This window comes from Bacteroides sp. L10-4 (genome assembly GCF_013373675.1).
Lineage (GTDB): Bacteria > Bacteroidota > Bacteroidia > Bacteroidales > Bacteroidaceae > Bacteroides > Bacteroides muris.
This window is the reverse complement of the sequence record NZ_JABXJH010000004.1, coordinates 1-57,671: the sequence shown is the minus strand read 5'-3', so window position 1 is coordinate 57,671 and position 57,671 is coordinate 1. Positions and strand designations below refer to the sequence as shown.

The following is a 57,671-nucleotide window of genomic DNA, read 5'->3' as shown; positions in this document are numbered from 1 at the left end:
ACTTCAACGACGTGAAAACGGTGCTGAAAGACGGCGGCGTAGCCATCATGAGTACCGGCTACGGCGAAGGTGACAACCGTGTCAGCGAAGCCATCAAGAACGCGCAACACTCGCCGTTGCTGAACAACAACGACATTTTCAACTCCAAGAAGGTGCTCCTCAACATCTCTTACAGTTCACAATACAAGCTGATGATGAGTGAAATGGACGAGGTGAAAGAGTTCATGAACCGTTTCAGCCGCGACTTTGAAACCAAATTCGGTATGGCCATCGACGACAAGCTGGAACAGAAAGTGAAAATCACCCTGCTTGCCACCGGTTTCGGTATCCAGGACATCCACATGAAGGAAATGGACGACCGCATCACCCTGCGCACCGCCGAAGAACAACAACGCCTTGCCGAGCTGGAGGAGGAAGAGGAACAGAGACGCAACCGCCGCGAAGTGTACTACGGCAAGGATGCCAACGCCCGTTCCCAACGCAGCCGCCGTCACCATATCTATCTCTTCAATCCCGAAGACATGGACAACGCCGACATCATCAGCATGGTGGAGAATTCTCCGACCTATCTGCGTGACAAAATCACGCTGACCAACATCAAGATGAAGGCAGAGCAGGAAGGACAGCTCGCCACCGAAGCCGCGCAAGAAGCAGAAGGCGACACGGGGGGAATCATCACCTTCTGATTCTCCCGTTCCCGATATGTAAAACCCTCCTCCTCCCCTTCGGGGGAATAGGAGTAAACTTATAACAATATGGATTTATTTGAAAAAGTCAGCGAAGACATTAAAACAGCCATGAAAGCCAAAGACAAAGTGGCTCTCGAAACATTGAGAAACGTAAAGAAAGTATTCCTCGAAGCCAAAACCGCTCCCGGAGCCAACGATACCCTGAGCGATGCTGATGCCTTGAAGATTATCCAGAAACTGACCAAACAAGGCAAAGACGCCGCTGAAATCTATGTACAGCAAGGTCGTCAGGACTTGGCAGACGACGAGCTGGCACAAGTAAAAGTGCTTGAAACCTATCTGCCCAAGCAGATGAGTGCCGAAGAACTGGAAGCAGCCTTGAAGGAAATCATAGCCGAAGTCGGCGCCACCAGCGGCAAGGACATGGGCAAGGTGATGGGCGTAGCCAGCAAGAAACTTGCCGGACTGGCCGAAGGCCGCGCCATCTCAGCCAAAGTAAAGGAACTGCTGGGATAAAGAAACACTCTTTACCTATCATATCAGCCGTGCTTCAACAGAGGGACTCAGCACCTAAAATCTGTTGAGACACGGCTTTCTAGATGCCCTCTCCTATCTCCTCATAAGAGATTAGCATATTAACCATCAACACATTACATTTACCCTCCTTTAGCATAGCATGTAAAAGGCGTTACTTCATATTGTAACGGCCTTTACCACATAATGTAACGACCTTTACCACAGTATGTAACAATCTTTACCACATAATGTAACGATCTTTACCACAGCATGTAAAACACCTTAACCCGTGGGGCAAACAGAACTAACCTATGGAGTAGTCATAGCGGCAGTGGCTAATCAAAAAGTTCCTTCAATACCTCAAGTGATTTCAATGCCGGGAAATCCGGCAAGTGCAAACGATAATATTCATTCATAATGTTCAGGCACCGGGTACGCTCCAACCTGTTCATGGTGAAAAGATGCATCGTTTCATAATTCATGCGCATCAACTGTGTCAGGCGGGCCGCCTCTTCGGGAGCGATGTAATGGGAATGAAGTTGCGGACGTAAGGGAGTGAAGCAAGCATTCTGCAAATCGAAATAATCGCCTGCATGATAATCCTCCAAGTTGGGATACAAACCGAGAAAACGGGAAAGGCGCATCAGGAAGACCAGATGAAAGTTGGCAAATCCCTCCCTGCATTCATCCAGCCAGATGACGGAATGATACAGATAAGCAAACAACGGACGGTTCTCCGCCTCCTCGCGGACAGCGCGATAAAGGAATTCCGAAAGAAACAAGGCGATGGCAGATTTGTAGGGATCGTACGGAAGCGTAGCGAAAGGATAAAGGGACTTTGCCTCCTTCACCTTATATATAGTAGCATTAGGACGGAAATCGGCTTCAAGTTCCACCAATGCCAGCGGCTGGAAGAGCACCGACTTCACCGCCGCCTTGCGTGAACGGGGTATAGACACCATGAAGGAAGCCCGGCCGGCCACCTCCGTATAGATATCTGCAATGAGAGACGTATCCTTATATTTCAGAGTATGCAGTACAATTCCCTGTGTTTTCTGTAACATTCCCGATTTCTTTATCTGGTTTCAATCCGATAACAAAGCTACAAAAAAAGCCCGAAAGAAGAGATACAAAAGGAAAAGAATAAAAAAATCAGGTAAGGGCTGAAAAAAACAAAAGTCAATATCACGCTGATTTTCAACAGACAAAGCACTCAAGCAACATAAAAGGCAACAAAAAAGACGTATTTTTTCTTGCAAATGTTTTGGTAATTCAAAAATAGTTTCTACCTTTGCAACCGCAAACGAGAGATAAAGACTCTCTGCAAGAGCGGAAACGCTCACTAAAGGATGGCCCGTTCGTCTATCGGTTAGGACGCAAGATTTTCATTCTTGAAAGGGGGGTTCGATTCCCCCACGGGCTACAAATAAAAAATAAACGAATTAAAAAAGATTAGTCGAGATGGCAAATCATAAATCATCACTGAAAAGAATCAGACAAGAAGAAACAAGAAGACTTCACAACAGATATTATGGTAAAACCATGAGAAATGCTGTTCGTAAGCTTCGTGCTACTACAGACAAGGCTGCAGCAACAGCTATGTATCCTGGTATCACAAAACTGTTGGATAAATTGGCTAAGACAAACGTTATCCACAAGAACAAAGCTAATAATCTGAAGTCAAAATTGGCTATCTACATTAACAAGTTGGCTTAAACTGTTTCTACAAAAAATATAAGTAGGTAATGAATATTACCTACTTTTTTTGTTTTATATCTAATGCTATTGACATGAAAAAGAAATTGTTCCCCACAGTTTTGTAGAGCAGCTTATGAAACAAAAGGCGATAATCATACTGCTACTAATGTCAATCAGTAGCTGTTGCAATAATCCAATAATCTGCAAGGCAACAAAGGATTGTGCGAGATATTCTCCGCACACCCTAAAGCCATAGAAGACAATTCACTCTACATCAGCATTCCAGTGGAGCAAGCAGCCTATGTGCTTCCCCTGTTGCCAACAGGAAACAAACTTAGATTTTTTTTCGAGAACACTAATGAAAACGACAATCCATACATCATCTCCTACCAGTTGAACACCAAGCTGTTTTCCAACTAACTCCGATACCCCATTCCTCCCAAAACGCTTTTCATTTTTTTAGTCTTCAGGGAAACACCTATCTCATTTTTTTTTTGTAATTTTGAAACTTCAAATAGATAATGTGCATTAAAAATGACTGAAGAACAAATTCACTCCAATAACGGGGAATATTCCGCCAGCAATATCCAAGTGCTGGAAGGCTTAGAAGCAGTGAGAAAACGCCCCGCGATGTATATTGGCGACATTAGTAACAAAGGACTTCACCATCTGGTCTACGAGGTTGTGGACAACTCCATTGACGAAGCACTCGCCGGCTATTGCGATCACATCGAAGTCACCATCAACGAAGACAATTCCATCAGCGTGCAAGACAACGGACGTGGTATCCCGGTGGATTATCACGAGAAAGAAAAGAAATCCGCATTGGAAGTCGTAATGACCGTACTGCATGCCGGAGGCAAGTTCGACAAAGGTTCTTACAAAGTGTCGGGAGGTCTGCACGGCGTAGGTGTATCTTGTGTAAACGCCTTGTCTACACACATGACTACCCAGGTATTCCGCAATGGAAAAATCTATCAGCAGGAATATGCCTGCGGACATCCGCTCTACTCCGTCAAGGAAGTGGGCACAACAGACATTACCGGTACGCGCCAGCAGTTCTGGCCGGACGGCACCATCTTTACGGAAACAGTCTACAACTATGATATCCTTGCCACCCGCATGCGCGAGCTGGCTTACCTGAACGCAGGCATCAAGATTTCACTGACCGACCTCCGCGTAAAGGACGAAGAAGGAAATGCAAAGAAGGAAATTTTCTACTCGGAAGAAGGACTTAAGGAGTTTGTACGCTACGTAGATTCCTCACGTGAGCACTTCATGAACGATGTAATCTACATCAATACCGAGAAACAAGGTATACCGGTGGAAGTAGCCATCATGTACAACACTTCTTATAACGAAAATGTGCACTCTTACGTAAACAACATCAATACCATTGAAGGAGGTACCCACTTGGCCGGTTTCCGCCGTGCACTGACCCGTACATTGAAAAAATACGCCGAAGACAACAAGATGCTGGAAAAAGCCAAGGTAGAGATTGCAGGAGACGACTTCCGTGAAGGATTGACTGCCGTCATCTCCATCAAGGTGGCCGAACCGCAGTTTGAAGGGCAGACCAAGACAAAGCTGGGTAACAACGAAGTAATGGGTGCCGTAGACCAGGCTGTGGGCGAGGCTCTCTCCTACTATCTGGAAGAGCATCCAAAGGAGGCGAAACTGATTGTGGACAAGGTGATATTGGCTGCCCAGGCACGTATCGCCGCACGCAAGGCACGCGAATCCGTACAACGTAAATCGCCAATGTCAGGTGGCGGCATGCCCGGTAAGTTGGCCGACTGTTCCAGCAAAGACCCGGAAGAATGCGAATTGTTTCTCGTTGAGGGTGACTCGGCAGGCGGTTCCGCAAAACAAGGTCGTAACCGTGTGTTCCAGGCTATCCTACCGCTTCGCGGTAAGATTCTGAATGTAGAAAAGGCCATGTGGCACAAGGCATTCGAAAGCGACGAAGTAAACAATATCATCCAAGCACTAGGCATCCGTTTCGGTGTAGACGGTGAAGACAGTAAAGAAGCGAACATTGACAAGCTGCGTTACAAGAAGATTATCATCATGACCGATGCCGACGTCGATGGTTCTCACATCGACACGCTGATTATGACTCTTTTCTTCCGCTACTTCCCGCAAGTCATCCAGCAGGGTTACTTGTACATCGCCACTCCTCCCCTCTACCTTTGCACCAAAGGCAAGGCGAAAGAGTATTGCTGGACAGACCAGCAGCGCCAGAAGTTCATCGACACCTACGGCGGCGGTTCGGAAAACGCAGTACACACCCAGCGCTACAAAGGTTTGGGTGAGATGAACCCGGAACAGTTGTGGGAAACCACCATGAATCCGGACAACCGTATGTTGAAGCAGGTGCATCTTGAAAATGCAGCCGAAGCCGACTACATCTTCTCCATGCTGATGGGCGAAGACGTGGGCCCTCGCCGCGATTTCATCGAAAAAAATGCAACGTATGCAAATATTGACGCTTAATTAATTTAATAACCGACCTCACATCTTACAATGAAAAAGCCCCGGACGGGCAGGATAATCCTGCTGACCGGGGCTTTTCCTTTATCCCTCGTCTCATACCCAAAAAGTCAGGAAATGAGGGGTCGGTCTGAAAGCCCAGTGGGTATGTCAAATCGTCTCATACGGGAAAACTACAAGATTCCTTGTTTTTTCATTTCTTCCACTACCAATTCCAGCTCTGCATACCAGTCTTCACCAAACTTACGGATAAGCGGCTCTTTCAGGAACTTGTACACGGGCAGATTTTCCTTTTGCCCCAACAGCATAGCGGCTTTGCAAACATCCCAACGATGATAGTTCACTGCCTTATAGAGTCCGTAGTTCCCCACCCTTATCGGATAGAGATGGCAGGATATAGGTTTGTAGAAGTTGGTCCTACCCTCACGGTAAGCCTTTTCGATGGCACAATAACAGCAGCCCTTATCATCATAGCAGGTAAAGACACAATCCTTGTTGTTGACAATGGAAGTCACCAAGTCACCTTCACAATCGGTATAGACCACGCCTTGCTCCTTTATCACGGCGCGGGCTTCGGGAGAAAGCTCGTCCCAAATCAGCGGAAGCACCTCTTCCAGTTTCTCCACCTCGTCCAGCTCTACGGGGGCACCGGCATCACCCTCAATGCAACAAATCCCCTGGCAGGCACCCAAGTCACACAAGAACTTCTCGCGCAAGACATCAAAAGACACTACAACATCACCAATCTGTATCATATTGTTCTATTGAAAAAAGATGCGGATTATTCGGATTGCACAGACTCAACTTTAAGAGCATCCGTGGAATCCGTATAATCCGCATCTAAATATTGTTACGGCCTCGACGGCTTACTTAATCAAATCCTTACCGGTCATTTCGGCCGGCTGCTCCATACCCAAGATGTGCAGGATAGAAGGAGCCACGTCAGCCAATACGCCATTCTCAACCTTGGCGTCCTTGTTTGCAGTGACGTAAACGAAAGGAACAGGGTTCAGAGAGTGGGCAGTGTTAGGCGTACCGTCTTCATTCAAAGCGTGGTCGGCATTACCGTGGTCGGCGATGATGATTACCTCATAATCGTTTGCCTTGGCAGCCTCAACGGTGTCTTTCACACATTCGTCAATGGCTTTCACGGCCTTTTCGATAGCTTCGTAAATACCGGTGTGTCCCACCATATCGCCGTTGGCATAGTTCACCACGATGAAATCGAACTTCCGGGTCTTGATAGCTTCCACCAACTTATCCTTTACTTCGTAAGCGCTCATTTCAGGCTTCAAGTCGTAAGTGGCAACCTTCGGAGACGGAACCAGAATACGCTCTTCGGCATCGTACGGAGTCTCACGGCCACCGTTGAAGAAGAAAGTCACGTGTGCATACTTCTCTGTCTCGGCAATGTGCAGCTGAGTCTTGCCATTGGCAGCAAGGTATTCGCCCAACGTGTTCTGTACATTCTCCTTGTCGAAAAGGATATGTACCCCCTTGAAGCTGGCGTCATACGGAGTCATGCAGTAGAACTGCAAGCCCGGAATGGTATGCATGCCTTGTTCGGACATATCCTGCTGGGTGAGGACAACGGTCAGTTCCTTGGCACGGTCGTTGCGGTAGTTGAAGAAGATAACTACATCGCCTTCCTTGATGGTACCGTCGAAACCACCGTTCACAATCGGCTTGATGAATTCATCCGTAACGCCTTCGTCGTAGGACTCCTGCATAGCCTGGGCCATATCCGTAGCAACCTTGCCTTCACCGTTCACCAGCAGGTCATAAGCCACCTTCACGCGTTCCCAACGCTTGTCGCGGTCCATTGCATAAAAGCGTCCTATAATGGAAGCAATCTTGCCTGCCGACTTCTCGCAGTGGGCCGTCAGCTGTTCTATAAAACCTTTACCGCTCTTCGGGTCGGTGTCGCGGCCATCCATAAAGCAGTGGATAAAGGTATTCTCGATGCCATATTCCTTGGAGATATCGCAGAGTTTGAACAAATGCTCAAAAGAGCTGTGCACGCCACCGTTGCTGGTCAGTCCCATAAAGTGGATATTCTTGCCGTTTTCCTTTGCATATGAGAAAGCAGAAACAATTTCCTTGTTTTTCAGGATGCTGCCATCGGCACAAGCACGGTTAATCTTCACCAAATCCTGGTAAACGATACGTCCGGCACCGATATTGAGATGACCTACTTCAGAATTACCCATCTGTCCGTCGGGCAAACCAACGTTTTCACCGCTTGCTTGAAGCTCGGAGTGCGGATAAGTTGCCAACAGACTGTCCCAATACGGAGTAGGTGTATTGAAAATCACATCATCTTTGCCTTGATCGCCGATGCCCCAGCCATCAAGAATCATTAAAAGGGCTTTCTTACTCATAATATCAATCGAATTTAATTGTATAATCTTTTCACGCGTCGAAAAGGGAAACCCATCTTTACAGGAAACCTTTCTCGCGCTGCAAAGTTACAAAAAACAGCGGTTAAAACGTACTGTTTCAAATGATTTATACTTTTTTGGGCTAGAACAGAGGTTTTGCACTGCCAAACCTCTACTTTACGGTCGCCAAGTAGAGGTTTAGCAGTGCAAAGTGCAAGACGCTTTCAAGAACAGCTTCTCAATCGAAATCAGGTAAGGTAACGAAGAAATACGGATTCGGGGTGTGCTGTGCACGGATAATTTCTTTCATCTGCGCCACGATGTCCGGATGCCCGGCAGCTACGTCATTATCTTCATGAATATCGGTTGCCAGATTATAGAGAAACGGCTTTCCTTTCTTTACCACCATCTTCCAGTCGCCCATGCGGACGCCTATCTGATCGGTCTCGTTGAACTCCCAATAGAGAAAGTCGTGCTTCACCTGATTGTCACGCCCCAGCAACGTAGGAACAAAAGAGATGCCGTCAAAGTAATCAGTCTCTTTTTTCTTTTTGTTACGATATTTCTTGACATAGTCCTTCACTCCCGCCAGTTCGCAGAAGGTCGGCATCAAGTCGTAGAACGCACACTGATGGTCACTGACGCTTCCGGCAGCCACCTTGCCCGGCCAACGCACAATGAAAGGCACACGGATACCGCCTTCGTAGCATTGCCGCTTCAGCCCGCGCAGTTTCCCGTCTCGCCCGAAGAACGTGGGATCGGCTCCTCCTTCTTCATGAGGTCCGTTGTCGCTGGTGAAAATCACGATGGTATTCTCATCCAGCCCCTTCTCTTTCAGCTTGGCGAGCACCTCGCCCACATAGTGGTCCAGACGGGTAATCATACCTGCAAACTGTGCATGCGTATGTACGGAAGGGTTGTAGCGCGACCCCTCTTGTCCACCCCATGTCTTATCTACGAAGAACTTCTGCTTGTAACCTTCCAGTATGGAGTCTTCCGGCTGCGCCAGTTCGGCATGCGGCAGCGTGTAAGTAAAGATGCCGAAGAAAGGCTGTTTTCCATCCTGGGCGTCCAGCCACTTTAAAGCCTCCTGATGAATCATGTCGGCAGAATATTGCGGACGCTTGAAGTAGTCTTTCCCATACATGGGGTACTTGATGTTCTCTTCCAAAATGACACGCGTCACCGCCGTATCGCCCGCCGAACGACTGTAACGGTTCAGAAAGTTGGGGTAATAGAGATGTGCCTGAAACTGGCAGATATATCCGTAGTACTCGTCAATGCCCCGCTTGTCGGGGGTAGACACGGAACCTTCATAACCACCCGCCCACTTGCCGAACATGCCCGTGGTATATCCATAGTCCTTCATGATTTCGGGCAAGACGACATGCTCCGGGTCGTAAGGATGCTGTCCCACGAGGGAGAATTCTTGATTTTCACCATAAGCCACTTTCGGCGCATTCCTCCAATACTCCTTGTTGCCGCGCACTTCGCAATGTCCCGAGTGTTGTCCGGTCATGAACGAAGCCCGCGACGGTGCACTGACAGGACTGCCTGCATAGGCCTGCGTAAAGAGCATGCCCTCACTTGCCATCCGGTCCAGATGGGGAGTCCGGATGTATTTCTGCCCATAACAACCCAAGTCGCCATATCCCATGTCATCACACATGATATAGATAATGTTGGGCTTCTCATTCACTTTCTGCGCATAAATCCCTAAGGTAGAAAGCGCCACCCCGCCGGTCAACAACCAAAAACGTTTATTTTCCATTGCATATTCTATTTTAATGTAACAATACAGTTCTTCTTCGCGTAAGCAAAAAGGCCCGCCCTTGAACCTTGATTTGTCAACGACGGACCTTCTTCATTCGGATTGTCAGGCTATTATTTCCATGCTTCCTGCTGTTCCAGATTGTCGTTCAGCAACAATTCATCCGAAGGGATAGGACGCAAGTAATATTTGTCAAGCCATCCCTTGCCTGCCGATACGGGGTCGAGATAGTAGTAAAGGTGGCCGCAATTGCCCATGGCAGCCAATTCCGCATCCGATGCTTCCTTTTTGGTATCGGGATTCAGGATACCGGTACCTCCCGTGGTAGCTTTATTGTTATTGAATGTGCCTGTAACGTTGTCCAGATAAACTCCATAGTGTTGCTTATTGACAAAATAATCGGCTTTCTTCCAACGGCGTACGTCTTCCCAGGAGAAGCTTTCACCCATCAATTCAATCAGACGTTCACGACGGATTTCCCACAATACGGGTTCTACCGACGGGTCACGGTCCGGATCGAAGTCAGAACCGATTTCACTGACGCGCATCAAGCCTACTTCCGCACGGTCGCGCAGCTTGTTGATTGTAAGGTCGGCCACCGACTGGTCAAATTTTCCCAATTCAAACATCACCTCCGCATAGTTGAGCATCACTTCCTCTATTTTGAAAACCGGCTTGTCCGACACCTCCATCGGATGGTTCTGATCCTGCTTGTCCCAAGAAGCATGATGTTTCCATACGAAGTAGCCGCTCTTTCCACGTTGGAAACCACTTCCGGAATATATCAACTGGATGCCTGCAGCGGCAGACTCATTATTCTGGAAATTACTCGTCTGCACAGTAGGCACATTCCTCAAATAGTTGCCCGCCCAGTTGCTGGAAGGCAGTGCTTTGTGATACGGAGTCAGATGGTAGCCGCTTGCCCAATTCGGAATCCGGTATGTGCCCTCTGCCGCATTATAGATGCCGCGCGGAGCAAATTGGTTGAGGTATTCCATCCAGATTCCGTCACAAGACTCATCCATTCTGTAAGTGTTCGCATCTCCACCTCCGATGATATGATAAGGCGGCATAACCGTCTGCCACATACGCGGGTCACGCATGCGGAAGGTGCGATATACGTTACAATTGGCATAGTCGTAATCGGCTCCTTCGGTATATGACTTGCTCACCGGATTATAGTCATAATGCTTCACGTTACGGTTGTGGATGGGCAATCCTTCTTTTGTCAGGTAAAGGTCTACCGTGGATTGCGGCATCTCAAGGCTTGCCGAACCGATGTGCTCAAAGTGCCCCAAGCGGTGCATCTTGTAGTTTTCCACATACTTGACATAGAGCAGCACACCGGGAACACCCTGCAAATCTTCCGTAGTCCACATTTCTCCCCAGCCCTTGCCCGGATGAACATCCTGCGAGTTGCCTTTATAGAGATTCGGGTGTTTGGTAATCAGTTCTTTGGAAACCGTGGCACAGGCTTGCAACAGTTCTGCTCCTGTAATGTAGCCTTTAGAAGAGCATTCCGTCTCATTTACGTTATGATACTTGCGCCACGTGCCTTCGAAAAGCGTGAAGCGCGACATGAATGCCTTCATCACATCACTGTTCAGCATATTGGGTTCGGCCAGTTGGTCTTGCACGTTCTTGATGCACCAGTCCAGTTCCTTATAGATTTGGTCTGCCACATACAAGCGCGAATCACGCGATTTCGTCAGTTCCTCCGACGCATCGGAAAGCAGATGGTCTACATAAATGGCATCTCCATAGTTTATCAAGAGCGAATAGTGAGCGTATGCACGGAAGAAACGGGCCACAGCCTCGAGGTGCAAACGCTCTTGGTCGGTACAAGAAGGTTCATTGATATGTTCCAACATAATGTTTGCCCAGCGTATCCAGGTATAAGGATTGCTGTAAGTTCCATCGCTTGTAGGAATAGTCACTGTCTGGTTGGCATACGAGTTGGGGATGTTTCCCACTCCGGAACCATAATTGGTCAGGATGCCCGAGTAAATGTCACGGGTAGAGGTTCCCAAAGCACCGGATACCATAGCAGGTCCCTGAAACGAGGTATAGCCTCCGCTGAACATTTGATAGAGATTGGTCAGATAATTGGAGCAGGTGGTAAATGAAGTAAAGGCAGTAGCCTCGGTCACTTCCGTTGTCGGGAGCCTCTCCAGATAAGAGTCGTTACATCCGGTCAGCCCCAGTGTTACCGCTATTGTCAATGTTTGCAATATTTTTTTCATATACGGATATTTTTAAAGTAATGACTTAGAATGAAATGTTCGCACCAAAAGAAACCGTACGATAGAGCGGATAGCCCCATTCAAGGGTTTCAGGATCTATTCCGCTTGGCAACGAAGTGAAAGTGGCCAGATTCTCGGCACTTACAAACAGGCGCAACTGCTTAACTTGAAACTTGTTCAACCATTGTTTCGGGAATGAATAAGATAAAGTCACATTCTTGATGCGCATATAAGCGGCACTGCTCAGCATGTGGTCATTGGTGCGGCGGTTGGAGCCGGCATTGGCTACGGCCGAGGTAGAACTTCCCCAAATACGAGGCAACTTGGCATTCGGATTGGCGGCAACCATGTAGTTGGGATCGGAAGAATCCATACTCAGCGGAGTCCAGTAATCGGTGGTGCCTTCGAATATCGGAGAGAACGCCACATCGTTCGACATGAAAGTATAGAACAACTGACCATTGTTGAAGTAATCGCGCTTACCTACTCCCTGCAACATTACACTCAAGTCGAAACCGGCATAATTCACGCCCAGGTTGAGACCATACTGGAAGCGGGGTGTCGTATTACCGATAACGGTCATATCACCCGGCTTGGCAAGCGTATTATTACCGTTGTTGATTTCATTGATATCGTCTTCGCGGTTATCACCGTCACGCAAGTTCTTGAACTTATAGTCACCCGGGCGCGGTTGGGAGCCGTTCAAGGTTGTCACGCCTTCTTTCAGCTTCCAGTTGGCAGTATCTTCAAAATCATCTACCGTATAGAAACCATCATAGAGATATCCCCAGATTTCACCAACGTTCTTACCCTCATACAGATAGCTGAGGCTCTTGTCTTCATTGAAGTTCAGCGAAGTAATCTTCGACTTGTAGTCCCACAAGTTGAAACCGATATTATATCCCACCTTCTTGCCAATGTTTCCACGCCATGTCAACTGGAGTTCCCAACCGCGCGTACGCATCGCGCCTACATTCTGCTTAGGAGCAGTGGCACCCAACACACCGGGCAGGGCAACGCTCTGGGAAAGGATATCTTTCGTTTCACGCTGATACCACTCGAAACTACCAGTCAAACGGTTGTTGAACAAGGCAAAGTCAAGTCCGACATTGGTAGTGGTAATAGTCTCCCAAGTAAAACTGGAGCTAATCAGACCGGGCGCACCGATAATTGTCATATAACCTTCGTCATTGCCGTTGAGCCATACGTTGGACTGGGTATTCAGAGCCATGGTGGCAATGTAATCGTAATAACCGGCAGAGTTCTGGTTACCGATGGCACCATAAGACACACGCGGCTTGATTTGGTCTACAATGTTGCGGGTAGGCGCCATGAAGTTTTCCTCTGCCAGGTTCCATGCAGCCGAGAACGAGGGGAAGAAAGCGAAACGGGAATCCTTCGGGAACTTGGACGAACCATCGTAACGCCCGTTCACCTCCAGCAGGTATTTTCCTCTATAGTCATAATTGAAACGGAAGAAACCGCTGCGAATGGCATAGCTCTGATAGTCGTCAGAAGTAACGACCTTCCCTTGCGCATTGCTCATCGAGGGGATATCGGGCAAGGCCTGCGTCTCTGCATTGGTGTTATAGTACTTATAATCATAGTCTTCCTGCGAAAAACCTGCCATGAGCGAGAAATTATGGTCTTGGAGCAGATTATACTTATAAGTGGCATAGGCGTTGTAAGCGTTGCGTGCGTTGTAGAAATAACGTGCCACGTAATAATCCTCTCCCGAAGGCATGGTAGAGACAGCTTCTTGTATATCCGCAGCTTTCCATTTGCCGGAGTAGTAATCGTAGTGAGTCGCTTGTTTCTGGTATGTATATTCAAACACAGCTTCCAATCCCTTCAATGGACGAACAATGGATTTGAAGAAGAAACGGGGCGTATCAATCGTGGTATGCCGGGAGTTACTGTTCTGTATAACGGCAAGAGGAGTCTTGATGATGTTGCCGTTCGGGTCAATGCCGTCGGGGAGGAAGTTGTGAAGACGGAGCGAGTACATAAAACCGCTCTCATCGTTCAGATAGTCACGCTTCTGTTGCGAATAGTTGACGGTAGCCTCTTGCGTATACCATTTGGTGATGTCTGCAGAAACCATGCCATTGAAAGTCATACGCGTATAATAATCCTTATCGCCTTTCAGCGGACCGTTTTCCGTGTAGCGATTGCCCGACATGCGGAAACGGATACGGTCTGTCGCGCCGCTCACCGTAAAGTTATGGGTTTGCGAGAAACCGGTTTCCATCATGCGGTCATACAGATTTTCCTGCTTCAGATAGTAGCGCTTGCCATCCTCTTTAGCAACCAGGATGCCGGTATCTTCGTAGAACGTACCCAAGCCGGACAATGCCGAAGGGTTGGTCTTATATGTGTTCAGGTATTCCATCCAGGAATCAATATTCTGGTTGTTTCCACCGGCAAACGTATTGCCCAATGTCTCTTTATAGATAGGAAGAAACGTTTCCAGTCCCACTTGCTTGGGAGTATTGACAGCATTTACAAAACCGAAATTATTGTTGTAAGTCACAGACACTTTCTCTTCCTTGTTGGGACGCTTCGTAGTGATAAGTACCACACCTGCCGCCGCACGGGCACCGTAAATGGCCGACGATGACGCATCTTTCAATACCGTAACCGACTCAATGTCCTCAGGATTCAGCGTATCAATATCACCGGGAACGTTGTCAATCAAAACCAATGGCGCAAGTCCGGTAGTTCCGTCATTCTTTCCGGAGAAAGTAGCCGTACCGCGAATCTGGATACTCTTTCCTGTTTGTCCGGGTGTATTGCTGCCACTGGTGATGGTCAAACCGGGAATGGCTCCCTGAAGGGCGGCTGCCGTATTAGGCTGCGGACGGCTACCCAACACTTCATCCATTTTCACCGTAGAGACAGAACCGGAAAGATTCGCTTTCTTCTGAGTACCATAACCCACTACGACAACCTCTTCCAGCTGCTTGGAATCTTCCTCCATCACTACCCTTACCAGGTTTCCGTCTGCCACCTTCACAGTAATGGTCTTATATCCTATATATGTAATCTGCAATGTGACAGGCAATTGGTCAACCTCCAATGCAAATTCCCCGTCAATATTTGTAATACATCCTATCGTAGTATTGGGTACAACGACAGAAGCGCCAATAACAGTTTCTTGCATTTTGTCCACTACAACACCTTTTACAATATGCTTTCCCGATTGTTGAAGGACATGTGCAACAGGATTCCCTGCCTTGTCCTCATCATGAACATTACCTTTCTGCGTGGGCAAGGCCGCTGAAGCCGCATTTCCCATCAACAAAAAGAGAGCCATCAAAGCAAATGAAGCACAATATTGCCCCGGCTTACTCAATTTTTTTCTCATACCTTAGATTTTTTAATTAAACAATCCTCATCCGTTAGAATACAATTTTTCTATTTTTAGCATTAGTTATATATTTATATCATAACGGTGTGCAAATATAGTTAATTATATTAAGTATCTAAGACATGTTCTAATATTTTTTTAATAATCCACATTCCTCTAGCGTCTCTGTCAACATCATCCTCATAGTGATATGTCATTAAAAGCCTTTCAATATCATACTATAAGCCTTTTAATATCACATTATAAGGCTTTCTATCCGATTCTGCCCTCACTGCCTTCCGACAGATTTATACACGTATCCTGCTTCCCTGCAGCACTGATATGCCGTGATGTGGAGAAGCACATATCTCCAGCTAAAGCTGCCGGAGCCTTATTCAGAAATTCAGCGACAACTGCCCGTCACCCAGCAGATTGAACGTCATACGGTGGTAAGGGGTTGTTCCGTGTTCGGCAATGGCGGCGCGATGCTTCCTGGTGGGATAGCCCTTGTTATGATTCCAGTCATAATACGGATACTCTTCGTGGAGACGATTCATGTAGTCATCACGATAGGTCTTTGCCAAGATGGAAGCCGCAGCGATGGAAAGGTACTTCCCGTCTCCTTTGACTACGGTAGTATGCGGCAAGTCCCGATATTTTTTAAAGCGGTTGCCGTCTATCAGCAGATGTTGCGGACGGACATTCAGTTGGTCAACAGCACGGTGCATAGCAAGAAAGGAGGCATTGAGAATATTGATTTTGTCAATCTCTTCAGGAGAGACGACACCCACCGCCCATGCCAGTGCCTCTTTCTCAATCACTTCACGCAAGGCATAGCGTTGCTTTTCAGTCAGTTGTTTGGAGTCATTCAGAAGTTCATTCTTAAAATTCTTTGGCAGAATAACGGCAGCGGCATAGACCGCCCCTGCCAGGCAGCCGCGACCGGCCTCATCGCATCCCACCTCAATCAAGTCTTTATTCAAATAAGGTAATAACATATATATCGCTATCTTTGAGACACAAAGATAAATCTTTTTGGAGGGAAATAAGGCTTCCGGAAAGAATTAATTAAATTTGCAGAAACAAGCCTCCTACTATGCAGCCCAAGCCTCCGCCTTGTCTTCCGAAGACAAACCGAACGCCCCCGTGCAAAAGCCATGATTCTCTACTGTCAGGCCGAACAATGGCCGGGTAACTTCAATCTGTGCCGTTGGGGCAGGCCGGCCGAAGCATCGGGCAAGCGGAGATTTGTAGAAGGAAAGCATAACTGCTTCTCCATTCCGTTGTGGGAAACGTGAATGCCAACCCTGCTCTGAACGGTGTAGTAGAAGAATCGGCAGAATAATTCTTTCTCTCTGCTATAAACACCCAAGGCAAATGCCGCCTTGTTCACTTTGAAAGCTTTATCTTTGCATAAACAAAAATAGTTTGTACTATCTTTGCCCCTAAAAAACGGCATAGATATGTTTACAATCATCGGACTAATGCTCACGGGAATGCTGCTGGGCTACCTCTTACGGAACCGTAACTTAAAGAAAATCCATCAGATCATCACGCTGTTCATCTGGCTGCTGCTCTTCATCCTCGGCATAGAGGTGGGAAGCAACGAACAGATTATCAAGGGGCTGCACACCATAGGCTACGAAGCCGTGGCACTCACCCTGGGGGGGACTCTGGGAAGTGTCATTGCTGCGTGGGCGCTGTGGAGGGTGTTGTATAAAAGGAAAGGAGGCCAGGCATGAAAGGGAGTCTTATCATAGTGGGGGTCTTCGTGCTGGGCACGCTTTGCGGAGTCAGCCATCTGATACCTTTTGATATTGCCGAGACCAATATCAGTTATTATGCACTGTGTGCACTGATGTTCAGCGTAGGGCTGAGCGTGGGCAACGACCCGCAGACGCTGAAGAACTTCCGCTCGCTCAATCCGCGACTGGTGTTTCTGCCTGTCATGACGATATTGGGCACGCTGGCAGGTTCTGCCGCCGTCAGCCTCATCCTGACGCACCGTTCCGTGACGGATTGCCTGGCCGTGGGCTCGGGCTTTGCCTACTATTCGCTCTCCAGTATCTTCATCACCGAGTATAAGGGAGCCGAACTGGGAACCATCGCCTTGCTGGCCAACATCGGCCGCGAAATACTGACACTGCTTGCCGCACCGCTGCTGGTGCGCTGGTTCGGAAACCTCGCCCCTATCTCTGCCGGAGGAGCCACGACAATGGACACTACGCTGCCCATCATCACACGGACAGCCGGAGAGAAGTTTGTCGTAGTCTCCATCTTCCACGGGTTTGTGGTGGATTTCAGCGTTCCGTTCCTAGTCACACTGTTCTGCTCGATATAGTTTTTTTTGCCCTCTTTTGACAGAGACCGGACTCTGAGGCGATAGACACCGGACTATGACAAGTCAGATACCAGTCTCCGGCAAGAGCCATTTTTATATCACTAAATCCTGCCAATAATGCAAACTGTTCCGCTAAAGAGAACAAAAGCAATATGACTATTACCGGTAAACTTGTATCGGAAGTTCTCCGCGCAAAGCCCCCAGCGCATTCAGTACCAATGCTTCCAATTCGTCTTCTCCGGGATAAACGTGAACGGGAGCAAGGAAAGACACGCGCTCCTGCAACCGCGAAGTGATGTACTCGGAATGTGCCATACCTCCCGTAAGCAGAATGGCGTCCACCTTGCCATAAAGCACAACAGCAGCACCGCCTATCTCCTTGGCAATGCGGTAAATCATGGCATCAAGCACCAAAGCGGCATGGGTGTCTCCCTCAGCGATGCGCCTCTCTATGGCGGGAATGTCGGTAGTACCCAAATGGGCGGCAAGTCCCGCCTTGCCGGAAATACGTTTCTTCAGTTCTTCGGTAGTGTAACGCCCCGAGTGACAAAGGTCTATCAGTTGCCCGGCGGGCAGGGTACCTGCACGTTCGGGCGAAAAAGGACCGAAACCGTCGAGGGCATTGGGCACGTCCACCGCACGGCCGTGGCGGTGGACTCCTACGGAAACGCCTCCACCCAAGTGACAGACAATCAGATTGAGGTCTTCGTAATGCACGGGAGCTTCGGGCTGCAGGGCACTACGCTCGGCAGCATAGCGCCGGGCGATGGCTCGCTGGTTCAAGGCGTGCCAGATGGTGATGCTGGGCATCAGAGGCGAACCGGTGATGCGTGCCACATCGTCCAGTTCGTCCACCACGCCGGGATCGGCTATGAAAGAGGGGCAGCCGGGCAGCATGGCGGCAAGTTCGTGGGCTATCAGACAACCTAAGTTGCAGGCGTGGGTACGCATGGCGTGGAGCATATCGTCCAACATGGCATCGTTCACGGCATACACACCGCCGGGAATGGGTTTCAACAATCCCCCACGGCCGACGATGGCATCGAACTTAAAGGGAATGTCATTGGCCTCCAGCGCTTCCAGCACCAAGTTCTTGCGAAATTCGAACTGGTCGATGATGCGGGGAAATCGGGAAAGCTCCTCCACCGAATGCCGGATGTTGAGTACCAAACGGGAAGTTTCATCCTCATAGACAGCTATTTTTGTCGAGGTGGAACCGGGATTTACTGCCAGTATCTTCATTGATTACGATTTACGATTTACGAGTTACAATTTACAAACTACAAATTACGAGTTACAATCAAGGCTATTCCGTCCCGCTGGTCAGGCAGGCCATGGCAATGCTGTAATACTTGGACAAACCAGAATCGCTGCGCGACGGTAATACCACCGGGCATGAGGGGCCTTGCAGCAACCCGGCCATATCGGCATGAGAAAACAGAGATACGGCCTTATAAAAAGCATTTCCCGATTCGATGTTTGGAAAAATCAGCACATCCGCCTCCCCGTCAATCGGTGATACAATGCCTTTGATGTTACCGCTCGTCTTTTCACATGACGTCTTTACATCCAGCGGACCGTCGATAATGACATTGCCGAACTCGCCGGCTTCTGCCAGTTCCACAATGTTGACATAGTCCAATGAATGGGGGAATTTGGTGCTGACCTTCTCCGTGCAATGAATCAGTGCGATGCGTGGTTGCTCTATCCCGAAATGGCGGCAGGCATGGATGGCATACCAAATCATTTCAATGCGCTGTTGCAGCGTAGGGCGGGGAATGACCGCAGCATCGGAGAAAAAGAGCAGTTTATCGTAAGTGGGTATCTGCATCACGGCCAGATGGGTCAGAATCTTTCCTTTGGGCAACAAACCATGCTCCTTGTCCAGAATGGCACGAAGCAGATTGTCGGTATTGATGATGCCTTTCATCAGGATGTCCGCTCCACCCTCGCGTACGATACGCACCGCCTCACGTGCCGCCTCATCGGGATCTTCTATATGCAAAGTGCTGACATATTGAGGATATTTCTTCAGGGTGGGATATTTTTCCAATATGGCAGAATCGCCAATCATCAGAAATTCCGCAATCCCCTCCTCCAGGGCACGAGATATGGCATACTCTGTATTAGGGTCATTGGCACAGACTACTGCAATGCGTTTCCTCTTATTCAAGGTTTTCAGGTGGGCTGTTAACTGGGCAAAGTTCCGTATCGGTTCCATAACGTTAGATTTTTAGCAAATATCTAAAAAAATGTCGAGAAATACAGCATTTGCCCCGTTGAAATTTCATATGTTTAATATCATTTTGATATGTCCACCGCAGATTACACGGATTTGAACAGCACACGTCCCCCTCTCCTCTCCCTCTCTTCTGTTAAAAAATCCGTGTTAATCTGTGATATCTGTGGTGAATTGTGTACTTTTGCCCCAAATAGATTGATAATATAATATGGGTAGTCTTATTTTCCCTCCGTTTCTGCAGGAAGGTGACCGTGCCATTATTCTCTCCCCTTCCAGCAAGATTGACAAATCTTTCCTGAAAGGCGCCTGCAAACGTTTGAAGTTCTGGGGGCTGGAAGTCGTATTCGCAAAGCATGCGGGAAGTTCCAACGGAACATATGCAGGAAGCATCCGGCAACGCCTTGAAGACCTGCAGGAAGCCATGGACGATGAAGAAGCCAAAGTCATATTCTGCAGCCGGGGCGGTTACGGAGCCGTACATCTGATAGGCAAACTGGATTTTACCAAGTTCAGGCAGCATCCCAAATGGCTCGTCGGATTCAGTGACATCACCGCCCTCCATAATCTGTTCCAGCAGAATGGCTTCGCGTCGTTGCACGCCCCCATGGCGCGTCATCTCACAGTAGAACCCGAAAACGACTTCTGCACGCTGGCACTGAAGGATATGCTGTTCGGTCGGTCGTTTGGAGGAATAAGAACATTCAGCTACGTCTGCCCGAGGCATAAGCTGAACCGTAAGGGAGAGGCAAAAGGTGTGTTGCGCGGCGGCAATCTGTCGGTGTTCTACGGGCTGCGCGGCACCCCCTACGATATTCCGGCCGAAGGCACCATCCTCTTTATCGAGGATGTGGGAGAACGCCCGCATGCGGTGGAACGCATGATGTATAATCTCAAACTGGGCGGTGTCCTCGAAAAGCTTTCAGGCCTCATCATCGGGCAATTCACCGAATACAGAGAAGACAAATCGCTGGGAAAAGACCTGTATGGCGCATTGGCCGATTTGATGAAGGAATACGATTATCCGGTGTCTTTCGGTTTTCCCGTCGGTCATGTCAGCAGAAACCTGCCGCTGATAAACGGTGCTGCAGTGACATTGGAAGTTGGAAAGAAAGAAGTGAAACTAAGTTTTAATACAGAAAGAGAATGAAACGGAATTATACATTTATCCCGTTGCTGCCTTTGCTGATTATAGCAATAGTAGCATGCAGCAACAAGAGCAGCAAGCATGCAGCCGATAATGACAGTGAGGGCGATACGCCCAAAGCGACTGTCCGAGTGCCCAAGTTCAGTGCAGACAGTGCATACCAATACATACAGGCCCAAGCGGATTTTGGTCCGCGCGTGCCCAACACCGCCGCCCACAAAGCCTGCGGAGAATTCCTTGCCAAGAAGCTGGAGGAATTCGGCGCCAAGGTATACAACCAGCATGCCGACCTGGTGGCTTACGACAACACTATCCTGAAGGCACGCAACATTATCGGCGCCTATAATCCGGAAAGCAAAAAACGTGTACTGCTCTGTGCCCATTGGGACAGCCGCCCTTATGCCGACCAGGATGCCGACAAGACGAAGCATCACAGCCCCATCCTGGGTGTGAACGATGGCGCCAGCGGTGCAGGCGTATTGCTCGAAGTAGCCCGCCAACTGCAACAGCAGGCTCCAGCCATCGGCATCGACATCATCTTCTTTGACGCCGAAGACTATGGCATCCCCTACTTCTATCAAGGTGCATACAAGAACGACACTTGGTGCCTGGGCTCGCAGTATTGGGGACGAGTACCCCACGTAGACGGCTATAACGCCCGCTACGGCATTCTGCTCGACATGGTGGGCGGCAAGAACGCCACCTTCTACAAGGAACAGTTCTCTCAAAGAACCGCCGGCAAGTACGTGAACAAGATATGGAACACAGCCCACCGACTGGGCTTCGGCAACTTCTTCCCCAAAGAAAAAGGTACCGAAGTGACAGACGACCACATGTATGTATACAACCTGCGGCAGATTCCCTGCGTGGACATCATTAACTATGACCCGAACTGCGACACCGGCTTCGGTGAATTCTGGCACACAACGGACGACAATATGGACATCATCGACAAGGGCACTCTCAACGCCGTGGGACAGACCTTGCTGGAAGTCATCTACAATGAGAAATAAACCAGTAAAACAGTAATTGCAAACAGTAAAACAGTGAATCTTATGATAAGTATCAACGAAGTACAAGATGAAGTAATTGCCGAATTCAATGATTTCGACGATTGGATGGACCGGTACCAACTTCTTATTGATTTAGGAAACGAGCAGGAACCGCTCGACGAAAAATACAAGACGGAACAAAACCTGATTGAAGGTTGCCAGAGCCGCGTATGGCTGCAGGCAGACGAAGTGGACGGAAAAATTATTTTCCAGGCCGAAAGCGACGCACTGATTGTGAAAGGAATCATTTCACTGCTTATCAAAGTACTCTCCGGGCACACACCGGATGAGATACTGAACGCCGACCTCTATTTCATTGATAAAATAGGACTGAAGGAACACTTGTCGCCCACCCGTAGCAACGGACTGCTGTCTATGGTAAAGCAGATGCGAATGTATGCGCTGGCCTTCAAAGCGAAAGGCATCTAAAGGTTACGACCGACAATATATAAACTAATAATCAGCAGATTATATTTACCGGATGTTTACCCTATAATGTAAAAGCCGTTACTCCAGAATGTAACGGCTTTTACATTATGAAGTAACGACGTTTACCATAGTATGTAAAGGCGTTTACCGTAGTATGTAAACGGAGTTTCTTAAGGCGGTAAGCATTTCAACCTCTACTTGCGCCTTCTTCTCCCCATTTATCCTTCCTTAAACTCCAATATATCCCCCGGCTGGCAATCGAGTTCCTTGCAGATTGCTTCCAGTGTAGAGAAACGGATGGCCTTAGCCTTTCCGGTTTTGAGAATAGAGAGATTGGCAGGCGTAATATCAATCTTCTCCGCCAGTTCGCCCAAAGATATCTTTCTCCGGGCCATCATTATGTCGAGGTTTACTATAATCATATAATTGTGCTTATTTATCAATTATCCTTTTCCCACTCACACCACCAGCCAGTGTACCGTTTCGTCAACCGGTAATAGCCATATATGCACAGATACATCCACGGCATTACAATATAGACTTTCCACTTCCCGTCAAAAGCCGGGAACAAGGGAGAAAATAGACAATACTTGCCAACAATAAAACCGCCACAAGTCCGGCAGCGAAATACAGACCATACTTCACACTTCTCCTCACATCGCACTCCTCCCTTTCATTAAATCGTCAAATCCTGCTCTTCCTTCATTTTCAATCCAATGGCGAATACTTCGCCTACAATCAGCGAACACAATCCCAGCACCAGCATAGTTCCACTGATGATGCCCGAGAGCTCCAATGTATATCCACGCAGCGAGAACACCTCACCGACATTGTAGAGGGTGATATAAGCAACCGAAAAAGAGCAGCAGAAACTGATAATCAAAGCCAGCCCCAAACGGCGCAGACGGCGTACATTCTTCCAATTGAAGATATCCGATTTATTTATGGAAATAATCAGCCGGACGAACAGTACAATGGCCCAGATATAGGCACCTATCTGCAAAAAGGTCAGCAACTTACTTGCAATCTGTTCCCAAAGGGCAGGATGGTCGTCAATGCTCACCACCATGGAAGAGTAGCTGGCAGGCACATACTTTCCGGTCTTCTCATTGTATACAGAATCCGAAAAGAGTTCACCTCCCTTCATTGTAAAGCTATGTGATTCCAAGCTTATATACTTCATATGCATCAGCTTCTGCCGCAACGCATGGGTATCTTCCTTTTCAGCCACAGATTCCACACCCAGTTTGGCTCCTATAAAGAAGAAATAGCCCGCTTCCAGAACCGAGTAACTCAGTACAAGCATTACCACCAGGCAGAGAATGTTCAATCTTCTTTTCATAATTCAGTTGTTGTTGTATTAGTATCAGATATATTATATTTATTCAGTTGTTTCAAGGAGACTAGAAGCAACAATATGAAAACCACTGCCCAAACCAGAGCATACGGGTTACTCAGCAGATGTGTCATATCCTCCATTTCAGGATGTTTCAGGCTCAGATAGACAGACAAGCCATTGTTCATGATGTGTATCAGAATACATGCCATCAGACTCCGTGTCTTATAATAAAGCCAGGCAAGCAAGAAACCAATGAGAGAAGCGCTTATTATCTGAGCCGGATTCAGATGGAAAATACCGAATATCAATCCGGAAAACAAGATAGCCTTTGCCGGACTGTATCTGCGAAGCAGCTCCTTGGTAATGGCACCACGGAAAAGAAGTTCTTCCAGCACGGGCCCCAGAACAGAAATACAGAGAATACCCAACCAACCGGATTGTAGCATGTCAAATGTTTGGTCCAACAAATTGGGCAAGAAAGTGAGTTCGGACATCAGAACAGCTATTATATACATGGAAGCCATTCCGGCAAGCAGGCTCCATGCCAGATAAGGAACTGACACCGGAGAGTACAGATGTTTGTCTCCCGTCAAGTAGTTCTTACGCCACAAGTACAACCCCATGAAAACGAAACCCAGCAACATGGTAGGTGCCACAGCAATCTCTCCCGCCTTGCCCGCGTCAAAAGCGCCATAAGCGAAATACGTATACAGCAGACAGAAAGGTCCTGCAAACAGTGCTCCTACAATCTGCATCAAAAAGTAAATCAATACTAGTTTTATTGCCGTTTTCATTGTTCTATTCGTCTAAAAGTTCGCAAAGATACACATTTTCTCTGTCAATCCGTCAAGCTGTGGCAACAAGTCCCGTCAGCAACGCCATCACCACAGAAAGTGACAATACCAACAGAGTAATACTCATGAATGCTCTTCTCATAACCTAATCCCCTCCCTTGTCTTTATAAAGTTCATTATTTTGTTTTTCGATAATCATTTATCGTTTTTCGATATGCAAATAAAAGACGTTTTCTTGATATGACAAAGAAAAGCAGAAAATATTTATCGAAAAACAATAAAAAGAAGAAGTGTTCCGCAACAAGAAATCTGTTATATAACACAAACAAATTATTTGTAATACAAACTAAAATCACTATTTTTAAGAAAATTATTAATATTAAATTGTACTATGATGAAAAAAATCAATCTGCAGACTAACAATTGCCTCAATCATGTTGTCAGTACTACTTTGCAACATGTCTATCCCCCATGATTCAAGCCACGAATTAACAAATCTTGCACTTCTCAACATAGAGGCTTTAGCTTCAGGCGAAGCCGAACCTATCAGGTTTAAAAGTTGCTATATGTATACCAGTACTACATTACTACCAGACGAACCGGCAACGTATGTTACAAAATGTAATGGCTGTTGCACCACAAAGGCAACCATGTGCATGTACACCGCCACATGCGCCGGCTCACAAATAATATATTAATAAACAATCCATCATGAAAAAACATCTTTATTTACTATCAATCTATACATTGCTCACTGCATGTGCAACGCAAACCAGCATACAAGAGCAGACGTTCATACAAAAAATAGAACCATTTCACGAGCAGAAGGTACTTCAAGCAGAAAAAATAAATGTAAATGAAGTGTTTGCCATTGATGGAATAGAAGTCAAGAAGAACAATATATTTGCAACAGATTCAAGAAATAGCAATCAGATGTTGTATCAATATTCACTTCCGGAATTCCAGTGTATTTACACAGGAGGAAGCAGGGGAGGAGCAGAAAACGAATTTCAGCTCCCCCCTTCCTTCTGCAAGAGCACTTCGGAAAAGGTCTATATTTTCGGATACAATCCATTTGTTATCAAAAGTTTTACATTAGACGGCAATAACCGGCTAACCCTTGAAAAAGAGTTCACACTACCTGCCTCTACCCCGACAGCAAACTTTATGAATATAGTCAATGACTCATTATTAATATACAGCACATATCCCGACAAGCTCAACATTCAGAAAATCAATCTGATGTCCCGGCAGCCCACAGGAGAAATTATTATCGGACAAGAGGAACACAAAGAGATATTTTTTGATGAGAACAAGGGGTATCTGGCAGCCAATGACTCTCTGATTATTTATGCCTATACCTATAAAAAGCAAATTGACATCTATGGGATAAACGACATGAAGCTCCGCAAAAGACTTATTGGAAACGAAACCCGCCCTCATATCATAATAGGAGATATCAAAGAAACAATATTTCACCAACGAGAAATAGTCGCATGTAAAAATTACTTTTACATACGATGTCCCAGAGAAAAAGAAGGCTGCTTCATAGAAGTATACGACTATTCCGGACGTTCCATCGCCAAATACGAATTGGACATCCTATTATATGCTTTCAGTATTGACGAAGAGCACAGAACCATATACGGCTATAACAATGACATATTTGAAGAAGGCTTCTTAAAGTATATTTATTAAAAGCCGGAAAGTACTTCTTTTATTTCTTCTTCATCCCTACGGATACGGGCCACCAGTTGTTCAACCGTACCAAACTTCAGCTCCGGACGCATGTAGCGAACGAAGGATACCCGTATCGGACTATTATAAATGTCTGCATTGAAATTGAAAATATGGACTTCAATGCTACGGTCTGCCCCATTGGCTAAAGTTGGCCGATAGCCTATACTCAACATTCCTCCGTACCGGACTCCCTCTAAATGCACATGAACAGCATACACTCCATCGGCAGGAATCAGCTTGTCCGAATCGGAAACACGGAGATTAGCCGTAGGGAAACCGATCTTACGCCCCACCTGATAGCCGCCGACAACCGTACCGTCCAAAAAGAAGTCGTATCCCAGATACTCGGCAGCTTCCGAAACGTTTCCCTCCTGCAACAAACTACGGATAACCGAAGAGCTGACAGTACCCTCCGTCTCAGATGCCTCCTTCCTATAAGAATACGCGCGAGCAAGAAGCACCTCCATACCCAGTTCGCAGCCATAACGCACATAATCCTCAAAACCGTCACTACGGTTATGCCCGAAACGATGGTCGTACCCCACTACCAAAGCTTGTATCTGATAGCGCTCCTTCAGTATGGACATAAATTCCCGTGCCGAAAGCCGGGCTATTTCAGGAGTAAAATCAAACATCATGCAATAATCCACCCCAGTCTTGGCAAGCAGGGAAACTTTCTCATCACAAGTGGTCAATAACTTCGGATGATAATCGGCCTGCATCACTTTACGCGGATGCACCGGGAAAGTCACGACCGATGAAGCAAGGCCACGCCCGGCAGCTACCGCACGCACTTGTTCTATCAGGTAGCGGTGCCCCCGATGTACTCCGTCAAAGAAACCGATAGTGGCTACGTTCGGACGAATGTCAAAGCCCGGAGTCTCACAAAACAACTGCATGTCTCCAGTCCTCATGGGCCTTTGGCGTATAGGTAGAAATACCCAACGCCTCCGCTGTCCGGCAATTGGCCTCAGAATCGTCAATAAAAAGAGTCTCGTTAGGAAGAATACCGGTCTCATCCAGTACTTTCCGGAATATATCGGCATCCGGTTTTGCCATCTTCATCTCATAAGAGAGATAGATATGCTCAAAAAAGTCCTCCGCACAGAAAGCCTTGTAGCGAAACGCGTGCAGGCACGACCATTGCCAATGGATTTCATTGGTGTTGCTCAGCAAATAGACAACATATTTTTTGCGCAGTTCCAACAGTAAATCCAATTTAAAGGTAGGAATACCCACCAGGAAACTGTTCCAGGCGTCATCTATCCGGGCGTCAGTCACCGGTTTTCCTATCTTCTCGCGAATCACTTCCCGAAACTCCGCACTGGTAATCAATCCTTTTTCATATTTCTGGAAGAAATCCTGCTGGTGGTAGAGGTCCAGCATGACTTCCACGTCTGGCAATCCCAGCTTTCTGAAATTCTCTAAACAGCGCTGGCGGTCCAAATCAATCAGAACTCCGCCAAAATCAATAATAAGATTCTTGACTCCTATTCTTTCCATCACCTATTTCTGTGTTAAACGTCGGACAAAACGAACAAGTTCACCTATCCACAAGACAAATGAGGTAGAAACGGCAATCGCCATCCAAGTCATAAAATCGAGCGGCACTGTGCGGAACACAGCTCCACCAAACTGTACAATCAGTATCTGTCCACCCAAAATGGCGAGTATAATCAGTTCCATGCCGTAAGATTTGGAAATGCCCTTGAACGCCGAGTCCGAAGTGCCGAACACACGTGCATTGAACAAATTCCAGAACTGAAGCATAACAAAGAACGTGAAAAACACGGTCAGCCGATAGGTAGTCATACCCCCTTCCTCATTGTTAAACCAAAAGAGCATTCCCATAAGCAATACCAGAAAGGCAAAGCCCATTCCCAGAATGTTATACCTCATGGACTTGGTTATAATGAAATCCGTACTCTTACGTGGCTTTTCCTTCATCACGCTCTCACTGGGCGGAATGGACGCCAGAGCCAGGGCCGCAAACGTATCCATAATCAGGTTTACCCACAACATCTGCGTGACAGTCAAAGGAAGCGTCGTACCCACCAGTGAGCCTAGAAGAACGATAAACAAAGCCACAAAATTGATAGTCAGCTGAAAAACGATGAAACGCTGTATATTTTTATATAAAGAACGTCCCCACATCACAGCCGTACCTATACTGTTGAAGGAGTCATCCAGCAGCGTGATGTCGCTGGCCTCCTTGGCAACGGAAGTTCCGGTACCCATCGAAAGTCCCACTTGCGCATGGTTCAGCGCAGGAGCATCATTCGTACCGTCACCCGTCACAGCCACTACCGCACCTTTCTGCTGCAACAGTTGTACCAGACGCTGCTTGTCTGTGGGGCGTGCACGCGACATTATCTTCAAATCCATCACACGGTCCAATGCCTCCTCATCCGTCAATTCGGCAAATGCAGCTCCCGTAATGCGGTTCTTTTCCGTATCCTCCGGTTTCCACAGACCAATCTGACGTGCTATCTCGGTAGCCGTGCCCGGTGTATCTCCCGTCACAATCTTCACTCCGATACCCGCCGACTGGCATTTGGCAACGGCCGCAGGCACATCCGGACGGATAGGATCACTGATGGCAACCACACCGAGGAACGACAAGTCATTTTCAGCAACCAATGACACACAATCAGACGCTTCCGCATCATCCACAATCTTGAATGCAAAGCCAAGTGTACGCATAGCCATATTCTGGTAGTTGAGCAACTGAGCCTCCACTGTAGAACGGTATTCCACCGCATCCACACGCTTGCCGTCCAACATGACATCCTTGCATTTACCCAAAACAATCTCGGGAGCTCCCTTCACATACAGCACCTTCTTCCCAATCAGGGGAGATTGCACCAAGGTAGCCATAAATTTCCTTTCTGTTGAGAAAGTCAGCTGGTCGATAACCGTAGCTTTCTCACGCAACGCCAGATAGTCGCATTCTTGGCTGTTCAGCCAAAGCAGTAGTGCCACCTCCGTAGGATTACCCACCCCTTTCGGCTTCTCACCAGCCACCTCCTCTTCCAGGAAAGCAGTAGAGTTAGCACTGATACCTTCCATCACCAGCTTACTGAGGTCATCATTCCTCAGCTGCCCGTTATTCTTCAAACCATAGAAATTGGGTTCATGCACCTGCATCAGATTTTGGGTCAATGTACCGGTCTTGTCGGTACAAATCACTGTAATGGCTCCCATCGTCTCGCATGCATGCATCTTGCGCACCAGGTTGTTGGTGGAGAGCATGCGGCGCATATTCAACGCCAGACTGAGTGTCACGCTCATCGGCAAGCCTTCGGGCACAGCCACCACAATCAGGGTAACTGCCATCATAAAGTATTGCAAAGTAGCCTGCAAGGCCGGCAGCCAATCACGGAAAGTATAGAATGAAGAAAAGTCATAGACCAGTAGCACATCTTTTACAAAGGAAATGAGAAAAGCCAGACCAGCCACGGAAAAACCTATCTTTCCAATCAAGTTAGCCAATTTGGACAACTGGATATTCAACGGAGTAGGCTCCGTATTCTGTTCGGTACTTTGACGTGCCACTTTACCGATTTCCGTAGCATCACCCACAGCCTCCACACGCATGGTGCCATGTCCGTCCACCACCGTTGTACCGCGCAAAATGCGGTTGGAAGCATACGTAGCCTCTTCGTCAAAGTCAGCTTCTACGGTAGTTTTCGTCACTACCGGTTCACCGGTCAGATTCGATTCATTCACTTGCAGGGAAATAGCTTCCAGCAATTCACCGTCTGCCGGAACCTCTTCACCGGTTTCCAGCACCACTATATCACCCACCACTACATCTTTACGGGGAATCTCCTGCACATGTCCGTTACGAATTACTTTCACCAAAGTTTCTTCGTTCACTGCGTTCAGCAAATCAAACTTCTTTCCGGCATCATACTCAAAGAAGAAACCGATACTGGTAGCCAGCAGAATGGCCACTATAATGCCGATAGTCTCGGCATATTCATTCTCTACAATGGAAATAATCAAAGAAAACAGAGCGGCAACCAGCAATACCCTTACTACGGGGTCCTCAAACTTCTCCAGATACAATTTCCATAAGGAAGGCCGTTTAGGAGGCGTCAATAAATTTACTCCATGTTCGTCGCGGCTCTTCCGCACTTGTTCGTCGGTCAGTCCGACATGATAATAATCATCCTTTATTGCAGTCATGCAAGTCTTTTCAGGTTTTAATTTCAAAACGCAAAAGTACAACAATAATCCGGGAAAACAATACCGAGATAATTCTTTCAGAACAGAATCACATGGCCCTTTCATTTTATTGCTCAACAACAAAACAAATAAACCGCGGAAATGTTATTATAAAAGAATCAATAAAAAAGGAAAGTTATGGAAAAGTACATTTGCACCGTATGCGATTACGTCTATGATCCCGAACTGGGAGATCCTGAAAATGGAATAGAACCGGGAACATCTTTCGAAGACCTTCCCGAAGATTGGGTTTGCCCTCTGTGTGGAGTAGGTAAAGAAGAATTTGAGAAAGCGTCCTAAGACGCTTTCTTTTCTTTTATATCGCTGCTGGCTTCCACTACATTCACCACATAGTCGCCCAGCTTTTCGCATTCCGCAATGATGTCCATATAATAGACGCCCATCTGATAATCATATTCCTTGTTGTTCACATCCAGAATATTCTGGTTCTTCAGCTGGTTGCGGTAATTATTGATTTCGTTTTCTACGTTGAAGGATTTATTCACATCAACAATTTGGTTCTCGGGACGTTCCACAACCTTAATCATCTGCGACAAGGCGTCATCCGTCAGTTTCATCATGAAGTGGACATGGCCGTATTGTTTCTCCGTAAAGTCCTTATTGGTCTGCCGCTTCCGGCTGATGGTACGGGCAAGGTTGTAACAACTGTCACCGATACTCTCTATCTCAGTCACCTCGCGCAGCATGGCACGTATCTGCAACTTACTTTCCGAACTCAAGCGTCCTTCCGACACTTGATTCAGGTAGTTGGCTATTTCCAGTTCCATGCTGTCACTGATATTCTCATATTTCTCGATGCGGCTGAACAGTTTGTTGAAGTCATCGTCCTTCTCCGTGTGCAACAAGTCCTTCACCATTCCGAACATGCGGTGTGTACGTTCGGCAAACAAATGGATTTCCTTTCGCGCTTCCAGAATAGAAAGTTCGGCAGTAGAAAGCAACCCTCGGGAGATGAAGCGCAAACGATATTCCTCGTCCGAATCTTTCAGCGGCAACAGCATGCAGACAATCCGCTCGATGGCCTTCACAAACCAGATGAGCAACAACACATTGAACACATTGAACGCCGTATGGAAAGCAGACAGTTCAAAAGCCACACGGGTAGCAGGGTCTGTCTGGTGCATCACATCCGCCACAAACCACGAAACGCAACGGGTGAAGGGGTGGAAAACGACGAGCACCATAATGACACCAAACACATTGAACAGCAAATGGGCCAATGCTGCCCGCCTCGCCTGCGTATTACCGGTCAATGCCGCCAGATTGGCGGTAATCGTCGTACCGATGTTCTGCCCCATGGCAAGTGCCGCACCCAGCTCAAAGCTAATCCATCCGTTAGCACACATGATAAGGGTAATGGCCATGGTGGCTGCCGAAGCCTGTACAATCATTGTGATGACCGCCCCCACCAGCACAAATATCAATATGGAAAGAAAACCAAGGTCAGTCCACTCCTGCACAAAAGCCAACATCTCCGGATTCTTGCCCAAATCCGGAGAATAGACCTGCAAGTAAGAAAGTCCCATAAAAAGGAATGAAAAACCAAAGATGAATTCACCGATGGACTTCCGGGTACTCTTCTGAGAAAAGAGAAGCGGGATACCTATCGCCAACAGCGGAAGAGCAAAAGCAGCGATATCGACTTTAAACCCGAAAACCGAAATAAGCCATGCAGTGACCGTAGTACCCACGTTAGCTCCCATAATCACACCGATGGACTGGGAGAGAGTAAGCAAACCTGCATTAACGAAACTCACCACCATGACCGTGGTTGCCGAAGAGGATTGGATGAGCGCGGTAATCAAAATACCAGTCAGCACGCCGGTCACCCTATTGGTTGTCATTGCGGTCAGAATCGTCCGCAATCTGTCACCGGCAAATTTTTGCAGCCCCTCACTCATGATCTTCATTCCGTAGAGAAACAATGCCAATGAGCCGAGTAGCTTTAAAAAATCATAAAAAGAATATTCCATCTTTAATTATTTAAGGTGTTTCATTCTTTCATGTGTTATAATGTCCTATATTTAACGTATTAATTCACAAAAACAGAACAATATGGAGCACATGTTACAAATTTGTTGCAAAAATAACAATATTTCCCAGAAATTCCCTATCGGGAGCTCACTTTTGGATATTTATTCCGGTTTTAATCTTGATTTCCCCTATCAGGTGGTCAGTGCAAAAGTAAACAACCGTTCCGAAGGACTGAGCTTCCGGGTATACAACAATAAGGACGTAGAATTTCTCGACATACGCGATTCCTCAGGCATGCGCACATACGTCCGTTCCCTCTGCTTCATTCTTTATAAAGCAGTCAGCGAACTGTTCCCGGAAGGGAAACTGTTCGTCGAGCATCCGGTATCCAAAGGATATTTCTGCAACCTGCGCATCAGCCGTCCTATCGAGTTGGAAGATGTTACAGCAATCAAGAAACGGATGCAGGAAATCATCGCCGAGGACATCCCCTACCACCGTATCGAATGCCACACCGCTGAAGCTGTGCGCATCTTCAGCGAACGGGGCATGGACGACAAGGTAAAACTGCTGGAAACCTCCGGCTCCCTCTACACCTACTATTACACACTGGGCGATACCATAGACTACTATTACGGCAACCTGCTGCCAAGTACCGGATATGTCTGGCTGTTTGACATCGTGAAATATTACGACGGCCTGCTGCTGCGCATCCCCGACAAGGCAAATCCAAACGTTCTGGAAGAGGTGGTGAAGCAAGAGAAAATGCTCGACGTATTCAAGGAACATCTGCACTGGAACTACATCATGGGACTGAGCAACGTAGGCGATTTCAACATGGCTTGCGAAGAAGGTCATGCCACCGACCTCATTAATGTGGCCGAAGCCCTGCAAGAAAAGAAGATAGCCCAAATAGCCGATGATATTTACCACCGCAGCGAAAACGGGAACCGCGTGAAACTCGTGCTCATATCCGGTCCCTCATCCTCCGGAAAGACCACCTTCAGCAAGCGCCTCAGCGTACAGTTGATGACCAATGGCCTGCGTCCCTATCCCATCTCGCTGGACAACTACTTCGTGGACCGAGAAAACACCCCCCGCGACGCAAACGGCAATTACGACTACGAATCACTCCACGCCCTCGACCTCGAGCTCTTCAACACCCAGCTACAGGCACTGCTCCGCGGCGAGGAAGTAGAACTGCCCCGTTTCAATTTCACTCTTGGGAAGAAAGAGTATAAAGGAGACAAGCTGCGCATCGACGAACATACCATCCTCATTCTGGAAGGCATCCATGCCCTGAATCCCGAACTAACCCCACAGATTCCCGCCGCCAGCAAATACAAAATTTATGTATCTGCTCTGACCACTATCTCGCTGGACGACCACAACTGGATTCCAACTACGGACAACCGTCTGCTACGCCGCATCATCCGCGACTTCAATTACCGCGGCTATTCGGCACAAGAAACCATCTCACGCTGGCCCAGTGTACGTGCCGGCGAAGACAAATGGATATTTCCCTATCAAGAAAACGCCGATGTCATGTTCAACTCTGCCCTATTGTTCGAATTTGCCGTGCTCCGTTGCCATGCCGAACCTATTCTGAGCAGCGTTCCCCGCAACTGTCCGGAATATGCAGAAGCGTACCGGTTACTGAAATTCATCAAATACTTCACTCCCGTACAGGACAAAGAAATTCCACCTACATCCTTATTGAGAGAATTTTTAGGAGGCAGCAGTTTTAAATACTGAGTTTTTATCCTACCTTTGTAGGCCAATAAAAACAAACTTACACATGAAAAAAATAATTTCGATATGTCTGCTGGTTGCCTTATGTATTTGCAGCCAGACTCATGCACAGAGCCGTGCAGACGAACTCATGAAGCAAGCGCAAGAAAGCTTGGAAAAAAAAGAGTATATCAGGGCGCGCTATCTTTTCCTGCAAGCCTACAACTCTTTTTCCACCCACGACAAGTACGAAAAAGCCGTGGAATGCGGCATCAATGCCAGTGCCCTCTATCATCGGGAAAATTATTATAAAGAGGCTTTCGAATTGTTGCGCGGTGCCGAGCAAATGGTGAACAACGGTGAACAGAAGAGCGAAAAGACCATGCCCGACCTACACTTCCGCATCAGCAAAGAACGCCTGCAGATGTACATCAACCTGAAGAACCCGGCACGTGCCAAAGAGCAACTGGCCCGACTGGAGGAAACCGCCAAGGCTTCGCGCAACGATTCCCTGAACAACGACCTGCTTTATACGCAGGCCAATTATTATTACACCTTCGGCATGAATGCGCAAGGCGATGCCGCCATCAACCGGTTGATAGGGCAATACAAGGAACTGAAAAGCTATGACAAAGTGAACGAGTGCTACAAGACGCTCATCGGCATAGCCCGAAAGGCCAATAACGCCGGACTGGTGGCACGCACCTACGACAAGTACATCCTATGGACTGACTCCGTAAAGGCACTTACGGCACAAGACGAACTGAACGTCCTGAAGCGGAAGTATGACGAAAGCCTGGTCACCATTCAGGAGAAAGACGACTCTCTGAGCGCCAAGCAATACATCATCATCGGTCTCTGCGTATTGGCTGCCATCCTTGCCGCAGTCCTGATATTCGGCACCATCGTATTGTTGCGCTTCATCGTCCTTACCCGCAAGCAGAAGAAAACCATCAGCATCGCCAACGAGCACAACGAACTGAAAACAAAATTCATTCAGAACATTTCCGCCCAGATGGAGCCGACACTGGATACACTCGACGCTTCGCTGCCCGGAGTAAAAGCCCTGCATACATTCTCCAACCACATTCAGGAACTGTCCGAACTGGAAAGCACCTTGTCCGAACCTTACGAAATGCAGGAAAAGAACATCTCCACCTTCTGCGAGAGCATCATGGACAAGATTAAGGGAAAGACACAGGAAGACGTCACCCTTGCCGTCAATGCTCCCAAGCTGAATGTTAAAATCAATCCCGAACAATTGGAACGTATCTTGCTCCACCTGTTGGAGAACGCCGCCCAATATACTCCCGCCGGTGGTAAGATATGGCTGGACTTCAAAAAACGCGGTGCGCGCACCCACCAGTTCATCGTCAGTGATACTGGTTGCGGCATTCCCGAAGAGCAACACGAAAATATCTTCAAACCCTTCACCGAAGTGAAGGACCTGACGCAAGGCGACGGCCTGGGACTGCCCATCTGCTCACTGATAGCCACCAAGATGAACGGCAGCCTGACACTGGACAGCGGATACAGCAAGGGAGCACGGTTTATACTGGAGCTACACGCATAAACCATCATTCTCCTATCCATCGGCATTGCAGCCGCAGTGGTAGTAACTTAAAAGGGGTGGAAGCAAGTTTTGCTTCCACCCCTTTTAAGTTACTACCACTGCAATATTGCCACTACAATAAATTAATTCCCTGTTATACTAACTATTAACAACAAGTAGCACTTCTTATTAATTACATGCGAACACGCAACAAATATCTTGCAGACACGTTGTTAATTTCTTCTTCCCCCTCCGAAATAATCCGTTGCAAGGAGTCCTCTAAATGCCATGCCCGACACCAGCCAGGCAAAGATAATATCGTGTCACCGGCAGGCTGATAAGGACAAGCCAAGAAACTGTTTTGATTTCGTTTAAAAGTTTATCAGTTGGTAGTTTTCTATCATTTTTGTATCTTTAAGTATAACGACCAAATCATATTTAAAGAGTTATAAAATGGGATATTGTACCGACCTAACTGATAAATGGATTGTGGAAAGGACTTTTTCATGGTTTGAGAACTTTAGAAGACTCAGTAAAGACTATGAAGTACTTACGGAAACTTCACAAGCCATGATATACCTAGCCATGATACAAATTATGCTAAACAGAATAAAATGATAAAATCAAAACAGTTTCTAATTGTTGTACGACTACCGCCACTGAAATAATAGCTTTGCAAAAATGGAGTGGCATGGAAAGAGGCATGCTCGGCTTAAACGTATATGGCGAAACAGCCGAAGATTTCTATCAAGAAGCCATGTTGGACTGTCAGTCGTTTGTCTTCTAAAGAATATCAAATGCTGGCTCCCATCAAGCAAGACTATCTGAACAAAAATACGGAATTAATCCCAAATCCTGGCTGATAACATTTTTTTTATAAAAACAAATTAAGATGTACCTAAAGTGAAGTGTTCCTAAAAGTCTGACAAAAAGCTTTTAGGGTGTGAATCACTTTAGACACATCTTTTCTTAAAAATATGACTCTTAATAAATAATCTTAATATTCAATAGGAAAATCGCTATTTTTTCTTATTTTTACAGCATCAAATATTAACAATGTGAATAAAAAGAAATTATTTCACCATGAGCAAACTAACCCAATTATTTGCATGCTTTTCCTTAATGGGAAGCAGTATGCTGGCTCAAAGTAGCCCTGACCTTAAATTACCTTATTGGCAAGACGTACAGACAACGAGTGTAAACAAAGAAGCACCACGTACCTCTTTCATGACCTACGCAGACCGTACACAAGCCATGAGCGGACAATTTGAAAAAAGTCCATACTACCAATTACTCAACGGGACATGGAAGTTCTTTTATGTCGATGCCTACAAAGACCTTCCCGCCGACATCACCTCTCCTACTGCAAGCACAGAGGGCTGGCACGACATTCAAGTGCCGGGCAACTGGGAAGTACAAGGCTTCGGAACGGCCATTTATACTAATCACGGCTACGAGTTCAAACCTTATAAACCTCAGCCGCCCCTATTGCCCGAACAGAATCCCGTAGGCGTCTACCGACGAAATTTCACGATTCCGGACGACTGGAACGGACGAGATGTATATTTGCATGTGGCCGGTGCCAAATCGGGATGCTATGTATATGTCAACGGTAAAGAAGTCGGTTACAACGAAGATTCCAAAAATCCTGCGGAATATTTGATTAACCCATATTTGCAACCGGGAGAAAACACACTGACATTCAAGATTTTCCGTTGGAGCACCGGGTCTTATTTAGAGTGCCAGGACTTTTGGCGCATGAGCGGAATCGAACGTGATGTATTCTTGTATGCGCAGCCCAAGGCTTCCATCAACGACTTCCGCATTACCTCTACACTGGACGACAGCTACAAAAACGGTATCTTCCGGCTGAATGTAGACCTGAAAAACAATGGAAGCAGTAATGCCTCCCTGACCATCGACTACGAACTGACAAACGATTCGGGCAAGCCGGTCGCCACGGGAAAGAAAACAGTTTCCATCTTGGCAGGAAAGAAAGCAACGGCCTTTTTCGAACAACAATTGCCTAATATAAAGACCTGGACGTCTGAGAATCCCAACCTCTACAAATTACTGATGACCGTCAGCGAAGAGGGCAAGGTGAATGAAGTCGTACCCTTCAACGTGGGTTTCCGACGCATCGAGATAAAGGAAATTGACCAAAAGTCAGCAAACGGACAAAACTACGTAGTCCTCCTTATTAACGGGCAACCACTGAAGCTAAAAGGTGTGAATATCCATGAACACAATCCCGAAACCGGTCACTACATAACCGAAGAGCTGATGCGCAAGGATTTTGAACTGATGAAACGCGCCAATATCAACACGGTTCGTCTGTGCCATTATCCGCAAGACCGCCGTTTCTATGAATTGTGCGACGAATATGGCTTGTATGTATATGACGAAGCCAACATCGAGAGCCACGGCATGTACTACGACCTGCGCAAAGGTGGTACACTGGGCAATAACCCCGAATGGCTGAAAGCTCATATGCACCGCACCATCAACATGTTCGAACGCAATAAGAACTATCCTTCAGTCACCTTCTGGTCACTGGGTAACGAAGCCGGAAACGGTTATAATTTCTATCAGACTTACCTGTGGGTGAAGAATGCGGACAAAGACATCATGAACCGTCCGGTGAATTATGAACGCGCCCAATGGGAATGGAATTCCGACATGTATGTTCCGCAATATCCATCAGCAAGATGGCTGGAGAACATCGGTAAGATGGGCAGCGACCGCCCGGTAGTCCCGTCCGAATATGCACATGCCATGGGCAACTCTACCGGCAGTCTTTGGGAACAATGGAAAGCTATCTACAAATATCCCAACCTACAAGGCGGATATATTTGGGACTGGGTAGACCAAGGTATTGCCGTGAAAGACGAGAACAACCGCCTCTATTGGGCCTACGGAGGCGACTTCGGAAAAAATATGCCGAGTGACGGAAACTTCCTCTGCAATGGTATCATCAATCCCGACCGTAATCCCCATCCCGGATACAGCGAAGTGAAATACGCGCATCAGAACATCGCTTTTGAAGCTGAAGACTTGGCAAACGGCAAGTTCACCGTAAAGAACCGCTTCTACTTCACAAACCTGAAGAAGTATCTGATTCATTACGAAGTAAAGGAAAACTCCAAGACCATCCGGGGCGGCAAAGTATCTCTGGATATCGAGCCGCAAGGAAACAAACCTCTGAACGTAAATGTAGGCGGACTGAAACCCAAGGCTGGAACCGAATATTTCGTTGAGTTCAGAGTGACGACTACCGAACCGGAAGCATTGATTTCCGTCGGTTATGAAATTGCGAAAGAACAGTTCCTTCTGCCCATCGCCCCCTTGGCACGTACCTACAAAACAGAAGGTAGCATGCTGAATTGCAACGACAAGGATAACCTTTTGGAAGTAGCTTCTTCTAAAGTACAGTTTGTCTTCAACAAGGCTACCGGACTGGTTACTTCTTACAAAGTGAACGGTACGGAGTACTTTAAGGACGGCTTCGGGCTTCAACCTAACTTCTGGCGTGCACCGACAGACAACGATTATGGCAACCAAGGCCCCAAACGCCTGCAAATCTGGAAAGAAGCAAGCAAAGACTTCCGGATAGCCGAGGCAAGTGTCCGGAAGGAAGGCAAAGATGCCGTGCTGACAGCCAAATACCTCCTGCCTGCCGGCAACCATTACATCGTAACCTATCGTATTCACCCCTCCGGTGTGGTAAAAGCCGATTTCACATTTACTCCCACCGGAATCAAGGCTGCCAAGACAGAAGTTTCGGAAGCAACCGTAACGGCTACTTATACACCGGGAAATGAGAATATGCACAAGGTTTCTTCCGACTTGGTTGTTCCGCGCATCGGCATCCGTTTCCACCTGCCGGCAGAGATGAACCAAGTGACTTATTTCGGACGTGGTCCTGAAGAGAACTATATCGACCGCAACGCAGGTGTCACCGTAGACCTTTACAAAAGCACGGCAGAACAGATGTACTACCCATACGTACGTCCGCAAGAGAACGGTCATCATACCGATACCCGTTGGCTATCCGTAGGCAAGAAGAATGGCAAAGGGCTGACTATCTATGCCGATCAGACTATCGGTTTCAATGCGTTGCGCAATGCGATTGAAGACTTTGACAGCGAAAACAACGTAAACAGAGATTATCAATGGAACAACCGCAATGCGGCAGAGCTGAAACATGACGTCTCGACTGCCAGAAACATCAAGCCTCGCCAGACACATATCAACGATATCACGCCCAAGAATTTCGTAGAAGTTTGTATAGACATGAAGCAGATGGGAGTAGGCGGATATGACAGCTGGGGCTCCAAGCCCGAACCTCAATATCTTATTCCTGCCAATCGGGAATATAAATGGGGATTCACAATAGTACCAATGTAATTGGAGAACAGTTTGAGTAAGGAGGAAAACATCAGGAGAAACACTCCTTATCCATAGATATAGAAAGAACCGTATCATTTAAATGATGCGGTTCTTTCTATTTTCAGGCATGAGTCACTCACTTCAGCCACGTAGCCCGTTTCCACAGATATTCCATTGGGCCATGCCCGTAGCGATGTAACCACCACCGGCAGAAGGCCAATTGCAGCACGAAAATCAAGGCACCCACCAGCACACTGGCTGTAATGCCCAGTTTATCGTGCAGACCGAATCCCCAGTTATAGAACAACATAGAACCTATAACACTCTGCATGATGTAATTGGTCAGGCTCATACGGCCGTAAGGGATAAGATAGTTCAGGCATTTCTGCAAATCAGTGCGGTAATAAGCATTCAGCACAGCCGATACAAGCAACAGCATAAAAGCGAACTTATACAACGAAGACACCACCAGCAGTAGCGGTATACGCACCGAAGCATTTTCTACAAAATCAGGCAACATGTTGCCTAACCCATAGAGTGGGAAAAAGGCTACCAAAGAACCACACAACACCTTGTTCCAGAATTTCAGATTGTCCTTTCGGAACAACTCCCGGCGGCCTATCAAATAGCCGAAAAGGAAAAGAGCCGCAGTCTGGAATACACGCCCGTTGTCCCACGCCCATGCCAGACTGGCCAATTGTCCTTCCCACAGATTGACACACAAGGTTTCAAGGAAGGTGCCATGGCTCTGTGCCTGAAATGTGGCGGCCCACAGACTACCCGTCGGCAGGGCAGGTGTCATGAAAGTAGAATCAAGGGCGGCACGTACAACATAATAAAGCGGCAACGGCTGAACGAGTAACACGCAAGCCAAGACAAATATCCACTTGTCACGCAGACGGCACACCAGCGGCAAGATGAACCCCACCAGTGAATAGAGCACCAGCACCTCGGCAGTAAAAAACGATGCGTTCAAGTTGCCGATAAAAAACAGCAACACCAACCGCCAACAGAAACGCAGACGGAAATCTCGTCCACGCAATCGCTGGTTGTCGTACTGAATAAAGTAACTGAAGCCGAAAAGCAGGGCAAACACGGCATACGCCTTTCCCCCGAAAAGAAAGAAAAGTCCGTCCCACACAGCACGGTCGGTAAAGGCCAGCCATGCACTCCGTCCCGCCTCGTCAGGGAAGGAGTAGAAATTAAAATGCTCAATCGAATGCAGCAGGATGATACCCATCACCGCCAGTCCACGCAACACATCGGCCACATCGACCCGTGCGTGCTTCTGTATCTGTTGTTCCATCTGTTTATATCCGTTAATTTTCATTCTTCCTGTCTACTTACCTTCATCATAAAGCCTGCCATGCGCTTTGGTTCAGCGCAACGCCTCCACCTCTTCCGGTGTCAACGGAATTTTCTTACCCAAACGGCGTGCCCCCGTTTCAGTAACCAGATAATCTTCCTCATTACGGATGCCACCGAAATCACGGTATTCCTCTACCTTATCATAATTGATAAAATCAGCGAATTTCTTCTCCCCCTTCCAAAGGTCAATCAGTTCGGGAATGAAATAGATGCCCGGCTCAACCGTAAAGACAAAGCCCGGTTCCAGAGGAATGGCAAGGCGCTGACTCTTGCGACCGAACTGCGTACTCTTGGGCTGACCGTCATAGCCGACCCAAAGTTCACCTAAATTTTCCATATCGTGCACGTCCAATCCCATCATGTGTCCCAGTCCGTGAGGATAGAACAGTGCATGAGCACCTTCGCGTACGGCATCTTCGGCATTGCCCTTCATCAATCCCAGCTCTTTCAGCCCCTCCACCATCACTTGGGCAGAAAGTTCGTATACCTTCATATAAGGAATGCCCGGGCAAAGCGCTTTAACAGCCTCCAGGTGCATGGCGTTCTGAATTTCGTAGACGGCACGCTGCCGGGAAGTAAAAGTCTTGTCGGCAGGCACGGTGGACGACATGTCGCCACAGTAACCCGAAGGAAGTTCGGCACCGGCATCAATCAGGAATAAATCTCCCGGTTTCACTTCGTTTCCATGATAGTGGTTGTGTAAAGTCTGACCGTTAATAGTAGCAATCGTTGCAAAAGACAGCTCACAGTTGTTCATCTCGGCAATTCGGCTCATTTCGGCCACCACTTCATACTCGTACATTCCCGGACGAAGCACCTTCATGGCCGTGATGTGCATATCGGCAGTCACATCGCATGCCTTTTCTATTTCCACTATCTCTTCTGCCGATTTGTAGTTGCGCTGTGCCACCACCGCACGGATAAACGGCACGGAGCCTTCCTGACGTGCCGGAGGAACACCCAGCCAGTCCATCAGCTTCAATTTGTGCTCGGCACGATAAGGAGGCAGATAATGAATGGTCTGCCCCATCTGTACAGCCTTATGCAAATAGCTGACGATATCGGCAAAAGGACGGGTTTCGGAAATGCCCACAGCAGAAGCCTTTTCGTGAAGGGTGGGCTGGGTACCCATCCATACGATATGGTCGATAGTCAACTCATCACCGAAAATAATTTCCTTATCTTCATCTATGTCGATAATTGCCGACAATCCGGCAAACGACAAGCCAAAATAGTAGAGAAAAGTGGAATCCTGACGGTAACGGAAAGTATTGTCCTCATAGTTCAACCCTTGTTCATCGTTACCCAAAAACAGTAATACTCCGGAGCCGATTGTTTTTTTCAGCTGGGCTCTGCGCTGCACATACGTTTCTTTAGTAAACATAACGTTCCATATTTTAGTAGTTATGGAACAAAGATAGTGACAAAAAAGCAACCAAGCTCCCGCTTTCTTGTTAAATATCATAAGAGAAGATTTCGCGTTCCCGAACTATTCACTATTTTTGCAGTAGAAATTTTCCCATATTTGTAATTTGTAACTCGTAATTCGTAATTTATAAAGTATGGCACAAGGTTCCCGACAAGTACAGACTCAAGCGCAACAGCAGATACAGACGCTGTCTCCGCAACAGATTCTGGTAGTAAAACTGCTGGAACTCCCTGCTGTGGAACTGGAAGACCGCGTACGTGCCGAACTTCTGGAAAATCCGGCACTGGAAGAGGGCAAAGAAGATACTCCCGGTAATGAATATTCCGACATGCCCGATACGGAAACCGGTTCAGAAGATGGTGAAGACACCAGTTATGATTCTTTAAGCGACTATCTGAACGAAGACGATATCCCCGACTACAAACTGCAGGAAAACAACCGCAGCAAAGGAGAGCAGGCAGAAGAAATTCCTTTTTCCGATACCACCTCTTTTTATGAGATCCTGCGCCAACAGCTTGGCGAGCGGGATTTGACCCCGCACCAGCGCGAACTAGCCGAATATCTCATCGGTTCACTGGATGACGATGGTCTGCTGCGCAAATCGCTGGATAGCATCAGTGACGAACTTGCCATCTATGCCGGTATCGATGCTTCTCCCAAAGAACTGGAAGAAGTGTTGATGATTATACAAGACTTCGACCCCGCCGGTCTGGGTGCTCGCACCCTGCAAGAGTGCCTACTCCTCCAGATTCGACGCAAGGAGGCCCAGCGGCCCATGCCTTCGCCTCCACAATACTATATAGAAGAAGATATTCTTACCCAGTGCTACGAAGAGTTCACCCGCAAGCATTGGGACAAGATTATGCAAAAATTAGGTATCAGCGAAGAGACTCTGCAGCAAGCCGTTAAGGAAATATGCAGGTTGAATCCCCGTCCCGGTGCCTCGCTTGGCGAAACCATCGGAAAGAACATGCAGCAGATTGTTCCCGACTTCCTTGTAGACACCTATGATGACGGTACTATCAACGTGACACTGAACAACCGCAACGTGCCGGAACTGCGCATGAGCCGCGACTTCACCGAAATGGTGGAAGAACATACCAAGAACCGTGCCAACCAGTCCAAGGAATCTCGCGAGGCCATGATGTTCCTTAAACAGAAAATGGATGCCGCACAAGGTTTCATAGATGCCGTGAAGCAACGCCAAAATACACTGATGACCACCATGCAGGCCATCATAGACCTGCAACGCTCTTTCTTCCTCGAAGGAGATGAGTCGCTACTTCGCCCCATGATTCTGAAAGATGTTGCCGAACGCACCGGGTTGGACATCTCGACTATCTCCCGTGTGAGCAACAGCAAATATGTACAGACCAACTACGGCATCTACCCGCTGAAGTTCTTCTTTAACGACGGCTATACAACCGAAGATGGTGAAGAGATGTCCGTACGCGAGATACGTAAGATACTCAAAGAGTGCATTGACAACGAGGACAAGAAAAAGCCTCTGACCGACGACGAACTGACCGAGCTGCTGAAGGAGAAAGGTTATCCTATAGCCCGCCGCACGGTGGCAAAGTATCGCCAACAGATGAATATCCCGGTGGCACGACTGAGAAAGTGAGAAATAATAACCCGTAATTAATCAAGAGTGTAAACAAAAACATTCAAAACAGTAAATCGTAAATAAATTAGGTTGTGGAAGAGCATATTATAGAAGATAAGACTTTAATCAGAACAGCGAAAGTGATTTCGGTCGTATTCACACCGTTCTCTATCCCTTTCTTGGCTTTTCTGGTTCTATTCATTTTCTCGTACCTGCGCATCATGCCGTTGCAGTACAAGTTGATAGTGCTGGGTGTGGTGTATTGCTTCACCATCCTTATGCCTACCCTAACCATCTTCATCTTCCGCAAAGTCAACGGTTTCAGTCCGGGAGAACTAGTGGAACGGAAAAAGAGATATGTTCCCTTTATCTTGACCATCACTTCCTACATATTCTGCCTGCTCATGATGCATCGGCTCAATATCCCATGGTACATGACCGGCATTATTCTCTCTGTTCTAGTAATGATGATTATCTGTGTGATAGTCAACCTGAAATGGAAACTGAGCGAACACATGGCAGGCGCCGGAGCTGTAATCGGCGGGTTGGTGGCTTTCAGTGCCTTGTTCAGCTACAATCCCGTATGGTGGTTATGCCTCTTTATACTGGTGGCAGGCATATTGGGCACCGCTCGCATCATCCTGCAGCACCACACTTTGGGCGAAGTAATGGGAGGCTTTGCCGTAGGACTTATCTGCTCGCTGTTGGTGCTCCATCCGTTGAGCAACATACTGTTCCGAATCTTTCTCTTTTAAAATTTTGATTTATCAATTAAATAAGTATCAACCTTTAAAAACTAATGATCATGAACTTCCCGACTAATGTAAAGTACACCAAAGAACACGAATGGATTCGCCAGGAAGGCGATGTAGCTTATGTAGGTATTACTGATTATGCACAAGACCAATTGGGTGACATCGTGTTTGTCGATATTCCGACAGTAGGTGAAACATTGGCTGCCGATGAAGTGTTCGGCACCATTGAAGTAGTAAAAACCATTTCAGATCTCTTTCTGCCTGTAAATGGAGAAATTCTGGAACAGAACGAAACGCTTGCCGATCAACCGGAATTGGTAAACCAAGACCCGTATGGTGAAGGCTGGCTCATTAAAATCAAACCCGCTGCAGATGCCGATTTCGACAGCCTGCTGGATGCAGAAGCCTACAAAGCTCTGATAAACGAATAACTTATAACCCATAATTTAATTATGTCCCCAATCGTTAGTATCATCATGGGCAGTACTTCCGACCTCCCCGTTATGGAGAAGGCCGCGCAATTGCTCAATGACCTGCATGTACCGTTCGAAATGAACGCCCTCTCTGCTCACCGTACCCCGGAAGCAGTGGAGGAATTTGCCAAGAATGCCCGCCAACGCGGCATTAAAGTGATTATTGCCGCTGCCGGCATGGCTGCCGCCCTGCCCGGTGTCATTGCCGCCAATACCACACTGCCGGTAATCGGTGTTCCCATAAAGGGCTCTGTACTCGATGGCGTAGATGCCCTTTACTCCATTATCCAAATGCCTCCGGGCATACCGGTAGCTACCGTTGCCATCAATGGTGCCATGAACGCTGCCATCCTTGCCGTACAAATGCTGGCACTGAGCGATTCCTCATTAGCTGAAACATTCGCTGCCTACAAAGAGGGGTTGAAAAGGAAAATAGTCAAGGCAAATGAAGACTTGAAGGATGTGAAGTACGAATATAAGACAAATTGACAATGAGTAATTGACAATGAGGCAATCCAACCAACGGTCAATTATAAATTATCAACTATCAATTAAAGAAATGGATTTATTCAACTATTCCCGACGGGAAACATCAGAAGTAAACATCGGAGCCACCCCCATGGGCGGCTCCAATCCTATCCGCATACAAAGTATGACAAATACCGCCACGCAGGACACAGAAGCCTGCGTGGCACAAACCAAACGTATCGTCGATGCCGGAGGAGAGTATGTACGCCTCACAGCCCAAGGCGTCAAAGAGGCTGAGAATCTGATGAATATTAACATTAGGCTACGTCAGGACGGTTATATGGTGCCACTCGTGGCCGACATTCACTTCAATCCGAAGGTAGCGGATGTGGCAGCACAATATGTAGAGAAAGTACGTATCAATCCGGGAAACTATGTGGATGCGGCACGTACTTTCAAGCATCTGGAGTATACCGACGAGGAGTACGCTCAGGAGTTGCAGAAGATACACGACCGCTTTGTCCCCTTCCTCAATATCTGCAAGGAGAACCATACTGCCATCCGCATCGGCGTGAACCACGGTTCATTGTCCGACCGCATCATGTCCCGCTATGGCGATACCCCCGAAGGTATGGTGGAATCTTGTATGGAATTTCTGCGTATCTGCGTGCAAGAGCATTTTACGGATGTAGTTATTTCCATCAAAGCATCCAATACAGTGGTCATGGTAAAGACAGTACGCTTGCTGGCAGCCGTCATGGAGCAGGAGGACATGCAATTCCCGTTGCACCTTGGTGTAACGGAAGCCGGAGACGGAGAAGACGGACGCATCAAGTCGGCTCTGGGCATCGGGGCCTTGTTAGCAGACGGTTTGGGTGACACCATTCGCGTTTCCTTGAGCGAAGCCCCGGAGGCAGAAATCCCCGTAGCCCGCAAACTAGTGGACTATATCGTGCAGCGCCACGACCATCCTTACATCCCCGGAGCAGATGTACCGGAATTCAATTATCTCTCTCCCACCCTCCGCGAGACTACTGCCGTACACAATATCGGCGGAGGCAATCTACCCGTGGTCATTGCCGCACGCCTGAACGGGGACATGAACTTTAATCCGCAATTCATTCCGGATTATATCTATACGGGACGTTCCATTCCCGAACAACTGCCGAAAGGTGTGCAATGTATTATCGACGCCGACATCTGGATGGAACGGCACATCCACGAAGCAGTGCCGGTCAATGCCTGGCCTGTCTTCAAAGGAGACCAGCTACCTTTCCTAAGCAGCTGCAACGCCTCATTGAAGTTCCTCTTCATCACTTATATGGGATTGAACGACGAAGCCATCGCCTGCCTGAAGTATCATCCGGAAGTCGTGCTGATTTCGCAAAGCAACCATCCCAACCGATTGGGCGAACAACGCGCCCTGGTACACCAGATGATGAAGGAAGGCCTGAAAAATCCGGTAGTCTTCTTTGAGCACTATGCAGAGAATGAAGTGGAGAACCTGCAAATTAAAGCAGCAGCCGATATGGGAGCACTTATCTTCGACGGACTGTGCAACGGTATACTTCTTTTCAACCAAGGAGAAACCATAAATGGCAAAATGGTGGATGCCACTGCTTTCGGCATCCTGCAAGCCGGACGTGTACGTACCAGCAAGACCGAATACATCTCTTGCCCCGGCTGCGGACGCACACTCTACGACCTGGAAAGCACCATTGCCCGCATCAAGACAGCTACCGGTCATCTGAAAGGGCTCAAGATAGGCATCATGGGATGCATTGTCAACGGTCCCGGAGAAATGGCAGATGCTGACTATGGCTATGTAGGTGCCGGACGAGGTAAAATCAGCCTTTACAAGAAGAAAGAATGCGTCGAAAAGAACATTCCCGAAGAAGAAGCGGTAGAAAAACTGATAAAACTTATCAGAGACAATGGCGACTATATAGAAAAATAAAAATTATAGTATGGATTATCAGAAAATACTGAAAGACATTCATCAGGAGATACAGCCCTATGCCACCATTGGCAAACAAGCTGATTACATTCCGGCACTTGCCAAAATCAACCCGAATCAGTTCGGGATGTGCATTCGCACAATCCAAGACGAAACCTTTATACATGGAGAAGCTGCCACAGGCTTCTCCATACAAAGTATTTCGAAAGTATTCTCACTTGCCATGTGTCTGAGCCTCGAAGGAGACAATCTATGGAAAAGAGTGGGCAAAGAGCCCTCGGGTACTGCCTTCAACTCGCTGGTGCAGCTAGAGGTAGAAAAAGGTATTCCCCGGAATCCGTTTATCAATGCCGGAGCCATTGTGATGACCGATATCCTGCTGAATCATCTGAAGCATCCCGAAGAAGAATATCTACGTTTTGTCCGTTCCATCAGCGGAAACGACGGAATTGGCTATAACGAAGAGGTGGCCCTGTCCGAGCGCAAGAACGGTTATCTGAATGCCGCCATCGCCAACCTGTTGAAATATCATCATAACATAGACAATGACATAGAACGCGTGCTCCGTTTCTATTTCCTGCAATGCTCCATAGAAATGAGCTGCCATGATTTGGCCAAGGCCTTTTTACCTTTCGCCAACCACAAACAAGCCTTTGCATTCGAGAACATCACGCTGACCTCCTCCCAGGTAAAAAGAATAAATGCCATCATGCAGACATGCGGCTTTTATGACGAAGCCGGGGAATTCTCTTATCTGGTGGGCCTTCCGGGGAAAAGTGGTGTAGGAGGCGGCATAGCCGCCGTTTATCCGTTGCGCTATTCGGTGGCCGTATGGAGCCCGAGGCTAAACCGAAAAGGGAACTCAGTGATGGGCATCAAGGCATTGGAATTGCTGACTACACAGACGCAGGAGTCTATTTTCTGAAAAATCAGCGTAAATATTTATCAAAGTCCACCTCTCTGAACTTAAAGTTATGATGCTCGGAGGGGTGGTCCAGATAAGTCTGCGTATCCGGCAATACCACAAAAGTACTTACCCGACCGGAAGTCGTGCAAGAAGTTAAAAAAGCGCCCCCTAAAAAGAGCGCTCCGATAACAGACAATATTCTCATCATTTTTTCTTCTGATTAAACAGCCACTCCATAAAACCAGGATAGTTGAAAGCCGGATTCCAACTACCATGATTACAACCAGGAAATTCAATATATTCCACATCGGCACCAATAGCTTTCAAGGCCCGATATGCTGCACGCGATCCTTCAGGAGTCACTACATTATCCGCATCTCCATGAAAAATACGAAACTTGACCGATTTGCCAGCCTTCAACCGTGCCGGATTCACTGTTCCACAAATAGGTATTGCTGCCGCAAAAATCTCCGGATAGCGGACAGCCATGTCAAATGTACCCATTCCTCCCATAGAAAGTCCCATAACATAGATACGGTCTTTGTCTATCTGCGGCATGGCCAGATAGAAATCCAACAACTCTTTCAACGTACGGAAAATAGGAGAAACAGGCACTTCCAACGGCATATCTTCCGGAACAAAAGATGAAGGGCGCTCCGTATATGCCCAATATCCGGTTTCAGGACACTGCGGAGCCAAAATAAACGCCGGATACTTTTCGCGGTTTACAGGATTAAGCCACATCTGCCCACCATGAACCAATTGTTTCTCATTATCATTGCCACGCTCTCCGGCACCATGCAGGAAAAGCACCAAAGGATACTTTTCATCAGGTTTCATCACCTCTGGACGCAACAAACGATACAACAATGTATCTCCACGGGAAGAGATATAAGTTTCCTTTTGAAAGGTTTCTTGTGCAAACGAAAACAAGAAAAAGAATAATCCACAAAGGATGCCGATTATACGTTTCATCTTATTATTTATTTTACATGTTTAACTTCCGAACGTAAAGATACACCATTTTCATTGAAAGCCTCCACACAAAAATAATAATCCTGATCAGCAGTAAGGGTTTTCATCAACAAATCAGTCTTATCATAGACCATCCAAGAGCTGTAAAGTTTGTCTGGTGCAATGCCCCAAAGTATGTTGTAACCTTGCGCACCTTTCACAGCCTCCCAACGGATGGAGATGTCACGACGGTCTGCTTGGCGGTCAAGTACCAACTTTTTGGGTTGTTGCGGTGCCTTCCCCATACCCAATCCAAAGACGCGAAGTTCAGATATAGCCAGATTCGGTGTCGGTATATCTATATTTTTATAACGGATATAACGGGCAGACTTGGGTAATGCCAGTTCAACATAATCATTCGGAGTATCCCTATAACTTTCCTTACGGTCCACCAATATCTCCCAATTCTCACCATCAAGAGAACCTTCGATGAGATAACGGTGATGGAGTCCTTCGTAGCGACCGTACATATTACTTTGATAATCGTGATAGTTTATCTGAATAGCATACACATCAGCAGGTTTCTCCAAATCAATCATCACCCACTGCCGTTCGTCATTAGCCTCGGCAAGCCAAAAAGTTTTAGTCAGTTCATCCGTCAGGGCATCTGCCTCAAATTCGTCTTTTGTAGTAGAAGCCGTCACCGGCTTGCCATACGAAAGCAACATCCACCCACGGAACTGTCCAGCCTTGCCCGATACGGCAGGTGCATAACGGGGATAGTCTCCGAAACGAGTATCTACATACATAATGCCATCTTTATCGAACCCCGCCGGAAACATACAAAGGCGACGTTCCCAATTCACATTGATAGAGAGTGACATCGAAGCAAAATGCCAATATTGTCCGCCAGGGCCAAGCACGGTACTTCCATGTCCGGCACCGTTCATATAACCACCCGGCTTGTAGGACACCGGATTATGCTTTTGGTAAGTATAAGGCCCCATCGGATAATCGGCCACATAAACACCATCGGCATAGACATTGAATTCCGTTCCCGGAGCACCGTATTGCATATAGTATTTCCCATTATGCTTCGTCAGCCAAGGCCCCTCAATATATCCGCCCAATACAGTATCCGTATGATTTTCACCGAAACGTTCCCAGCCATGTTTAGGCATATCCAAATTGAAGAGTTCTTTCGTTTCTCCCTTCTTGATGAAACGCTGGTTCTTGTCCAGTTCCATTCCCCTGATAGGATACACATTGGAAGAGCCCCAGAACATATACGCTTTACCGTCATCGTCAATAAACAAATCGGGATCTTGCAGATTATGCAAGATTGCCGGAACAGCTTCCCAGTTTCCTGAAGCCGGATTATCCGTATAAAGGATACTCATGGAACCGGAAGGATCACCGGTCACATAAAGTACCGAATCTTTGTAATTATGTGCCGCCGGAGCATTACACCCTTGCGGATACCAGTTCCTGCCCGGACGTACAAACTCCCAGTTCAGCAAATCTCTGGAACGCCAATAACCATGTGAACGGGTAACAAACATATAATATTCACCCCGGAACTCCACCACGGCAGGATCGGCACCGGAACGGTAGGAGATATTCTTATCCGAATTATAAATCATGTACGTGTAATCGATATTCAAAGGATTACAATAAGTATCCATACGCATGTCCTGTGCAGAAAGGAAATTCGCCAAACACAACAGCAGCACCAGACCACTTAATCTTTTCATCATATTATCCACATTTATATTTCTAAATATTCATTTATACATCACGAAATATGCACCATTATTTACACAGAGATTCAGGAACATCATATTCTTCCTGCAGGCGGGTAAGTTCCGCTTTCAATTCTGCAACAACCTTCTCCATCCCTTTTTCACCATACAAATTATGCATTTCTGCCGGGTCCTCCTCCAAATCATAAAGTTCCCACTTGTCATCCACATAAAAATGCATCAATTTATAGCGCTCCATCTTGACACCGTAATGTGCACGGACACTATGAAAACCGGGGAATTCATAATAATGATAGTAAAGTGACTTCCTCCAGTTTCGTGGAGTGATTCCTCTCTCTACCAACCGACGAAATGACACTCCCTGCATGTCTTCAGGAATCTCAATTCCACACATATCGAGAAAAGTGGGAGCGAAATCAATATTCTGAGTTAATCCTGTTACCTGCGTTCCAGGCTTAATATGTCCCGGCCAGCTCATTACCATCGGCATACCGAAAGACTCCTCATACATAAAACGTTTATCAAACCAACCGTGCTCGCCCAGATAGAACCCCTGGTCTGTAGTATAAACGACAATCGTATTTTTATCCAATCCGGTACGCTTCAAATAATCCGATATTTCTCCTACACTCTCGTCCACGCTTGCCACACAAGCCATATAATCCTGTAAATAACGCTGATATTTCCATTCTGCCACCTCTTTGAAAGTACGCTGTTTCGAATAAAATTCATTGTTCCGTTCACGATAGGCATCCATAAAACGGCGGCGCTCATCCGGCTCCATCGTACCAAGAAAAGCATGAGGCCACGGGTCGAATAGCAGACTGTCGCTATTCATACCCGCAACCATCTTCAAGTCGTGACCTTCGTACATATCACGGTATATATTCATCTTCTGCATTTGTGCCGCATAACGTCCTTCGTATGCATCATAATAATTGTCGGGTAAAGGGAACTGCGTGTGTTCGTACAAATGATAATGCCGTTCGGCAGGCACCCAATTACGGTGAACGGCTTTGTGATGCATCATCAGGAAAAAAGGTTTATTCTTATCCTCGCGCCCACTCATCCAGTCTTCACAATATTGGGTAATGAGGTCAGTCACATATCCTTTATGCCGAACGGTATCTCCCTCGGTAATAAAATACGGATTATAATAATCTCCCTGATCATTCAAGATCATCCAATGGTCAAACCCGGTAGGCTTTGAAACAAGATGCCACTTGCCGATAATGGCTGTCTCATAACCGTTTGCTTGCAATATCTTCGGCAGTGTCTGCTGCGAACCGTCAAATCCTTTATTTCCATTCCTCATAAAACCATTTTTATGGCTATGCTTACCAGTCAGTATGGCTGCACGGCTGGGGCCGGAAATGGAATTGCAACAGTAATTATTCTGAAATACCGCCCCTTCATGCCCAATACGGTCAATATGGGGAGTAGGAGCTATTTTACCTATGGGATGTCCATATATACTCATTGCTTGTTGGGCATGGTCATCACTCATGATAAAAATAATGTTAGGATGCCCGTTTCCTATTCCTTGTTTCTGTTCTTGTCCTTGCATCCAAACCGAAGGAACAAAGGGCAACAAGGCAATTCCCCAGGATAGTTTATTTTTCATGTATTCATTATTTGTTGTAATTTATCAAAAGCGCAACGTTGTTTTATAATTTACTGACTATCAGCGTGGTTAAAATACAGCGCATTCAGTATACGACTGAGCCCTATTCAGTATACGACTGAATGGCATTCACTATACGACTGAATTAGGTTCAGTATACAAGTGTTTCTTGAACCCTTATGATTTGTAAATAATGCAGAATAGAATTAGACGAGTCCTCTTTACAGTTTCAAAGTAACCAATACGGGAGCATGGTCGGAAAGATAGCCATTGTCCGGCTTATCGCCAACTGTGCGGTAACGCTCCACCTCTACAGAAGCATTTACGAATATAAAATCTATCAGCCTGCGCTTCTCCACCGGAATACGTCCGAAGTCATGAAAGCTCCATGTCGGTCCGTAAACGACCTTTGCCGTGGAACAAGCGTTCCTCATTCCACCTTCCGTCAATATAGTGACCGGCTCGGAGTCTACCGTTCCATTAAAGTCTCCAGTGATAATTACCGGAAGCTCTCCCGCTATTTGCTTTATCTTCTCGAGTATTAACTTAGCGCTTTCTCGACGTGCCACCTTACCTACATGGTCAAAGTGGGTATTGAAAGCAGCTACTTTCCCGCCACTCACCTTGTCTTTCAACACAGCCCAAGTCACGATACGTTCGCATGCCGCATCCCAGCCTTTCTTTCCGATGGAATCGGGAGTCTCACTCAGTCCGAAATCTCCGTTCTCCAAAAGTTCAAAACGGTCTGTCTTATAAAAAAGGGAGCAATATTCGCCTTTCTCTTTTCCATCTGCACGACCTACGCCAAGGGCAGTATATTGAGGAAGACGCTCCTTCAGGTCATCAAGTTGATTCTTTACCACTTCCTGCATGCCCACAATGTCCGGAGCATAATAAGCAATCATCTGTGCTGCATTATCCTTACGGTATTTCCAGTTATTCATACTGTCCGCTACATGATCCAGACGGATGTTGAACGACATCACTTCTACCTTGGCTTCCGGTTGCTTGCCGCACGAGGCGACAAGCAATGCGAAAGCAACCAATACACTATTGAAAAGCACGTTTTTCATGGTCATAATTCTTTTTAATCTATATAAAATCTTACCAAAATCAAATCCTGCCAAACCTAATCAGCCTTATTCAAATAAGGAGATGTAAAGCCTAATCTCTTCAATCCCTTCTGTACATCGGGATGACTCATGAAAAGCTTCCAAATCAAACCGGTGCGATAGTTCTCTATCATCACGATAATCGGTCCCTGGTCAATGGCAAGATACGAAGGCGCAAACCAATCCTCAGTCAGATTAAATGCATCCTTGAACCCATATTCACCCCAAAGACGGTCACCCAGTTCTTCATAGAAATAGCGCATGGCCTCCAAAGAATACTCCGGTGTATAAGGAACGGATGAAAGAGCCGCAGTAGGCGTAATCACGCCGCGATCATTTCCGGGGCTATGGGCAGAATAGCCTTTATCACCGTCACTGGCTGTCAATCCCCAGCATTTCTCACCGTAACCCTTATATCCCTTCGGATTTTCGATACAATAGGCACGGTTAATCAAAGTATGGGCCTTCATTTGTTCCTCGTAGTCAGCATAGCGGTCCTTCAATCCATGAGGGTCAAGCCCCATGTAAGAGTAATGAGTAAAGAACAAAGGACCGCCCTTACTGTTATCGTTTCCGAGAGGAAGCCTGATGCCATAATACTCCTGACCATTCAGAAAAGTGTTCGCATTGGCCCAGCCCTTATGATAAACGCTCTCGGCAATCGGATAAGTAGGAGAAGACGCACCTAAAATGTAAACAATGTGACACTCGTTATGACCTTTAATCTGGTGGTTCATCGCCCATCCGTTATTGGGTGACCAGTGCCAGTACATCACATCTTGCCCTTGAGTGAAGAAATTCCACTCTGCTTGGCGCCACAGATTATTAATCATTCCCCTGATACGGTTTTCCGTCGGATTATCCTTTATAAAATACTGATGGGCAGCCAACAAGCCTTCGAACATGAAAGCGGATTCTACAATATCCGCTCCATCGTCCTTACGGCTGAAAGGAATGGTCTTACCGGTTTTACCGTTCATCCAATGCGCCCACATACCGTGATAGCTGTCGGTATTCTTGTCGCTCAAGAAACGAACAATCTTCAGTATACGTTCGGCACCTTGTTCGCGGGTGATAAACCCACGTTCCACGCCGACAATGACAGCCATCACTCCGAACCCCGACCCGCCAATGGTAACAACCTCGGCACCGCCGTTGCTCCGCTCACGCGCCAATCCGGATTCGGGATGGGCAAAGTCCCAAAAGTAACGGAAAGTTTGCTTCTGGACGAGGGTCATGAGTTCGTCGTCAGAAAGCTGCTTCTGCTTATTCTGTCCCGAAATCAAATTAAAAGGGTATAGCAAAAGCATCAAATATATTAATATTCTCATCATAATCATTCTTTTAGTTTAAGCACGGACTCTGGAAGCCAAGCTTCTTCAGTCCTTGTTGGATTTCCGGTATAGACATAAATAAATTCCAAAGGAGGCCTGTTCTATAATTCTCTATCATACAGATTATCGGCCCTTGGTCAATGGCTATGTACTGAGTATCGTACCAATCTGCCGTCAAATTAAAGGCATCTATAAAACCATAATCTTTCCAAAGTTTGTCTCCCATCTTATAATAGAAGAAATGCAGCGCTTCCATTGACTCCTCCGGAGTATAAGGAAATGCGGACAAAGCAGCTGTTGGAGCAATGACCCCTTTATCATTAGTAGGTGAATGAGCTGAATATCCCGTATCACCGTCACTTGCCGTCACCCCCCAACAAGAAGCGCTATAACCCGTATATCCTTTGGGATTTTCCTTACAATAACTGTAATTAATCAACGTATGATTGCGATTTTGCATCCAGTAATCGGCATATTGGTCTTCCAGTCCTTGCGGGTTAATGCCCAGAAAAGAATATTGAGACAAGAATAGCGGTCCCCCCTTATCCGAACCTAAAGGAAGAGTGATGCCATAATAAGATTTTCCATTCCTGATTCCTCCATTTTTAGCCCAGCCTGCTTCATATACAACTTTATCTATAGCATGTGTTGGAGACGACGCAGCAAGTATATAAGTAATCAGGCACTCATTCCACCCTCTTATTGCCAAGTTCTTCTCAAAACCGTAATCGGGACTCCAATGCCAATACAGTACATCTTCACCATTTTTCCGGAACCAAGTCCAGTCAATAGCTTCCCAAAGACGGGTTATGTCGGCACGCAACCTACTTTCTACTTCCGTATTTTCCTTGAAATAGGCTCGAGCAGCAAGCAAACCTTGAAATAACAAGGATGTCTCAACCAAATCGGCACCGTTGTCTTTCTCACTGAAAGGTTTGGTTGCTCCCGTTGCGCCATTTATCCAATGTGCATAAGCACCATGATAAGCCGTACATTCCTTATCAAGAAAAGTAACAATCTTCTGCACTCGCTCAACGGCTTGCTGACGGGTAATAAAGCCCCGTTCGGCAGCTACCAGCATGGCCATCACGCCAAAGCCGGTACCGCCGGTAGTAACTACATCGCCCGAAGCAGTACGTTCGCGCGCCATTCCGGAATATTCATGCCCAAAGTCCCAGAAGTACTTAAAGGTCTGCTTCTGTATCAATGTCAACAAGTCCTCATCAGGGATACGCTCAAACTTATCTGTATCATCCATTCCTGTCTTAATCATACAAACCTTGCCATTGGAAAGCAGTGTCCCGGAAGTGGCTTTCACCCCCGGATTGACAATCAATTTATACGATGACAAGATTTTAAACCCCTCCTTAGGAGTCATCGATACTTTTTTCTCTTGCAGGAACTCATAATCGCAGCTTATGGGAAGCTCCTCATGTTTCAAAACAATATTGTTACGGGCTGAAGCCTCATCTACAGCATCCGAGAACTCCAAAACAATGGCTACATTGGGAGCAACATTCTCAAATGTCTGTTGGTTTTGTTGGTCACCCACAATGATATTCTTCAACTCGAAAGGCTGATTCACCTCAGGTTGATTATCACCACCGCACGCAACCAACAAAAGACATACTATGAAATATAATACTTCACTACTGTCCCATTAAAATCTGAAAAATTTCTTTGAAATTATTGAAATATAGTTAGTTACATGGATTTTTCGAGCGAACGGACTTGAAATTTTATCTTTGCGGTAGTTTTACTATGACCGCATATGTTTCAAGACAAGTTTGTATTTGCTCAGTT

The 57,671-nt window shown here is 47.0% G+C and carries 49 protein-coding genes and 1 tRNA gene (1 of these 50 running past the window's edge); 25 read left to right on the top strand and 25 right to left on the bottom strand.

Going from position 1 to position 57,671, the window contains the following annotated elements; all coding sequences use genetic code 11:
- Together ftsZ and HU824_RS02575 are read left to right on the top strand one after the other, a co-directional pair.
- Window positions 1–686, top strand: the 3' portion of a protein-coding gene (gene ftsZ / locus HU824_RS02580) for a cell division protein FtsZ (protein WP_136008868.1). Its footprint begins 628 nt before the window's first position; the window shows 686 of its 1,314 coding nt (coding positions 629–1,314); its start codon lies off the left edge, out of view; it ends in the stop codon at window positions 684–686.
- A gap of 69 nt (window positions 687–755) precedes the next feature.
- Entirely contained in the window at window positions 756–1,205 is a 450-nt protein-coding gene (locus HU824_RS02575) for a GatB/YqeY domain-containing protein (protein WP_005830410.1), read from the top strand.
- A gap of 335 nt (window positions 1,206–1,540) precedes the next feature.
- Here the strand turns inward: HU824_RS02575 and recO are convergent, their stop codons facing one another.
- Window positions 1,541–2,269, bottom strand: a complete 729-nt coding sequence (recO, locus tag HU824_RS02570; protein WP_136008867.1) for a DNA repair protein RecO — start codon at window positions 2,267–2,269, stop codon at window positions 1,541–1,543.
- Between the two features lie 287 nt (window positions 2,270–2,556).
- Here recO and HU824_RS02565 point away from each other — a divergent pair.
- From HU824_RS02565 to gyrB, 4 genes are all read left to right on the top strand, one after another.
- Window positions 2,557–2,628, top strand: a tRNA-Glu gene (locus HU824_RS02565).
- 38 nt (window positions 2,629–2,666) lie between these two features.
- Window positions 2,667–2,921, top strand: a complete 255-nt coding sequence (gene rpsT, locus HU824_RS02560) for a 30S ribosomal protein S20 (RefSeq protein ID WP_005830420.1) — start codon at window positions 2,667–2,669, stop codon at window positions 2,919–2,921.
- Between the two features lie 201 nt (window positions 2,922–3,122).
- Entirely contained in the window at window positions 3,123–3,323 is a 201-nt protein-coding gene (locus HU824_RS02555; RefSeq protein WP_176467988.1) for a hypothetical protein, read from the top strand.
- A gap of 114 nt (window positions 3,324–3,437) precedes the next feature.
- Window positions 3,438–5,399: a DNA topoisomerase (ATP-hydrolyzing) subunit B gene (gyrB, locus tag HU824_RS02550; RefSeq protein ID WP_136008866.1), complete on the top strand. Its 1,962-nt coding sequence runs from the start codon at window positions 3,438–3,440 to the stop codon at window positions 5,397–5,399.
- Between the two features lie 170 nt (window positions 5,400–5,569).
- Here gyrB and HU824_RS02545 read toward each other — a convergent pair whose 3' ends face one another.
- The 6 genes from HU824_RS02545 to HU824_RS02520 form a co-directional block, all read right to left on the bottom strand.
- Complete coding sequence (locus tag HU824_RS02545; RefSeq protein WP_176467987.1) at window positions 5,570–6,151, bottom strand: DUF3109 family protein; 582 nt, start codon at window positions 6,149–6,151, stop codon at window positions 5,570–5,572.
- Between the two features lie 111 nt (window positions 6,152–6,262).
- Window positions 6,263–7,777, bottom strand: coding sequence for a 2,3-bisphosphoglycerate-independent phosphoglycerate mutase (gpmI, locus tag HU824_RS02540; protein ID WP_136008864.1), 1,515 nt, complete (start codon window positions 7,775–7,777; stop codon window positions 6,263–6,265).
- 238 nt (window positions 7,778–8,015) lie between these two features.
- The gene (locus tag HU824_RS02535; RefSeq protein WP_176467986.1) at window positions 8,016–9,548 is read right to left on the bottom strand and encodes an arylsulfatase; all 1,533 of its coding nucleotides are present in this window, start codon (window positions 9,546–9,548) and stop codon (window positions 8,016–8,018) included.
- A gap of 113 nt (window positions 9,549–9,661) precedes the next feature.
- Window positions 9,662–11,791 carry a RagB/SusD family nutrient uptake outer membrane protein gene (locus HU824_RS02530; RefSeq protein ID WP_176467985.1) on the bottom strand — a complete coding sequence of 710 codons (2,130 nt, stop codon included), beginning with the start codon at window positions 11,789–11,791 and terminating at the stop codon, window positions 9,662–9,664.
- 25 nt (window positions 11,792–11,816) lie between these two features.
- Window positions 11,817–15,158 carry a TonB-dependent receptor gene (locus HU824_RS02525; protein WP_255260445.1) on the bottom strand — a complete coding sequence of 1,114 codons (3,342 nt, stop codon included), beginning with the start codon at window positions 15,156–15,158 and terminating at the stop codon, window positions 11,817–11,819.
- Between the two features lie 377 nt (window positions 15,159–15,535).
- Entirely contained in the window at window positions 15,536–16,138 is a 603-nt protein-coding gene (locus HU824_RS02520) for a ribonuclease HII (RefSeq protein WP_176467984.1), read from the bottom strand.
- A 159-nt stretch (window positions 16,139–16,297) separates the two neighbouring features.
- Between HU824_RS02520 and HU824_RS02515 the strand changes: the two genes are divergently transcribed.
- The 3 genes from HU824_RS02515 to HU824_RS02505 all read left to right on the top strand — a co-directional run bounded on the left by HU824_RS02515 (window position 16,298) and on the right by HU824_RS02505 (window position 17,481).
- The gene (locus tag HU824_RS02515) at window positions 16,298–16,438 is read left to right on the top strand and encodes a hypothetical protein (protein ID WP_168354253.1); all 141 of its coding nucleotides are present in this window, start codon (window positions 16,298–16,300) and stop codon (window positions 16,436–16,438) included.
- Between the two features lie 165 nt (window positions 16,439–16,603).
- Complete coding sequence (locus tag HU824_RS02510; RefSeq protein WP_136008859.1) at window positions 16,604–16,882, top strand: LysO family transporter; 279 nt, start codon at window positions 16,604–16,606, stop codon at window positions 16,880–16,882.
- Complete coding sequence (locus HU824_RS02505; RefSeq protein ID WP_176467983.1) at window positions 16,879–17,481, top strand: lysine exporter LysO family protein; 603 nt, start codon at window positions 16,879–16,881, stop codon at window positions 17,479–17,481. The genes HU824_RS02510 and HU824_RS02505 overlap by 4 nt, the downstream gene beginning before the upstream one ends.
- A gap of 159 nt (window positions 17,482–17,640) precedes the next feature.
- Here the strand turns inward: HU824_RS02505 and buk are convergent, their stop codons facing one another.
- Both buk and HU824_RS02495 read right to left on the bottom strand, forming a co-directional pair.
- Window positions 17,641–18,723 (bottom strand): butyrate kinase, encoded by a 1,083-nt coding sequence (gene buk, locus HU824_RS02500; RefSeq protein WP_136008857.1) that lies wholly within the window; start codon window positions 18,721–18,723, stop codon window positions 17,641–17,643.
- A gap of 64 nt (window positions 18,724–18,787) precedes the next feature.
- Window positions 18,788–19,702 (bottom strand): phosphate acyltransferase, encoded by a 915-nt coding sequence (locus HU824_RS02495; RefSeq protein WP_176467982.1) that lies wholly within the window; start codon window positions 19,700–19,702, stop codon window positions 18,788–18,790.
- 229 nt (window positions 19,703–19,931) lie between these two features.
- On the opposite strand from HU824_RS02495, the gene HU824_RS02490 reads away from it, so the two are divergent.
- From HU824_RS02490 to HU824_RS02480, 3 genes are read left to right on the top strand one after another with little or no spacing between them, the layout of a single operon-like run.
- Window positions 19,932–20,870 carry an LD-carboxypeptidase gene (locus tag HU824_RS02490; RefSeq protein ID WP_176467981.1) on the top strand — a complete coding sequence of 313 codons (939 nt, stop codon included), beginning with the start codon at window positions 19,932–19,934 and terminating at the stop codon, window positions 20,868–20,870.
- Window positions 20,867–21,880 carry a M28 family peptidase gene (locus tag HU824_RS02485; protein ID WP_176467980.1) on the top strand — a complete coding sequence of 338 codons (1,014 nt, stop codon included), beginning with the start codon at window positions 20,867–20,869 and terminating at the stop codon, window positions 21,878–21,880. Before HU824_RS02490 ends, HU824_RS02485 begins: the two co-directional genes overlap by 4 nt.
- Before the next feature lie 45 nt (window positions 21,881–21,925).
- Window positions 21,926–22,348: a SufE family protein gene (locus tag HU824_RS02480; protein ID WP_034523308.1), complete on the top strand. Its 423-nt coding sequence runs from the start codon at window positions 21,926–21,928 to the stop codon at window positions 22,346–22,348.
- Between the two features lie 218 nt (window positions 22,349–22,566).
- On the opposite strand, the gene HU824_RS02475 is transcribed toward HU824_RS02480, so the two are convergent.
- The 3 genes from HU824_RS02475 to HU824_RS02465 form a co-directional block, all read right to left on the bottom strand.
- Window positions 22,567–22,770 carry a helix-turn-helix transcriptional regulator gene (locus HU824_RS02475; protein WP_005830522.1) on the bottom strand — a complete coding sequence of 68 codons (204 nt, stop codon included), beginning with the start codon at window positions 22,768–22,770 and terminating at the stop codon, window positions 22,567–22,569.
- 254 nt (window positions 22,771–23,024) lie between these two features.
- On the bottom strand, window positions 23,025–23,690 hold the full coding sequence (locus tag HU824_RS02470) for a DUF2975 domain-containing protein (protein WP_176467979.1): 666 nt from the start codon (window positions 23,688–23,690) through the stop codon (window positions 23,025–23,027).
- A complete protein-coding gene (locus HU824_RS02465) occupies window positions 23,687–24,481 on the bottom strand; it encodes a CPBP family intramembrane glutamic endopeptidase (protein ID WP_176467978.1) in 795 nt (264 codons plus the stop codon). Before HU824_RS02465 ends, HU824_RS02470 begins: the two co-directional genes overlap by 4 nt.
- A gap of 407 nt (window positions 24,482–24,888) precedes the next feature.
- Between HU824_RS02465 and HU824_RS19990 the strand changes: the two genes are divergently transcribed.
- Window positions 24,889–25,179, top strand: a complete 291-nt coding sequence (locus HU824_RS19990) for a hypothetical protein (protein WP_353957441.1) — start codon at window positions 24,889–24,891, stop codon at window positions 25,177–25,179.
- A gap of 13 nt (window positions 25,180–25,192) precedes the next feature.
- On the top strand, window positions 25,193–26,179 hold the full coding sequence (locus HU824_RS02455; RefSeq protein WP_176467976.1) for a hypothetical protein: 987 nt from the start codon (window positions 25,193–25,195) through the stop codon (window positions 26,177–26,179).
- On the opposite strand, the gene HU824_RS02450 is transcribed toward HU824_RS02455, so the two are convergent.
- From HU824_RS02450 to HU824_RS02440, 3 genes are read right to left on the bottom strand one after another with little or no spacing between them, the layout of a single operon-like run.
- Window positions 26,176–27,120 (bottom strand): bifunctional riboflavin kinase/FAD synthetase, encoded by a 945-nt coding sequence (locus HU824_RS02450; protein ID WP_176468031.1) that lies wholly within the window; start codon window positions 27,118–27,120, stop codon window positions 26,176–26,178. The genes HU824_RS02455 and HU824_RS02450 overlap by 4 nt on opposite strands.
- Window positions 27,104–27,724 carry an HAD family phosphatase gene (locus HU824_RS02445; protein WP_176467975.1) on the bottom strand — a complete coding sequence of 207 codons (621 nt, stop codon included), beginning with the start codon at window positions 27,722–27,724 and terminating at the stop codon, window positions 27,104–27,106. The genes HU824_RS02450 and HU824_RS02445 overlap by 17 nt, the downstream gene beginning before the upstream one ends.
- Before the next feature lie 3 nt (window positions 27,725–27,727).
- Window positions 27,728–30,412 (bottom strand): calcium-translocating P-type ATPase, PMCA-type, encoded by a 2,685-nt coding sequence (locus HU824_RS02440; RefSeq protein ID WP_176467974.1) that lies wholly within the window; start codon window positions 30,410–30,412, stop codon window positions 27,728–27,730.
- A gap of 177 nt (window positions 30,413–30,589) precedes the next feature.
- Between HU824_RS02440 and rd the strand changes: the two genes are divergently transcribed.
- Window positions 30,590–30,751, top strand: coding sequence for a rubredoxin (rd, locus tag HU824_RS02435; protein ID WP_005830549.1), 162 nt, complete (start codon window positions 30,590–30,592; stop codon window positions 30,749–30,751).
- On the opposite strand, the gene HU824_RS02430 is transcribed toward rd, so the two are convergent.
- Window positions 30,748–32,445, bottom strand: a complete 1,698-nt coding sequence (locus HU824_RS02430; protein ID WP_136008846.1) for a Na/Pi cotransporter family protein — start codon at window positions 32,443–32,445, stop codon at window positions 30,748–30,750. The two genes, rd and HU824_RS02430, sit on opposite strands and share 4 nt — an antisense overlap.
- A gap of 82 nt (window positions 32,446–32,527) precedes the next feature.
- Here HU824_RS02430 and HU824_RS02425 point away from each other — a divergent pair, with 82 nt between their 5' ends.
- The 4 genes from HU824_RS02425 to HU824_RS02410 all read left to right on the top strand — a co-directional run bounded on the left by HU824_RS02425 (window position 32,528) and on the right by HU824_RS02410 (window position 40,136).
- The gene (locus tag HU824_RS02425; protein ID WP_176467973.1) at window positions 32,528–34,201 is read left to right on the top strand and encodes a nucleoside kinase; all 1,674 of its coding nucleotides are present in this window, start codon (window positions 32,528–32,530) and stop codon (window positions 34,199–34,201) included.
- A gap of 43 nt (window positions 34,202–34,244) precedes the next feature.
- Entirely contained in the window at window positions 34,245–35,750 is a 1,506-nt protein-coding gene (locus HU824_RS02420; RefSeq protein WP_176467972.1) for a HAMP domain-containing sensor histidine kinase, read from the top strand.
- 378 nt (window positions 35,751–36,128) lie between these two features.
- Window positions 36,129–36,347: a transposase gene (locus HU824_RS02415; protein ID WP_347282810.1), complete on the top strand. Its 219-nt coding sequence runs from the start codon at window positions 36,129–36,131 to the stop codon at window positions 36,345–36,347.
- Between the two features lie 516 nt (window positions 36,348–36,863).
- Window positions 36,864–40,136 (top strand): glycoside hydrolase family 2 TIM barrel-domain containing protein, encoded by a 3,273-nt coding sequence (locus HU824_RS02410; RefSeq protein WP_255260444.1) that lies wholly within the window; start codon window positions 36,864–36,866, stop codon window positions 40,134–40,136.
- Between the two features lie 118 nt (window positions 40,137–40,254).
- Here the strand turns inward: HU824_RS02410 and HU824_RS02405 are convergent, their stop codons facing one another.
- Together HU824_RS02405 and HU824_RS02400 are read right to left on the bottom strand one after the other, a co-directional pair.
- A complete protein-coding gene (locus HU824_RS02405; protein ID WP_176467969.1) occupies window positions 40,255–41,424 on the bottom strand; it encodes a DUF418 domain-containing protein in 1,170 nt (389 codons plus the stop codon).
- Window positions 41,425–41,496: 72 nt separating this feature from the next.
- Window positions 41,497–42,870: an aminopeptidase P family protein gene (locus HU824_RS02400; protein WP_136008838.1), complete on the bottom strand. Its 1,374-nt coding sequence runs from the start codon at window positions 42,868–42,870 to the stop codon at window positions 41,497–41,499.
- 178 nt (window positions 42,871–43,048) lie between these two features.
- Between HU824_RS02400 and rpoN the strand changes: the two genes are divergently transcribed.
- The 6 genes from rpoN to HU824_RS02370 all read left to right on the top strand — a co-directional run bounded on the left by rpoN (window position 43,049) and on the right by HU824_RS02370 (window position 49,099).
- Window positions 43,049–44,539, top strand: a complete 1,491-nt coding sequence (rpoN, locus tag HU824_RS02395; RefSeq protein ID WP_176467968.1) for an RNA polymerase factor sigma-54 — start codon at window positions 43,049–43,051, stop codon at window positions 44,537–44,539.
- A gap of 74 nt (window positions 44,540–44,613) precedes the next feature.
- Entirely contained in the window at window positions 44,614–45,276 is a 663-nt protein-coding gene (locus HU824_RS02390) for a hypothetical protein (RefSeq protein ID WP_176467967.1), read from the top strand.
- 50 nt (window positions 45,277–45,326) lie between these two features.
- Window positions 45,327–45,707, top strand: coding sequence for a glycine cleavage system protein GcvH (gene gcvH / locus HU824_RS02385; RefSeq protein ID WP_136008835.1), 381 nt, complete (start codon window positions 45,327–45,329; stop codon window positions 45,705–45,707).
- A 21-nt stretch (window positions 45,708–45,728) separates the two neighbouring features.
- Window positions 45,729–46,238 (top strand): 5-(carboxyamino)imidazole ribonucleotide mutase, encoded by a 510-nt coding sequence (gene purE, locus HU824_RS02380; protein WP_136008834.1) that lies wholly within the window; start codon window positions 45,729–45,731, stop codon window positions 46,236–46,238.
- Between the two features lie 70 nt (window positions 46,239–46,308).
- Window positions 46,309–48,174 (top strand): 4-hydroxy-3-methylbut-2-en-1-yl diphosphate synthase, encoded by a 1,866-nt coding sequence (locus HU824_RS02375; RefSeq protein ID WP_176467966.1) that lies wholly within the window; start codon window positions 46,309–46,311, stop codon window positions 48,172–48,174.
- A gap of 10 nt (window positions 48,175–48,184) precedes the next feature.
- The gene (locus tag HU824_RS02370) at window positions 48,185–49,099 is read left to right on the top strand and encodes a glutaminase (RefSeq protein ID WP_176467965.1); all 915 of its coding nucleotides are present in this window, start codon (window positions 48,185–48,187) and stop codon (window positions 49,097–49,099) included.
- 4 nt (window positions 49,100–49,103) lie between these two features.
- Here the strand turns inward: HU824_RS02370 and HU824_RS02365 are convergent, their stop codons facing one another.
- The 7 genes from HU824_RS02365 to HU824_RS02335 all read right to left on the bottom strand — a co-directional run bounded on the left by HU824_RS02365 (window position 49,104) and on the right by HU824_RS02335 (window position 57,501).
- Window positions 49,104–49,289, bottom strand: a complete 186-nt coding sequence (locus HU824_RS02365; protein WP_255260443.1) for a hypothetical protein — start codon at window positions 49,287–49,289, stop codon at window positions 49,104–49,106.
- Window positions 49,286–50,056 (bottom strand): prolyl oligopeptidase family serine peptidase, encoded by a 771-nt coding sequence (locus tag HU824_RS02360; RefSeq protein ID WP_176467964.1) that lies wholly within the window; start codon window positions 50,054–50,056, stop codon window positions 49,286–49,288. Before HU824_RS02360 ends, HU824_RS02365 begins: the two co-directional genes overlap by 4 nt.
- Window positions 50,057–50,064: 8 nt before the next feature.
- Window positions 50,065–51,789: a family 43 glycosylhydrolase gene (locus HU824_RS02355; protein WP_176468030.1), complete on the bottom strand. Its 1,725-nt coding sequence runs from the start codon at window positions 51,787–51,789 to the stop codon at window positions 50,065–50,067.
- A gap of 58 nt (window positions 51,790–51,847) precedes the next feature.
- Window positions 51,848–53,422 (bottom strand): sulfatase, encoded by a 1,575-nt coding sequence (locus HU824_RS02350; RefSeq protein WP_176467963.1) that lies wholly within the window; start codon window positions 53,420–53,422, stop codon window positions 51,848–51,850.
- Between the two features lie 221 nt (window positions 53,423–53,643).
- Entirely contained in the window at window positions 53,644–54,495 is an 852-nt protein-coding gene (locus HU824_RS02345; RefSeq protein ID WP_176467962.1) for an endonuclease/exonuclease/phosphatase family protein, read from the bottom strand.
- Between the two features lie 56 nt (window positions 54,496–54,551).
- Complete coding sequence (locus tag HU824_RS02340; RefSeq protein WP_255260448.1) at window positions 54,552–55,844, bottom strand: glucoamylase family protein; 1,293 nt, start codon at window positions 55,842–55,844, stop codon at window positions 54,552–54,554.
- Window positions 55,845–55,878: 34 nt separating this feature from the next.
- Window positions 55,879–57,501, bottom strand: coding sequence for a glucoamylase family protein (locus HU824_RS02335; RefSeq protein WP_176468029.1), 1,623 nt, complete (start codon window positions 57,499–57,501; stop codon window positions 55,879–55,881).
- Between the last annotated feature and the right edge of the window lie 170 nt (window positions 57,502–57,671).

Bases quoted from the DNA above. Each gene is read 5' to 3' on its own strand.
- HU824_RS02575 (WP_005830410.1), top strand. From the start codon at position 756: ATGGATTTATTTGAAAAAGTCAGCGAAGACATTAAAACAGCCATGAAA.
- HU824_RS02370 (WP_176467965.1), top strand. From the start codon at position 48,185: ATGGATTATCAGAAAATACTGAAAGACATTCATCAGGAGATACAGCCC.
- HU824_RS02355 (WP_176468030.1), bottom strand. From the start codon at position 51,789: ATGAAAAGATTAAGTGGTCTGGTGCTGCTGTTGTGTTTGGCGAATTTC.
- HU824_RS02430 (WP_136008846.1), bottom strand. From the start codon at position 32,445: ATGGAATATTCTTTTTATGATTTTTTAAAGCTACTCGGCTCATTGGCA.
- HU824_RS02340 (WP_255260448.1), bottom strand. From the start codon at position 55,844: ATGCTTTTGCTATACCCTTTTAATTTGATTTCGGGACAGAATAAGCAG.
- HU824_RS02475 (WP_005830522.1), bottom strand. From the start codon at position 22,770: ATGATTATAGTAAACCTCGACATAATGATGGCCCGGAGAAAGATATCT.
- HU824_RS02470 (WP_176467979.1), bottom strand. From the start codon at position 23,690: ATGAAAAGAAGATTGAACATTCTCTGCCTGGTGGTAATGCTTGTACTG.
- HU824_RS02345 (WP_176467962.1), bottom strand. From the start codon at position 54,495: ATGAAAAACGTGCTTTTCAATAGTGTATTGGTTGCTTTCGCATTGCTT.
- buk (WP_136008857.1), bottom strand. From the start codon at position 18,723: ATGAAGATACTGGCAGTAAATCCCGGTTCCACCTCGACAAAAATAGCT.
- HU824_RS02520 (WP_176467984.1), bottom strand. From the start codon at position 16,138: ATGTTATTACCTTATTTGAATAAAGACTTGATTGAGGTGGGATGCGAT.
- HU824_RS02400 (WP_136008838.1), bottom strand. From the start codon at position 42,870: ATGTTTACTAAAGAAACGTATGTGCAGCGCAGAGCCCAGCTGAAAAAA.
- HU824_RS02490 (WP_176467981.1), top strand. From the start codon at position 19,932: ATGGGTAGTCTTATTTTCCCTCCGTTTCTGCAGGAAGGTGACCGTGCC.
- HU824_RS02365 (WP_255260443.1), bottom strand. From the start codon at position 49,289: ATGATGAGAATATTGTCTGTTATCGGAGCGCTCTTTTTAGGGGGCGCT.
- HU824_RS02425 (WP_176467973.1), top strand. From the start codon at position 32,528: ATGGAGCACATGTTACAAATTTGTTGCAAAAATAACAATATTTCCCAG.
- HU824_RS02545 (WP_176467987.1), bottom strand. From the start codon at position 6,151: ATGATACAGATTGGTGATGTTGTAGTGTCTTTTGATGTCTTGCGCGAG.
- HU824_RS02445 (WP_176467975.1), bottom strand. From the start codon at position 27,724: ATGGAAAGAATAGGAGTCAAGAATCTTATTATTGATTTTGGCGGAGTT.
- gcvH (WP_136008835.1), top strand. From the start codon at position 45,327: ATGAACTTCCCGACTAATGTAAAGTACACCAAAGAACACGAATGGATT.
- HU824_RS02410 (WP_255260444.1), top strand. From the start codon at position 36,864: ATGCTGGCTCAAAGTAGCCCTGACCTTAAATTACCTTATTGGCAAGAC.
- HU824_RS02375 (WP_176467966.1), top strand. From the start codon at position 46,309: ATGGATTTATTCAACTATTCCCGACGGGAAACATCAGAAGTAAACATC.
- HU824_RS02455 (WP_176467976.1), top strand. From the start codon at position 25,193: ATGAAAAAACATCTTTATTTACTATCAATCTATACATTGCTCACTGCA.
- recO (WP_136008867.1), bottom strand. From the start codon at position 2,269: ATGTTACAGAAAACACAGGGAATTGTACTGCATACTCTGAAATATAAG.
- HU824_RS02535 (WP_176467986.1), bottom strand. From the start codon at position 9,548: ATGGAAAATAAACGTTTTTGGTTGTTGACCGGCGGGGTGGCGCTTTCT.
- HU824_RS02465 (WP_176467978.1), bottom strand. From the start codon at position 24,481: ATGAAAACGGCAATAAAACTAGTATTGATTTACTTTTTGATGCAGATT.
- HU824_RS02510 (WP_136008859.1), top strand. From the start codon at position 16,604: ATGTTTACAATCATCGGACTAATGCTCACGGGAATGCTGCTGGGCTAC.
- rd (WP_005830549.1), top strand. From the start codon at position 30,590: ATGGAAAAGTACATTTGCACCGTATGCGATTACGTCTATGATCCCGAA.
- HU824_RS02360 (WP_176467964.1), bottom strand. From the start codon at position 50,056: ATGAAACGTATAATCGGCATCCTTTGTGGATTATTCTTTTTCTTGTTT.
- HU824_RS02505 (WP_176467983.1), top strand. From the start codon at position 16,879: ATGAAAGGGAGTCTTATCATAGTGGGGGTCTTCGTGCTGGGCACGCTT.
- gpmI (WP_136008864.1), bottom strand. From the start codon at position 7,777: ATGAGTAAGAAAGCCCTTTTAATGATTCTTGATGGCTGGGGCATCGGC.
- HU824_RS02515 (WP_168354253.1), top strand. From the start codon at position 16,298: ATGATTCTCTACTGTCAGGCCGAACAATGGCCGGGTAACTTCAATCTG.
- purE (WP_136008834.1), top strand. From the start codon at position 45,729: ATGTCCCCAATCGTTAGTATCATCATGGGCAGTACTTCCGACCTCCCC.
- HU824_RS02530 (WP_176467985.1), bottom strand. From the start codon at position 11,791: ATGAAAAAAATATTGCAAACATTGACAATAGCGGTAACACTGGGGCTG.
- HU824_RS02440 (WP_176467974.1), bottom strand. From the start codon at position 30,412: ATGACTGCAATAAAGGATGATTATTATCATGTCGGACTGACCGACGAA.
- rpsT (WP_005830420.1), top strand. From the start codon at position 2,667: ATGGCAAATCATAAATCATCACTGAAAAGAATCAGACAAGAAGAAACA.
- HU824_RS02350 (WP_176467963.1), bottom strand. From the start codon at position 53,422: ATGAAAAATAAACTATCCTGGGGAATTGCCTTGTTGCCCTTTGTTCCT.
- HU824_RS02450 (WP_176468031.1), bottom strand. From the start codon at position 27,120: ATGCAGTTGTTTTGTGAGACTCCGGGCTTTGACATTCGTCCGAACGTA.
- HU824_RS02495 (WP_176467982.1), bottom strand. From the start codon at position 19,702: ATGGAACCGATACGGAACTTTGCCCAGTTAACAGCCCACCTGAAAACC.
- HU824_RS02420 (WP_176467972.1), top strand. From the start codon at position 34,245: ATGAAAAAAATAATTTCGATATGTCTGCTGGTTGCCTTATGTATTTGC.
- gyrB (WP_136008866.1), top strand. From the start codon at position 3,438: ATGACTGAAGAACAAATTCACTCCAATAACGGGGAATATTCCGCCAGC.
- HU824_RS02525 (WP_255260445.1), bottom strand. From the start codon at position 15,158: ATGAGAAAAAAATTGAGTAAGCCGGGGCAATATTGTGCTTCATTTGCT.
- HU824_RS02405 (WP_176467969.1), bottom strand. From the start codon at position 41,424: ATGGAACAACAGATACAGAAGCACGCACGGGTCGATGTGGCCGATGTG.
- rpoN (WP_176467968.1), top strand. From the start codon at position 43,049: ATGGCACAAGGTTCCCGACAAGTACAGACTCAAGCGCAACAGCAGATA.
- HU824_RS02485 (WP_176467980.1), top strand. From the start codon at position 20,867: ATGAAACGGAATTATACATTTATCCCGTTGCTGCCTTTGCTGATTATA.